Origin of the sequence: Empedobacter falsenii, from assembly GCF_019308355.1 — a bacterium.
Lineage (GTDB): Bacteria > Bacteroidota > Bacteroidia > Flavobacteriales > Weeksellaceae > Empedobacter > Empedobacter falsenii_B.
Map to the genome: position 1 here is coordinate 1 of NZ_JAAGKM010000010.1, position 57,671 is coordinate 57,671.

48 protein-coding genes and 1 pseudogene (1 of these 49 running past the window's edge) are annotated in these 57,671 nt (G+C 31.1%); 26 read left to right on the forward strand and 23 right to left on the reverse strand.

Translation table 11 applies throughout. The features are described 5' to 3' along the window. Positions 1-210 precede the first annotated feature (210 nt). On the forward strand, positions 211-1,137 hold the full coding sequence (locus G0Q09_RS06055; RefSeq protein WP_114999484.1) for a UDP-3-O-(3-hydroxymyristoyl)glucosamine N-acyltransferase: 927 nt from the start codon (positions 211-213) through the stop codon (positions 1,135-1,137). A gap of 167 nt (positions 1,138-1,304) precedes the next feature. After that, positions 1,305-2,174 carry a succinate--CoA ligase subunit alpha gene (gene sucD / locus G0Q09_RS06060; RefSeq protein ID WP_038337297.1) on the forward strand — a complete coding sequence of 290 codons (870 nt, stop codon included), beginning with the start codon at positions 1,305-1,307 and terminating at the stop codon, positions 2,172-2,174. Positions 2,175-2,224: 50 nt separating this feature from the next. Here sucD and G0Q09_RS06065 read toward each other — a convergent pair whose 3' ends face one another. From G0Q09_RS06065 to scpC, 6 genes are all read right to left on the reverse strand, one after another. Beyond that, the gene (locus tag G0Q09_RS06065) at positions 2,225-3,229 is read right to left on the reverse strand and encodes a hypothetical protein (RefSeq protein ID WP_219034277.1); all 1,005 of its coding nucleotides are present in this window, start codon (positions 3,227-3,229) and stop codon (positions 2,225-2,227) included. Beyond that, positions 3,229-3,888 (reverse strand): DUF4240 domain-containing protein, encoded by a 660-nt coding sequence (locus G0Q09_RS06070; protein WP_219034278.1) that lies wholly within the window; start codon positions 3,886-3,888, stop codon positions 3,229-3,231. Before G0Q09_RS06070 ends, G0Q09_RS06065 begins: the two co-directional genes overlap by 1 nt. 242 nt (positions 3,889-4,130) lie before the next feature. Next, positions 4,131-5,267 carry a glutathionylspermidine synthase family protein gene (locus G0Q09_RS06075; protein ID WP_219034279.1) on the reverse strand — a complete coding sequence of 379 codons (1,137 nt, stop codon included), beginning with the start codon at positions 5,265-5,267 and terminating at the stop codon, positions 4,131-4,133. A gap of 9 nt (positions 5,268-5,276) precedes the next feature. Next, positions 5,277-5,666, reverse strand: a complete 390-nt coding sequence (locus G0Q09_RS06080; RefSeq protein ID WP_219034280.1) for a hypothetical protein — start codon at positions 5,664-5,666, stop codon at positions 5,277-5,279. 6 nt (positions 5,667-5,672) lie between these two features. Next, positions 5,673-5,951 (reverse strand): hypothetical protein, encoded by a 279-nt coding sequence (locus tag G0Q09_RS06085; RefSeq protein WP_038337307.1) that lies wholly within the window; start codon positions 5,949-5,951, stop codon positions 5,673-5,675. Positions 5,952-6,055: 104 nt separating this feature from the next. Then, positions 6,056-7,567: a succinyl-CoA:acetate CoA-transferase ScpC gene (gene scpC, locus G0Q09_RS06090; RefSeq protein ID WP_219034281.1), complete on the reverse strand. Its 1,512-nt coding sequence runs from the start codon at positions 7,565-7,567 to the stop codon at positions 6,056-6,058. 195 nt (positions 7,568-7,762) lie between these two features. Between scpC and G0Q09_RS06095 the strand changes: the two genes are divergently transcribed. Together G0Q09_RS06095 and G0Q09_RS06100 are read left to right on the forward strand one after the other, a co-directional pair. Beyond that, positions 7,763-8,584 carry an AraC family transcriptional regulator gene (locus G0Q09_RS06095; RefSeq protein ID WP_180906175.1) on the forward strand — a complete coding sequence of 274 codons (822 nt, stop codon included), beginning with the start codon at positions 7,763-7,765 and terminating at the stop codon, positions 8,582-8,584. Between the two features lie 8 nt (positions 8,585-8,592). Continuing rightward, positions 8,593-9,255, forward strand: coding sequence for an alpha/beta fold hydrolase (locus G0Q09_RS06100; RefSeq protein WP_114999497.1), 663 nt, complete (start codon positions 8,593-8,595; stop codon positions 9,253-9,255). Positions 9,256-9,292: 37 nt separating this feature from the next. Here the strand turns inward: G0Q09_RS06100 and truB are convergent, their stop codons facing one another. Genes truB through G0Q09_RS06120 form a run of 4 tightly spaced genes read right to left on the reverse strand, consistent with a single transcriptional unit; the run spans position 9,293 to position 12,084 of the window. After that, complete coding sequence (truB, locus tag G0Q09_RS06105) at positions 9,293-10,003, reverse strand: tRNA pseudouridine(55) synthase TruB (RefSeq protein WP_219034282.1); 711 nt, start codon at positions 10,001-10,003, stop codon at positions 9,293-9,295. Between the two features lies 1 nt (position 10,004). Then, entirely contained in the window at positions 10,005-10,889 is an 885-nt protein-coding gene (locus tag G0Q09_RS06110; RefSeq protein WP_219034283.1) for an undecaprenyl-diphosphate phosphatase, read from the reverse strand. Then, complete coding sequence (locus tag G0Q09_RS06115; protein WP_052217597.1) at positions 10,889-11,191, reverse strand: DUF3098 domain-containing protein; 303 nt, start codon at positions 11,189-11,191, stop codon at positions 10,889-10,891. Before G0Q09_RS06115 ends, G0Q09_RS06110 begins: the two co-directional genes overlap by 1 nt. Next, positions 11,191-12,084 (reverse strand): cell division protein FtsX, encoded by an 894-nt coding sequence (locus G0Q09_RS06120; RefSeq protein WP_219034284.1) that lies wholly within the window; start codon positions 12,082-12,084, stop codon positions 11,191-11,193. The genes G0Q09_RS06115 and G0Q09_RS06120 overlap by 1 nt, the downstream gene beginning before the upstream one ends. A 106-nt stretch (positions 12,085-12,190) precedes the next feature. Between G0Q09_RS06120 and rsmA the strand changes: the two genes are divergently transcribed. The 3 genes from rsmA to G0Q09_RS06135 are packed head-to-tail and all read left to right on the forward strand — an operon-like array spanning position 12,191 to position 14,778. Further along, positions 12,191-12,958 carry a 16S rRNA (adenine(1518)-N(6)/adenine(1519)-N(6))-dimethyltransferase RsmA gene (rsmA, locus tag G0Q09_RS06125; protein ID WP_038332430.1) on the forward strand — a complete coding sequence of 256 codons (768 nt, stop codon included), beginning with the start codon at positions 12,191-12,193 and terminating at the stop codon, positions 12,956-12,958. 3 nt (positions 12,959-12,961) lie between these two features. Next, positions 12,962-14,317, forward strand: coding sequence for a magnesium transporter (gene mgtE / locus G0Q09_RS06130; RefSeq protein WP_219034285.1), 1,356 nt, complete (start codon positions 12,962-12,964; stop codon positions 14,315-14,317). 11 nt (positions 14,318-14,328) lie between these two features. Further along, positions 14,329-14,778: a GyrI-like domain-containing protein gene (locus G0Q09_RS06135; RefSeq protein WP_219034286.1), complete on the forward strand. Its 450-nt coding sequence runs from the start codon at positions 14,329-14,331 to the stop codon at positions 14,776-14,778. 476 nt (positions 14,779-15,254) lie between these two features. On the opposite strand, the gene G0Q09_RS06140 is transcribed toward G0Q09_RS06135, so the two are convergent. After that, positions 15,255-16,406, reverse strand: a complete 1,152-nt coding sequence (locus G0Q09_RS06140) for a sensor histidine kinase (protein ID WP_219034287.1) — start codon at positions 16,404-16,406, stop codon at positions 15,255-15,257. A 157-nt stretch (positions 16,407-16,563) separates the two neighbouring features. On the opposite strand from G0Q09_RS06140, the gene G0Q09_RS06145 reads away from it, so the two are divergent. After that, on the forward strand, positions 16,564-19,353 hold the full coding sequence (locus G0Q09_RS06145; protein WP_219034288.1) for a 2-oxoglutarate dehydrogenase E1 component: 2,790 nt from the start codon (positions 16,564-16,566) through the stop codon (positions 19,351-19,353). A gap of 18 nt (positions 19,354-19,371) precedes the next feature. Further along, positions 19,372-20,604, forward strand: a complete 1,233-nt coding sequence (gene odhB, locus G0Q09_RS06150; protein ID WP_219034289.1) for a 2-oxoglutarate dehydrogenase complex dihydrolipoyllysine-residue succinyltransferase — start codon at positions 19,372-19,374, stop codon at positions 20,602-20,604. A gap of 75 nt (positions 20,605-20,679) precedes the next feature. Here the strand turns inward: odhB and G0Q09_RS06155 are convergent, their stop codons facing one another. Then, on the reverse strand, positions 20,680-22,992 hold the full coding sequence (locus G0Q09_RS06155) for an outer membrane beta-barrel family protein (RefSeq protein WP_219034290.1): 2,313 nt from the start codon (positions 22,990-22,992) through the stop codon (positions 20,680-20,682). 229 nt (positions 22,993-23,221) lie between these two features. On the opposite strand from G0Q09_RS06155, the gene G0Q09_RS06160 reads away from it, so the two are divergent. The 4 genes from G0Q09_RS06160 to G0Q09_RS06175 all read left to right on the forward strand — a co-directional run bounded on the left by G0Q09_RS06160 (position 23,222) and on the right by G0Q09_RS06175 (position 27,471). Then, on the forward strand, positions 23,222-24,691 hold the full coding sequence (locus G0Q09_RS06160) for a helix-turn-helix domain-containing protein (RefSeq protein ID WP_219034291.1): 1,470 nt from the start codon (positions 23,222-23,224) through the stop codon (positions 24,689-24,691). A 138-nt stretch (positions 24,692-24,829) separates the two neighbouring features. Continuing rightward, positions 24,830-25,609, forward strand: coding sequence for a hypothetical protein (locus G0Q09_RS15145; protein ID WP_219034292.1), 780 nt, complete (start codon positions 24,830-24,832; stop codon positions 25,607-25,609). A gap of 2 nt (positions 25,610-25,611) precedes the next feature. Next, positions 25,612-26,628 (forward strand): alpha-1,3-galactosidase-related protein, encoded by a 1,017-nt coding sequence (locus G0Q09_RS15150; RefSeq protein WP_443093327.1) that lies wholly within the window; start codon positions 25,612-25,614, stop codon positions 26,626-26,628. A 111-nt stretch (positions 26,629-26,739) separates the two neighbouring features. Then, positions 26,740-27,471, forward strand: a complete 732-nt coding sequence (locus tag G0Q09_RS06175; RefSeq protein ID WP_219034294.1) for a hypothetical protein — start codon at positions 26,740-26,742, stop codon at positions 27,469-27,471. Positions 27,472-27,532: 61 nt separating this feature from the next. Here G0Q09_RS06175 and G0Q09_RS06180 read toward each other — a convergent pair whose 3' ends face one another. Together G0Q09_RS06180 and G0Q09_RS06185 are read right to left on the reverse strand one after the other, a co-directional pair. Beyond that, on the reverse strand, positions 27,533-29,116 hold the full coding sequence (locus G0Q09_RS06180; RefSeq protein ID WP_038332397.1) for an FMN-binding glutamate synthase family protein: 1,584 nt from the start codon (positions 29,114-29,116) through the stop codon (positions 27,533-27,535). A gap of 232 nt (positions 29,117-29,348) precedes the next feature. Then, positions 29,349-30,932, reverse strand: coding sequence for an ABC transporter substrate-binding protein (locus tag G0Q09_RS06185; RefSeq protein WP_257468093.1), 1,584 nt, complete (start codon positions 30,930-30,932; stop codon positions 29,349-29,351). Between the two features lie 59 nt (positions 30,933-30,991). Between G0Q09_RS06185 and mtaB the strand changes: the two genes are divergently transcribed. The 4 genes and pseudogenes from mtaB (at position 30,992) to G0Q09_RS06205 (ending at position 34,864) form a co-directional block, all read left to right on the forward strand. After that, positions 30,992-32,329, forward strand: a complete 1,338-nt coding sequence (mtaB, locus tag G0Q09_RS06190) for a tRNA (N(6)-L-threonylcarbamoyladenosine(37)-C(2))-methylthiotransferase MtaB (protein ID WP_038332401.1) — start codon at positions 30,992-30,994, stop codon at positions 32,327-32,329. 111 nt (positions 32,330-32,440) lie between these two features. Beyond that, entirely contained in the window at positions 32,441-32,971 is a 531-nt protein-coding gene (locus tag G0Q09_RS06195) for a DUF4136 domain-containing protein (RefSeq protein WP_219034295.1), read from the forward strand. A 144-nt stretch (positions 32,972-33,115) separates the two neighbouring features. Next, a pseudogene (locus G0Q09_RS06200) lies at positions 33,116-33,679 on the forward strand (porin family protein); the annotation flags it as partial. Between the two features lie 54 nt (positions 33,680-33,733). Beyond that, a complete protein-coding gene (locus tag G0Q09_RS06205; protein ID WP_219034296.1) occupies positions 33,734-34,864 on the forward strand; it encodes a carboxypeptidase-like regulatory domain-containing protein in 1,131 nt (376 codons plus the stop codon). 10 nt (positions 34,865-34,874) lie between these two features. Here the strand turns inward: G0Q09_RS06205 and G0Q09_RS06210 are convergent, their stop codons facing one another. Continuing rightward, entirely contained in the window at positions 34,875-35,327 is a 453-nt protein-coding gene (locus tag G0Q09_RS06210) for a cupin-like domain-containing protein (RefSeq protein ID WP_257468094.1), read from the reverse strand. Between the two features lie 104 nt (positions 35,328-35,431). On the opposite strand from G0Q09_RS06210, the gene G0Q09_RS06215 reads away from it, so the two are divergent. From G0Q09_RS06215 to flxY, 4 genes are read left to right on the forward strand one after another with little or no spacing between them, the layout of a single operon-like run. Further along, the gene (locus G0Q09_RS06215) at positions 35,432-38,623 is read left to right on the forward strand and encodes an MMPL family transporter (RefSeq protein WP_257468095.1); all 3,192 of its coding nucleotides are present in this window, start codon (positions 35,432-35,434) and stop codon (positions 38,621-38,623) included. Next, the gene (locus G0Q09_RS06220) at positions 38,598-40,169 is read left to right on the forward strand and encodes a phytoene desaturase family protein (protein ID WP_219034297.1); all 1,572 of its coding nucleotides are present in this window, start codon (positions 38,598-38,600) and stop codon (positions 40,167-40,169) included. The genes G0Q09_RS06215 and G0Q09_RS06220 overlap by 26 nt, the downstream gene beginning before the upstream one ends. Continuing rightward, complete coding sequence (locus tag G0Q09_RS06225; RefSeq protein WP_219034298.1) at positions 40,156-41,817, forward strand: C45 family autoproteolytic acyltransferase/hydrolase; 1,662 nt, start codon at positions 40,156-40,158, stop codon at positions 41,815-41,817. The genes G0Q09_RS06220 and G0Q09_RS06225 overlap by 14 nt, the downstream gene beginning before the upstream one ends. Continuing rightward, a complete protein-coding gene (flxY, locus tag G0Q09_RS06230; protein WP_219034299.1) occupies positions 41,796-43,103 on the forward strand; it encodes a flexirubin biosynthesis putative acyl-CoA ligase FlxY in 1,308 nt (435 codons plus the stop codon). Before G0Q09_RS06225 ends, flxY begins: the two co-directional genes overlap by 22 nt. 51 nt (positions 43,104-43,154) lie before the next feature. Here the strand turns inward: flxY and G0Q09_RS06235 are convergent, their stop codons facing one another. The 4 genes from G0Q09_RS06235 to G0Q09_RS06250 all read right to left on the reverse strand — a co-directional run bounded on the left by G0Q09_RS06235 (position 43,155) and on the right by G0Q09_RS06250 (position 47,535). Beyond that, positions 43,155-44,717: a M20/M25/M40 family metallo-hydrolase gene (locus tag G0Q09_RS06235; protein ID WP_125350368.1), complete on the reverse strand. Its 1,563-nt coding sequence runs from the start codon at positions 44,715-44,717 to the stop codon at positions 43,155-43,157. 128 nt (positions 44,718-44,845) lie between these two features. Continuing rightward, complete coding sequence (locus tag G0Q09_RS06240) at positions 44,846-45,877, reverse strand: hypothetical protein (protein WP_219034300.1); 1,032 nt, start codon at positions 45,875-45,877, stop codon at positions 44,846-44,848. 243 nt (positions 45,878-46,120) lie between these two features. Next, positions 46,121-46,546 carry an Hsp20/alpha crystallin family protein gene (locus G0Q09_RS06245; RefSeq protein ID WP_257468096.1) on the reverse strand — a complete coding sequence of 142 codons (426 nt, stop codon included), beginning with the start codon at positions 46,544-46,546 and terminating at the stop codon, positions 46,121-46,123. A gap of 197 nt (positions 46,547-46,743) precedes the next feature. Next, positions 46,744-47,535, reverse strand: a complete 792-nt coding sequence (locus G0Q09_RS06250; protein WP_219034301.1) for a S1/P1 nuclease — start codon at positions 47,533-47,535, stop codon at positions 46,744-46,746. Positions 47,536-47,877: 342 nt separating this feature from the next. Here G0Q09_RS06250 and G0Q09_RS06255 point away from each other — a divergent pair, with 342 nt between their 5' ends. The 5 genes from G0Q09_RS06255 (at position 47,878) to G0Q09_RS06275 (ending at position 52,160) form a co-directional block, all read left to right on the forward strand. Then, positions 47,878-48,219, forward strand: coding sequence for a PadR family transcriptional regulator (locus G0Q09_RS06255; protein WP_125350363.1), 342 nt, complete (start codon positions 47,878-47,880; stop codon positions 48,217-48,219). Beyond that, positions 48,212-50,008 carry a PspC domain-containing protein gene (locus G0Q09_RS06260; RefSeq protein WP_219034302.1) on the forward strand — a complete coding sequence of 599 codons (1,797 nt, stop codon included), beginning with the start codon at positions 48,212-48,214 and terminating at the stop codon, positions 50,006-50,008. Before G0Q09_RS06255 ends, G0Q09_RS06260 begins: the two co-directional genes overlap by 8 nt. 147 nt (positions 50,009-50,155) lie before the next feature. After that, positions 50,156-50,716 (forward strand): 1-acyl-sn-glycerol-3-phosphate acyltransferase, encoded by a 561-nt coding sequence (locus tag G0Q09_RS06265; protein ID WP_219034303.1) that lies wholly within the window; start codon positions 50,156-50,158, stop codon positions 50,714-50,716. Positions 50,717-50,719: 3 nt separating this feature from the next. After that, positions 50,720-51,142 (forward strand): PaaI family thioesterase, encoded by a 423-nt coding sequence (locus G0Q09_RS06270; RefSeq protein WP_219034304.1) that lies wholly within the window; start codon positions 50,720-50,722, stop codon positions 51,140-51,142. Next, positions 51,135-52,160, forward strand: coding sequence for an isochorismate synthase (locus G0Q09_RS06275; RefSeq protein WP_219034305.1), 1,026 nt, complete (start codon positions 51,135-51,137; stop codon positions 52,158-52,160). The genes G0Q09_RS06270 and G0Q09_RS06275 overlap by 8 nt, the downstream gene beginning before the upstream one ends. Here the strand turns inward: G0Q09_RS06275 and G0Q09_RS06280 are convergent. The 4 genes from G0Q09_RS06280 to G0Q09_RS06295 form a co-directional block, all read right to left on the reverse strand. Continuing rightward, entirely contained in the window at positions 52,157-52,504 is a 348-nt protein-coding gene (locus G0Q09_RS06280) for an MmcQ/YjbR family DNA-binding protein (RefSeq protein ID WP_125350359.1), read from the reverse strand. The two genes, G0Q09_RS06275 and G0Q09_RS06280, sit on opposite strands and share 4 nt — an antisense overlap. Before the next feature lie 85 nt (positions 52,505-52,589). Further along, positions 52,590-54,041 (reverse strand): SusD/RagB family nutrient-binding outer membrane lipoprotein, encoded by a 1,452-nt coding sequence (locus G0Q09_RS06285; protein ID WP_219034306.1) that lies wholly within the window; start codon positions 54,039-54,041, stop codon positions 52,590-52,592. A gap of 23 nt (positions 54,042-54,064) precedes the next feature. After that, on the reverse strand, positions 54,065-57,268 hold the full coding sequence (locus tag G0Q09_RS06290) for a SusC/RagA family TonB-linked outer membrane protein (protein WP_219034307.1): 3,204 nt from the start codon (positions 57,266-57,268) through the stop codon (positions 54,065-54,067). Between the two features lie 244 nt (positions 57,269-57,512). Then, positions 57,513-57,671 carry the final stretch of a calcineurin-like phosphoesterase C-terminal domain-containing protein gene (locus G0Q09_RS06295; protein ID WP_219034308.1) on the reverse strand. It continues 1,395 nt past the right edge of the window, so only the last 159 of its 1,554 coding nucleotides appear in the window; its start codon lies off the right edge, out of view — the gene reads right to left on this strand; its stop codon occupies positions 57,513-57,515.

Genomic DNA, 57,671 nt, shown 5'->3' on the forward strand with positions numbered 1-57,671 from the left:
TTTACCCTCAAAGGTCTGAAAAAAGTAGAATTGGAGTTCGGTTTACACGCTTTAGCACACAATCTAAGAAAGAAAGTTGCCTAAAGAGGACAACTTTTTCTATTTTCCAAAATAATATACATTTTACCGAAATAAAAAATCCGCCTCAAATTTTGTTGTGAGACGGATTCTTTATTTTTATATTTGTAGACTTTTTAAAAGGAGAGAAAGATGAAATTTCCACAAACACATCAATTAAAAGATATAGCATCAATTATCGATGCAAAATTTATTGGAGACGAAAATTTTCCAGTAGAAGGAATCAATGAAATTCACCGTGTAGAAGCGGGAGATATAGTTTTTGTTGATCATCCAAAATATTATGATAAAGCGTTACAATCGAATGCTACAATTGTTTTGATAAACAAAGAAGTTGATTGTCCAGAAGGAAAAGCTTTGTTGATTTCTGATGATCCTTTCCGTGATTTTGTCAAAATTGGACAACATTTTATGGCGTTTGAAGCTGCTACAAAACAAATTTCTGATTCTGCAGAAATAGGTGAAGGAACAATTATTCAGCCAGGCGCATTTATAGGAAATCATGTCAAAATTGGAAAAAATTGTGTGATTCATTCTAATGTTTCAATCAATGATTATGCAATTATCGGAGATAATGTAATTATTCGTTCGGGAACAGTTTTAGGAGCTGATGCATTTTACTACAAAAACCGCGAAACAGGTTTTGATCGTTTAAAATCTGTCGGAAATGTTATCATCGAAAATAATGTAGAAATTGGTGCGAATTGTACGATAGATAGAGGAGTTTCTGCTTCTACAATTATTGGTGAAGGAACAATAATGGATAATTTAATTCAGATTGGTCACGATACAATTATTGGTAAAAAATGTTTGATTGCTTCGCAAGTTGGAATTGCTGGTTGTGTAAATGTAGAAGACGAAGTTTCTATTTGGGGACAAGTTGGGATTACAAGTGGTGTAACAATCGGTACAAAAGCGGTATTATTAGCACAAGCAGGAGTTAGTAAATCTCTGGAAGGAGGAAAAACATATTTTGGTTATCCAGCTGAAGAGGCTCGAGGATTGTATAAAAAAATGGCTGTCACAGAGATAATGGTTCGCGATTACAAGAGAAAATAAAATTATCTATAGAAAATATTTTATAGCCGACCGTTTGGTCGGCTTTTTTTATGATAAATATCTTATCCTTTTTTGTCCTGTTCCAATAAAGATTTAGTGTATTTTTTACATTGAATATTTTTTAAAATGCAAAACTCCTTTTATATTTGTGTAAATTAAAAATCACAATGTCTGTATTAGTAAACAAAGATTCAAAAATAATCGTTCAAGGTTTCACAGGGAAAGAAGGAACTTTTCATGCTGAGCAAATGATTGAATATGGAACACAAGTAGTAGGTGGCGTAACTCCAGGAAAAGGAGGACAAACTCACTTAGGGTTACCAATTTTTAACACAGTAAAAGATGCTGTTGATCAAGCAGGAGCAGACGTTTCTATTATTTTCGTTCCACCAGCATTCGCTGCTGACGCTGTAATGGAAGCTGCAGAAGCAGGTATCAAAGTAATTATTTGTATTACAGAAGGTATTCCAGTAGAAGATATGGTAAAAGTACAAGCTTATGTTGACCAAAGAGATGTAACATTAATCGGACCTAACTGTCCTGGTGTTATCACTTCTGAGGAAGCTAAAGTTGGTATTATGCCAGGTTTCATTTTCAAAAAAGGTAAAGTTGGTATCGTTTCTAAATCAGGAACTTTAACTTACGAAGCTGCTGACCAAGTAGTAAAAGCTGGTTACGGAATTTCTACAGCAATTGGAATTGGTGGAGATCCAATTATTGGAACTACAACAAAAGAAGCTGTTGAATTATTTATGAATGACCCAGAAACTGAGTGTATCGTAATGATTGGTGAAATTGGTGGACAATTAGAAGCTGAGGCTGCTCGTTGGATTAAAGCAAATGGAACTAAACCAGTTGTAGGATTTATTGCAGGACAAACTGCACCAAAAGGTCGTACAATGGGACACGCTGGAGCTATCGTAGGTGGAGCTGATGATACAGCACAAGCTAAAATGGCAATTATGGAAGAATGTGGAATCCACGTTGTTGCATCTCCTGCTGATATCGGAGCTACAGTAGCAAAAGTTTTAGGATAAGAATATTCTTAATCAAAATAGTAAAGGAACTCAAATTTGAGTTCCTTTTTTTATTTTAAAATTCTTGTTATGCAATAAATATTATATGTAATCAATACAATCAATAATACTCCTAAACACATTAGTAATAAATCAAATCGCCCTTGAAATTTATTTGAAAAATCGATTTGTATTAACTCTTTATTTTGATATTTTAAAGCTTGTATTGATATTATTTTCTTATTATTTAAATGAGAATAAAAATAAGGTTGTGCCAGTTTTTTGATATTGTAATCATTGTCTTCTTTAAAAATTTCGAATTCAATCAAATTATTTTGATGATTTGTTTTAACAAATTCATATCCATTAATTTTATTGAAATTTTCATATTGTAAATTGAAATTTATTTGAGGATATTCTTTTAATTTAAAGATTAAATATTCTTTTCGATTTTTCCTTTTTCCACTAAAATCTATTTCTGGCTGATAAGCCATATGACCTTTAATGGTTTTGTATTCTTGTATTTTATCAGGCTGATAATTTTCTATGCTAAAAGATAAAATAAATATTATTAAAGAGGAGAAAATCAATGATGTAATTATAATATATTCTTTTTCTACAAAACTTATTTCAAAATCTTCATTCTTTTTTATCTCAGGATAATTAGTTTTTAAATAAGATAGAATCTCATCAAACACATATTTATTATGAACTTCTTTAATACGACAAACTATTTTATTATCAGCATACAATTGAATTAATTGTCCATTAGATTTCCTTTTATAAGAATCTTTATATTCACCATTTGTAATACTATAGCTTGTGAAATCTATCGCTTTCTTATATACTAAATTAGTATAAATAAGTCTGTTGTTATTAAATTCATAAGACTCTTTACTATTACTAATTATAAAATAAAGTTGAACTATAATAAGTCCAGAAATTAAAAAATAATTGAAAGCGCTATATCCTATTAATATAAAAAAGAAATAGGCAACTACTGAAATTAATGTGGCAATTTTCCTTAGAGCACTATCTTCCCTTGATGGAATAAAATGGGTATTAAATTTTATCATTATAAAAACTCGTCTTCATCATCAAAATCATCTTCCATTTCGTCGTCGTCTGGAGAATAATCTTCGATAAAAACTTTGAATAATCTTGGACAAATGATTTGCAAATTGGTTAAATTTTCGTCATCCCAATCAAACTCAGGTTTTGGAGATTTTTCAGTATAAAATTTAAAACATTCTTTGTCTACAAAGTCAATAATCTTGTGTTCGAATTTTTCGTAGAAAACATCATCAGCGATTAAATGAAAATCTTCAAATTCATATAAATCATCTTCGTTGAAGCCTTCGTTAAAATAATCAGCTAAATTATCAGGATTCAAAATTGCCTTTTCAAACAATTCTTGTCCTTGCGAAATAATCCAATTTTTGAAATAATAGAAATGTGTTGGATCTGTATCATCATTCATAATACAAGCTGCACACCATATTTCAGGCGAATGTAATGAATAGGAGTAGAACTCTAATCGAAGTTGAAAACCAATAATATCCTCGGCAGTTAGATCTTCTAATTCTTGTTCCAAAGCCTTTTCTTGATCTTGCAAATTATTGGCATTGAGCAAAGAATTTTCTATAATTTGCCAAAACAAATCTTCTTCGAGCATACGCGAAATGCGCTCTGAGGGAAGGGTTGAAGAGTTAAACAAATCATCTAAAAAATCCATATTTCTACTTTTTAGTTTGTATTTAGTTGGTTTTGATTCGTAAAAAATTATCTAACGTTTTATTTCTTAAACCTTTAATTGATAAAACATTTTAATAAAATCTTTTTATAATTTATAAATAAAATATGATGAAACCTATTAATTTTTAAACTATTTGCAATTTTTAAGGTAATTGTTTGATTTTGTTTAAACTAAAAAAAGTCTAATTCGAAGTGGAATTAGACTTTTTGGTTTTAAATATTTTACTCAATAATATGCGGAACAAAACGACTTTTATCGGTTGTAATAAATTGGTCACTTTCGCGGAACGTAATTCCACACGATTCTTGCCCAATAATCCAACTTCCGATAATGGTATAACCTGTTTCTTCATGATGTAAATTAGCCAAAGCTTGATAAATAAAACCTTCTTCACCATATTCTCCTGAAGTTTGCTCCGAAATAGTTCCGTTTTTTACAACTTCTATATTTGCGCCTTCACGTGATAACAATGGTTTTTTGACATAATTCTTCATCTCTTTTGGTGAATCTGTATAAGCTTCTAATAATAATGGATGATCTGGATACAATTCCCATAAAATTGGTAAAATAGCTTTGTTCGAAAGAATCATTTTCCAAGCAGGTTCTATCCAATTTGCGTTGATTTCATCATTTTTGATGTTGTATGCAAACAACTCGTTCATCATCCATTCCCACGGATAAAGCTTGAAAATATCTGTAATTGGTTTTTCTTCTAAATCAACAAAATTGACATTATTCCAACCGATTTCGTCAACGTAAATTAATTTGGTATTAATTCCGGCTTGTATCGCACAATCTCTGATATATTCGATATTCGTCAAATCTTCTAACGATTCTCTCACGCAAGAAAAATGCAAGGTTTCACCTTTCAAATAAGGTTTTAACATTTTCCATGTTTCAATTAATTTATCGTGAACAGAATTGAATTGATCTTTTGTTTCTCCAAAATAATTTTCCATCCAAAACCATTGTACAACACCACATTCAAACAACGAAGTAGGTGTATCAGCATTGAATTCTAACATTTTCAATTGATCATTATCGTAAGCAAAATCAAAACGTCCATAAATACTTGGCGCATCATTTTCCCATGTATCAATCAAATAAGGTTGAATAAATTTTGGAATTTTAAATTCGTCCAAACGATTATTTTGAATCACATGTTCGACAGCATTCAAGCACATTTCCCACAATTCGTTTGTCGCTTCAAAGATTTTATCCGCTTCTTTTTCCGAAATAGAATAGTAATAATCTTCTACCCAATAGGTTTGTTTATTTTCGTCTGTATGATAGCCAAAGCCAATATTTTCTAACCTTTCTTGCCAGTTTTCGTCAGCTTTTATTCTTTTTAATTGCATAAAATTTGTTTAAGATGAAACTGAACGAGAAGAAGCAGATTTTCCGAATCCACCGCGAACAGTTTGACTTTTATACGCTTGCGCTTTTGCTGCGTTTGTTCCGACGTTAGACTGTTGATGCAAACCTTGACTTGCATAGCCCATTCCGCTGCCAGTTAAGCTACGAAAAGCCATAAACCAAAGCAACGAACTTCCCATTCCACCGTGATGCGAACCACCAGAATGAGATGCATAATTTGACGTAACATCTGTGTAAGGAGCAGTAGAATCTGCACGCATATATACCTTTTGTGCATTGTTCGTAACAGGCGCTTCTTCACGATTCATACACGAACTAAGAACCGAAGAAATTAACACTAAAGTCACGACTTTACTTGCTCTTTTTTCTCTTTTATTCATGATAGATTATTGAATGGTTACGTAAATAGGAATTTTGGTAGAATCGGTAGGTGTATATTGTTTGTGCGTAATCAAAGTATCTACTTTTTCTGCAATCATCAAATCGTTTGACCAAATTTTTTGTTTGGTAATATGTAAAACAGAGTCGCCTTTAGTTTCGGTTGTCAATACAACTTCGCGAGCCGATTTTTTATCAATTTGTTCTAAATTTTGATTTTCGTTTTGATTAGATTGACACGCAAAAAAAGTTGTCAATGGTAGTGTTATTAAAAGTATTTTTTTCATGTTTCTTAGACTTCTAACAAAGTTACATTATTTCACAAAAAAAGCACAATTCAGAAATTCTGAATTATGCTTTTTGAAAAAGTATAGTCTTATTATTTATTATTCTAGTGATTCAAAACTAATAATTCTTCTTTTTTCATAGAACCTGTTTGTTTCAATCTTGTGTGCCAAGAGAACGCTTCTTCTAAGATATGTGGCGTTTGACCACCTCTTTCTACACAAGCTCTTTCGAAATAAGATAATAATTCACCTTTATAATCTGGATGAACACAGTTGTTGATAATTTCGATAGCTCTTTCGCGTGGTGCTAAACCTCTTAAATCGGCTAAACCTTGCTCTGTAACAATAATATCTACATCATGTTCTGTGTGATCGTGATGAGAAACCATCGGAACGATAGACGAAATATTTCCACCTTTTGCGATAGAAGCAGTAACAAAGATTGAGATAAATGCATTACGAGCAAAATCTCCAGAACCTCCAATACCATTCATCATGTGTGTACCAGAAACATGAGTTGAGTTTACGTTACCATAAATATCACACTCTAAAGATGTATTGATTCCAATAATTCCTAAACGACGAATAACTTCGGCAGAGTTAGAAATAGATTGAGGACGTAAAACAATTTTATCTTTATAATTGTCGATGTTTCCTATAACACGGTCATAACATTCTTGAGAAACTGTCATAGAAGATGCCGAAGCAAACTTCATTTTTCCAGAATCAATTAAGTCAAATGTAGAATCTTGTAAAACTTCTGAGTACATTACTAAATCTTCAAAATCAGAATGTTCTAAACCACCTAAAACAGCGTTTGCAACTTTACCAATACCACATTGTAATGGCATTAATGATTTTGTAAGACGACCTTCTTCAACTTCATTTTCGAAGAATTTCACAATGTTTTGAGCAATTGCAGCAGTCGCTTCATCAGCTGGTTGAATGTCTCCTGGAGCATCTTGAATGTCGTGAAAAACAATTCCAACAATTTTAGAAGGATCTACTTTTATTGTTTCTGTTCCAATTTTTGTATCACAAGCAGTGATGTTAATTGGTGTACGTTTTCCATATTCTTCTACACTATAAATATCGTGAATACCTTTTATATTTGTAGGGATAGACGTGTTAATCTCAATGATTAATTTGTCTGCATTTGCAGCAATTTCTGCATTATTACCGATAGAAGTTGTAGGTACTAAAGAACCATCTTCTAAAATTTCAGCAACTTCTAAAACACCTAAATTAATTTTAAATTGTCCATCTAAAATATGTTCAGCAGTTTCTCCTAAATGCTGATCGATAAATAAAACATTACCTGCATTTATATTTTTACGCATTACAGTGTCTACTTGGAATGGTAAACGTTTTTTTAATGCTCCACTTTCTACTAAAGCTGCGTCTGTACCATGTCCTAATGAAGCTCCTGTTACTAAAGTGATTTTTAAATTTTCAGATTTGGCACGCTCCGCAACAGCTTTTAATACAACTTTTGTATCGCCTCCTCTTGTAAAACCACTAGAACCAACAGTCATTCCATCTTCAAAAAATTTGGCAGACTCCTCTGCTGTCATTACTTTTGACTGTAAGTCAGTTAATTTTATTCTTTCCAACATAATGCAACTTTTTCTTTCTAATACTATTCAATAATTGTTCCCTTCTGAACGAGGGGAATTACAAATATTGGACTAATTAATAAAAAGTTAATATTAAAAATAGTCAAATAATTATCTATTTCGGACATTTTTATTTGTGTACATTATACATCATATCAAATAAATTATTATATTAGTTCGCAGATTAAAGAAACTATGAATATACATTTGGATAATAAGTTCGAAACACGATATTACCTAACCGAAATTGACAAATTACCAACCTCAATTTTCTGTTACCATAAGGAAATTTCGGAAGCATACGTGGTAGAACATAAACATAACAAAGCGCAATTTCTTTATTGTGAGGGAGGAATAGTTTATGTAAAAATAGGAAAAGATACTTTTTATTTACCTGCAAGACACTATATGTGGATACCGCCTCATGTGGAACATAGTATACACCCAAATACACCAGAGGTGATTATGAGAAATTTATATTTCCCTATTAATGAAAGTGATAATTCGTTTTATAAAAAAGTAGGAATCTATCCTGCTGATGGATTGTTGTTAGAGCTTTTATTATTTTCTAACCAATGGAAAGGAGATATTGTTCCAGAAAACAGAAGCGAATATGTAATTGCACAAGCTTTTAAAGAAATATTACCTAAAGTAAGCAAAAGTAGTTTACGATTAGCTCTTCCATTACCACACGATGAACGTCTGAAAAAAATCGTTCAATTCTTAGATGATAATATGGATTCTTCGATTACAATGAAGAAAATTACAGCCGAATTCGGTTTCTCTGAACGATCATTATCACGATTATTCCAAAAAGATTTGAATATGACATTTGTTCAATATTTCACTATTTTAAGAATGTTACGCGCTTTACAATTGTTAATTGATAATACGTATTCAATCAGTGAAATTTCGACAATGGTTGGTTACAATAGTTTACCAACATTTAGTAATACATTCCAAAAAGTAATTGGAGTTCGTCCAACAGATTACTCAAAGAAAAAAGATATATTATAAATTAAGGTATGAAAATTTATCAAGTAAGTGGATTAGGCGCAAACGCAAATGCTTTTCGAAATCTACGCTTGGAACAAGATTTTGAGCAAGTTTATATTCCTTGGTTAGATCCAGAGAAAGATGAAACTTTGGCTCATTATACCGAAAGATTATTAGATAAAATAAATCCCACAGAAGATTTTCTTTTGATGGGATTATCTTTTGGTGGAATAATTGTGCAGGAAATGAATCGTTTTATTAATCCAAAACATACATTTCTGATTTCGACAGTGAAGAATAGGGCAGAGCTTCCGAAGTTATTTCGATTCTCGGCTTCTATTAATGCACATAAAATAATTCCGATGAGTTTCTTAACTTCGGATCGGACATTTTCGTACATGATGATGCGAAAATTATATTATACTGATCGAGAAAAAGATAATATTGACGATATTTTTGAGTTTCGAAACAAAGAATATTTAAGTTGGTCGATTCATAAGATTGTAAACTGGGAACATTCTACAGCTTATCATGAAGAAAATATTACACATATTCATGGTACAAAAGATATTGTTTTTCCGATTGAATATATCAAAGATGCAATACAAATAGAAGGCGGAACACATATTATGGTGATGCAAAAGCCAAAATTAGTGAGCGACGAAATAAATAAAGTATTAATCACTTTATAATTAAAAAGCTTGAACATTTGTTCAAGCTTTTTTAATTTTATACTTCTTCTGTTGTATTTTCTTCTTCAAAATAACTTTTTTCTAAAGCGAAATTTTCAGCATTGATGACATCAAATTCACCAATTTTTGTACGACGAAGTGCTGTTAAATATCCACCAGAATTGACTGCTTTTCCAAAATCAAAAGCCAAAGAACGAATATAGGTTCCTTTGCTACAATTCACTTCAAAATCAACAAAAGGTAAATTGATAGTTGTAATTTTAAAATCGTGAATGGTAATTTTACGTGCTTTAATTTCTATTTCTTGACCTTCTCGAGCCAATTCATACAAACGTTTTCCATCAACTTTTACCGCTGAATGCATTGGTGGAAATTGTTCAATTTCTCCTATAAATTGTTTCGTTGCTTCGTGAATGATTTCTTCTGTAATATGTTCTGTAGGAAAAGTTTGATCTTCTTCCGATTCCAAATCATACGTTGGTGTTGTAACACCTAATTTGATTGTACCAGTATAGGTCTTTTCTTGCGCCTGAAATTCATCAATGCGTTTTGTCCACTTTCCTGTACAAACCAATAAAAGTCCAGTCGCTTTAGGATCTAAAGTTCCAGCGTGCCCAACTTTTATTTTCTTTAAATTATATGCTTTTCTAATGTTCCAACGAATTTTGTTCACGACATCAAAAGATGTCCAATCAAGTGGTTTATCAATCAAAAAAACGTGACCTTCTTGTATTTTTTCTACGTTCATCTTATTTGTGCTGAATCATTGTAGTTTCTACTGAAGCGGCATTGTCTTTTTCTGCTTGTGTTGGAGAATTGTATGAGAAATAAATCAGTAAAATAATACCGATGATAATTCTGTACCAACCCCAAAATTTGAAACCGTATTTTGTTAAAACTGCGATAAATGTTTTTACTGCGATTAATGCCACAATAAATGCGACAACATTCCCAATTACAAATAATATAATATGGTTTTGATCTTGCAAAATCATTTCGTAACCTTTCATTGGTGTTGCTGTATCTTCTCCCCAAGTTTTCACAAAAACAGAATAAACTGTAACCGCTAACATTGTCGGAACCGCTAAAAAGAATGAAAATTCTGCAGCTGCTTTACGCGATAAACCTTGTGTCATACCACCAATAATAGAAGCAGCAGAACGAGAAGTTCCAGGCATCATCGCTAAACATTGCCAAAAACCGATAATAATTGCTTGTTTTAATGTAATATCTTTTTCATCATTAATTTTAGGATTTTTGAACCATTTGTCTACAAATAATAAAATGATTCCTCCGAAAACTAACATTCCAGAAATAGCAACTTGATTTCCTAAAACAGCTTCGATTTTATCATCAAATAATTTTCCTAATATAAGGGCAGGAATAACCGCACAAGCTAATTTGATGTAAAAATTGAAATTGAAATTTTTGAAGTCAAAGAATTTTTTCCAATATAAAACGACAATTGATAAAATTGCTCCAAATTGTATCGAAACTTGAAACATTTTTAAGAATTCACTTTCTGGCATTCCCATCAAAGCTGCTGTGAATCCCATGTGTGCTGTAGAAGAAATCGGTAAATATTCTGTAAGACCTTCTATAATAGCAATGATAATTGCTTGTAAAGTATTCATTATTTTTCTTTATTCGGATTGATTAAAATGGCATAAATCTCGACGATGAAACCTACGACAACTAAAAATGGCGCTAATCTAATTCTACGAAAAGAATAGATTTCGTCGTTCCAATAATTTGCATCCCATGTTCCGTCGGGTCTTGTGTTGGCATCGTGTCCCGTCATCAATAAAAATCCAAGACCAATTAGCGCTACACCAATTGCCATGAAAATGTAATTTCTTTTTCCAAATAAAAAAGTAAAACCAGCATCATTTGTAGATGCTGATTTTTTTGTTGTATCGATAGAATTTGATTTCATTAATAAAGTTGATCAGTTTTTAATCTTAAATAACGCCATGCAGCAAACAATGTACTGAAAACGGCAATAACAACTCCAATTCCAATTAAAATAAGAATAAGTGGAGTAAAACTTGGATTCCAAAGTACTAAACCAACTTTTGTTGCTAAAATGTACCATAAGAAACCTAATCCTACAGCTGCAATAAATGCTGCTAAGAAACCTAAAACTGCGGCTTCTATCAAGAAAGGTTTTACAATAAAACGTCTACGCGCACCAACTAATTGCATCGTTTTGATGCTGAAACGTTTTGCGTAAATTTTCAGACGGATAGAGTTGTTAATTAAAATGACTACAATCACTAAGAAAATAACAGCAAAAATCATAATCCAGAATGTAATTTTGTTGATGCTGTGGTAAATTGTTACCATCGCTTCTTTGTCACTTTTTACTTCGTCTACAATAGGATTTTTTGCCAATACCTTATTAATAGAATCAATTTGTTCAACTGATTGTATTAATGCAGGGTTCAATGTGATTTGAACTGATGCAGGGAAAATACTTTCTTCGAAGAAATCGCTACCATCTGTACCCAAATCTTTTTTCGCAATTTTAGCTGCATCCTCTTTGCTGATATACTGTGTAGCTTCAACAAAAGGATACTTCACTTTCAACGAATCGATATAAGATTTTTGTAAATCAAGCTCCTTATCTTTTAATTTTGGATCTTCGACATCTTTAAAATATGCCTCGATTTTTAACTCTCTTTTTAGATGTTCTGCGTAACTTTGTGCATTAATGACAATTAAGCCGAAAATACCTAATAGAAATAAAACAAGCGAAATACTAATCACAACAGTGATGTTAGAAGATCGCAGTCTTTTTTTCTCAAATTTATCGTTCGTTTTTGACATTTGGGTTAATTTTGGGGCTAAGATAAAAAAAACTTATTTCGCAAGAAAGATATTCCGTATATATTCTACGGTAAGTTGGTTAAAGAAAACTTAAAATTTAGAATTTTTGAAAGTAAAAGCTAAAAAACATTTAGGTCAGCATTTTTTGAATGATGAAAATATTGCACGAGACATCGCCGAAGGGTTAACTTGGGAAGGTTATGATCGTGTCTTAGAAATTGGTCCAGGAATGGGCGTGTTGACAAAATATATTTTACAAGCAAAGAAAAATATAGAGGTTGTGGAGATTGATACAGAATCAGTCGAATATTTAAAAGAATATTATCAACCATTTTACCCAGGATTTAAAATTCATTCCGAAGATTTCTTGAAAATGGACTTTTCATCAAAGTTTGATGAACAAATTGCTATTTTAGGAAATTTTCCGTATAATATATCTTCGCAAATTATTTTTAAAGCTTTAGAAGAGCGTTACACTGTTCCCGAAGTTTGTGGAATGTTTCAGAAAGAAGTTGCCGAACGTATTGCATCAAAAAAAGGTACAAAAGATTATGGTATACTTTCTGTTTTAGCTCAAGCGTATTATCATTGTGAATATTTGTTCACTGTTCCAGAACACGTTTTTACACCACCACCAAAGGTGAAATCGGGTGTTATTATTATGAAACGCTACCGAACAGAAATTGAAGGAGTCGAACAAAAACGATTTTTTCAAGTGGTAAAAGCTGGTTTTGGACAAAGAAGAAAAACGCTTCGTAATTCGTTGAAAGCTTTGGGTATTCCTGAGGATTTAAACGATCACGAGTTTTTGAATATGCGCGCAGAACAATTATCTGTCGAAGATTTTATTGAGTTAACGAAAAGAATGAAATAGATTATGGAGGTAAAAATTACAAAAGATTTTATTGAACATTTAAACGAAAGTATTAATCAGCAAAATGCAAAAGCAGTTAAGGAGATGTTGCAAGATTTGCACCCTGCTGATATTGCTGAATTGTTTGATGAGCTTTCGACCAAAGAACAGTCTTTTGTAATTGATTTACTCGATAATGAAATTTCTGCTGATATCCTTCTTGAATTAGAAGAGGATGATCGTCGCAAATTCCTGAAAACGCTTACTGCAAAAGAAATTGCTGAAGATGTCATTAATGAGATGGATACCGATGATGCGGTTGACGTCATTAATGAGCTTTCTGATGAAAAGAAAGATGAGGTAATTGCACAATTAGAAGACCAAGAACATGCCCGCGAAATTGTAGATCTTTTACGCTACGACGAAGATACGGCTGGTGGTTTGATGGGAAAAGAGTTGATAAAAGTCAACAAAGACTGGTCGGTAATCACAGCAGTAAAACAAATGCGAAAACAAGCTGAGGATTTTGAAGAAGTTTTTTCAATTTATGTAGTTGATGAAGATGAAAAATTACTTGGAACATTGAGTTTGAAACGTTTGTTGACGACTTCTGCAAATACAAAAGTGGCAGATGTTTACAATGAAAAGATCCAATATGTAAAGACCTATACAAAAGATATGGAGGTTGCGAAAGTAATCGAAAAATATGATTTGTACGAAGTGCCTGTTGTAGACGAATTAATGCGTTTGGTTGGTGTAATTACGGTGGATGATGTGATTGATGTGATTCGTGAAGAAGCTGAAGAAAACTATCAATTAGCAGCCGGGATTACGCAAAATGTTGATTCTGATGATAATATATTGAAATTAACTCGCGCTCGTTTGCCTTGGCTTTTATTGGCTTTGGTAGGTAGTTTTGTAGCAGTTAATGTGTCGCAAAGTTTTAGTGATGCGATGAATTTGTATCCGCAATTATTCTTTTTTACGCCGCTTGTTGCTGCCATGGCAGGAAATGTAGGTGTGCAATCTTCTGCAATTATTGTGCAAGGTTTGGCGAATAGTAATATTTCGGGTTCTATTTGGAAAAGATTAGGAAAAGAAATGTTATTAGCTTTATTGAATAGTACATTATTAGCTTTTGTACTTTTATTGGCGACACATTTCTTGATGAGCACAAGCTACGAAATTTCTTCAACCATTGTTTTAGCTTTAGTTATTGTGATGATTTTAGCAAGTTTGATTGGGACATTTATTCCAATTATGTTGCATAAATATGGTGTTGATCCTGCTATTGCAACGGGACCATTTATCACAACAAGTAATGATATCTTTGGTTTGTTGATTTACTTTTCGATTGCGAAAATGATTTTAGGATTTTAAAAACCTTAAAAATGAATAAGTTGAAAATTATAGGAATAACGACTCAAACGTCTAATAATGATAGTCAAGCGATTGATGATTTAGGAAAATTGTGGCATCAATTTTTCGATGAGAATATAATTGCTAAAATTCCAAATGCAATTAGTTCTAATATTTATTCTGTTTACACAGATTATGAAAGTGATTTTACAGGAAAGTATATGACAATTATTGGTTTAGAAGTTTCTTCATTAGATGAAATTCCAGAAGGTATGGTTGGTCGTGAATTTGAGCCACAAACATTCAAAAAATATATTGCCAAAGGAGAATTGCACGAAGCAGTTGGGAAAACTTGGACAGAAATTTGGAATGATGATGCAAATCTAAATCGCACGTATAAATATGATTACGAATTGTACACCGAAAAAGCTCAAAATCCTGCTGATGCAGAAATTGAGATTTATATTGGTGTAAAAGAATAGTAATTAATACTGATATATTAGAAAATAATATTAAAAAAATGAGCTGAAAGTAAAACTTTTCAGCTCATTTTTTATTTTGGATATTTTGTAGGATTTCTATGCGCATTAAAAACTGCATAAATAAAAAAGTTTTTTCTTCTTCATTAGTTTCAAAAAAAAACAAATAAGGAAAAGATCTAAAAGGTTTTGAACGCAAATTTCTATAGTTCACTTGATAGAAAGGATTATTTCCAAAGTTTCCAAAACTTAAGATTTTGCCGCAGATGTAGAAAAGTTTGAATAATAAGAAAGAGCTTGTTCAATATCTTGGGCAGCTTCAGAAGAAATTCTAGTCTTATAAATCATATTTTTCGTGTAATTCTTTCAATACATCTTTTGCGTTCATAATTATTAATTTTACAAAACAGTTGTCGTTCTAACAAAGTCACAAAAAGTATACCTCATTATATAATCAAGATTTTGTGTAATATTTCTGATTATTTTTTCAATAAAATCTTAAACTCAGTTCCCGTTTCTTTAGATGATTTAGCTACAAATATTTTTCCTTTGTGATAATCTTCGATAATTCGTTTTGCTAATGATAATCCCAATCCCCAACCGCGTTTTTTGGTAGTAAAGCCAGGTTGAAAAATCTTTTTCTGCAATTTGGTCGGAATTCCAGAACCTGTATCAGCAATAGAAATTTCGACAAATTTACCTTTCGTTTTTATATCGATATCCAAAACGCCTTTATTTTGCATTGCATCAGCGGCATTTTTCATCAAATTTTCGATAACCCAACTATATAAAGAAGAATTAAGATTGATGTTAAATTCATCGACATCGGTAGTAAAGTTTAATTCAATTCCTTTCGAAATGCGTTGCGAAATATAATCCACTGTTTGTTTGGAAGTTGAAATAATATCAGTTTGTTTGAGTTCAGAAGTTGAACCAATTTTCGAGAAACGTTCGGCAATATGTTTCAATCGATCCACATCTTTTTCAATTTCTATGACTGAAGTTTGATCGATTTCTTCCAATTTCAATAATTCGACCCAACCCATCAACGAAGAAAGTGGTGTACCAATTTGATGTGCCGTTTCTTTTGCCATTCCAGCCCATAAATAACTTTTTTCGGTGTCACGAACTGTTTTGAAATACCAGTACGAAAATCCAAAAAACAGTAAAATCAATAAAATAATGATGAGTGGATAATATTGTAATTGATTGAGAAGTTTTGAATTTTTGAAATAAACATAATTTTTAGTTCCGATTAATTCAACATCAATTGTTTGTTCCGACGATTTCATTTTGTTGACATATTTTTTTAATTGAACCGAATCTTTTACGATGGATTCATCAATATTTTTGGTGTCTACAATAATGCCTTTTTCGTCTACAAGTGCAACAGGGATTGATTTGTTGTCTTCAATTAATTTGAATAGAAAATCTTGCGTTTTCGGGTCTAAAAATTCTGATGAGCTTATCAACTCTAGCGATCGCGCATAATTCTCTACACGTTTGTGTTCTTCACGTTTTAGCTCTTGTACAATTTTGTTACTCGACCATATTGTAATAGCGAAAATCACAAATATTATAAAGAAGCCAATCCAACGTTTGTTTATTTTTTTTGTTAGAAAATTTCTCATCTAAATGTAAAATCTTTCTTAAATTTATATCAAATGTAATGATTATTTGATTATAATATATTTTTATGGCGAGATAAGATAAATATGATGAAAGTAATTTTTTTTAAAGCCTTAAATAGTTTATTTTTGTAGCTAAATCTCATAGAGAGTAAAATTTATGGATCGTTTTTCGTTTTTAAATGCCGCTCATTTAGAGTTTATAGGCGACTTATATGATCAATACGTCCAATATCCGGATAGTATTGAACCAAGTTGGAAAGCTTTTTTCCAAGGGTATGACTTTGCGAATGCAACATATGATGGAGAGCCATTATTTGCACCAGCAACACAAACAGCTCCTAACAAAGCTAGTCAAACAACGCAAGCAGTAGTTAATCCTGCAGTAGTATCTCAAGTTCCAGACAACGTACAGAAAGAATTTAAAGTAATCAATTTGATTGATGCTTACCGTTCTCGTGGACATTTGTTTACTAAGACTAACCCAGTTAGAGCGCGTAGAACTTTTGAACCTTCATTAGACATCAAGAACTTCGGTTTGACAGATGCCGATTTAGGATTGACATTCAATGCTGGTGAAATTTTAGGTATTGGTGGACCAATCACTTTACGTGAAATCATTGGACACTTAGAAAACATGTACTGCGAATCTATCGGAATCGAGTATATGTATGTAAGAGAACCTCAAAGAATTAATTGGATTCAGAATTGGTTAAACCAAAACTTGAATCAACCAAAATTATCTAAGGAGGAGAAAGAACGTGTTTTAGAAAAGTTGAATGAAGCAACTGCTTTTGAAAACTTTATGCACACGAAATATGTTGGACAAAAACGTTTCTCAGTAGAAGGAAATGAATCTTTAATTCCTGCTTTGGATACATTGATTAACCGTTCTGCAGATCACGGCGTACAAGAGGTTATCGTAGGGATGGCTCACCGTGGTCGTTTGAATGTTTTGGCTAACATTTTTGGAAAATCATATTCTCAAATCTTTTCAGAATTCGAAGGAAAAGCTTTTGATACAGATTTAATGGCTGGTGATGTTAAATATCACATGGGATCATCAAATCAAATCAAAGCATTGAATGGAAAAGATATCCGAATCAATTTAGCACCAAATCCATCTCACTTAGAGACTGTAGATGCAGTTGTAGAAGGGATTACACGTGCAAAAGTTGAGGAAGATTACAAAGATGATTATTCTAAAATTATTCCAATCTTAATTCATGGTGATGCTGCTGTAGCTGGACAAGGAATCGTTTACGAGGTTGTTCAAATGGCAGGATTAGACGGATATAAAACAGGTGGTACAGTACACGTTGTGGTAAATAACCAAGTTGGGTTTACAACAAACTATTTAGATGCGCGTACATCTACATATTGTACAGATGTTGCTAAAGTAACATTGTCTCCTGTAATGCATGTAAATTCTGATGATGTAGAAGCGGTAGTTCACGCTTTCCGTTTTGCAGCAGATTATCGTGCAGAATTCGGTTCTGATGTATTCATCGATTTATTAGGATACCGTAAATATGGACATAACGAAGGTGATGAACCAAAATTCACTCAACCTAAATTATATAACTTAATCGCTAAACACCCAAATCCTCGTGAAATTTACAAGGATAAATTATTAAAAGAAGGTGTAATAGGAGAAGAAATCGTTAAACAAAAAGAAGCAGAATTTAAAGCTCTATTAGAAACGAATTTCGAAGCTTCTAAAGAAATTGAGCGTAATCACATTTTCCCTTTCATGCCAGAAGAGTGGGAAGGATTTGAAATTGCTGATGATGCAAAAGTTTTTGAACAAGCAAATACTTCTTACGACGAAGCAAAATTAAAAGAAATTGCAAAAGCTGTTTCTACAGTTCCTGAAGGTAAAAAATTAATCAAAAAAGTTTCTCGTTTAATTGAAGGACGTGGAAAAATGATTGAGGAAGATAAAATTGACTGGGGATTAGGAGAAGCTTTAGCTTTCGGTTCTATCTTAACAGACGGACGTAACGTGCGTGTTTCTGGGGAAGATGTAGAACGTGGAACTTTCTCTCACCGTCATGCGGTTGTAAAAACTGAAGACACAGAAGAAGAAATTATCTTATTAAACCATATCAATAATGAACAAGGTCAATTAAGAATCTATAATTCATTATTATCTGAGTATGCAGTTTTAGGTTTTGATTATGGATATGCAATGGCAAATCCTAAAGCGTTAACTATTTGGGAAGCTCAATTTGGAGATTTCGTGAATGGAGCGCAAATCGTAATCGACCAATATATTTCTGCAGCAGAAGATAAATGGAAATTACAAAATGGTTTAGTAATGTTATTGCCTCATGGATATGAAGGGCAAGGAGCAGAGCACTCTTCAGCACGTTTAGAGCGTTTCTTACAAATGTGTGCTGGTAACAATATGTTTGTTGCAAATATCACAACTCCAGCTAACTTCTTCCACGCATTAAGAAGACAGGTTGTAACAGATTACCGCAAACCATTGGTTGTAATGTCACCAAAATCATTATTACGTCATCCATCAGCAGTATCATCATTAGCAGATTTCGCAAATGGAGGTTTCCAAGAAATCATCGAAGATGTAACAGTAGATGCGAAAAAAGTGAAAAAAGTAGTTTTCTGTTCAGGAAAAATCTACTACGATTTAGACAAAAAACGCCAAGAATTAGGTGATAAAGAAACTGCAATTATTCGTTTAGAGCAATTATATCCTTTAAATGAAGAAAAAGTAGATGCTATCATCTCTAAATTTGGTAATGCTAAATTGGTTTGGGCACAAGAAGAACCAGAAAATATGGGAGCTTGGATGTATATCTTACGTAAGTTAAGAAAATATCCATTCGACGTAGTTTCTCCAGCAGAAAGTGCTGCAACAGCACCAGGTTCAAGTAAACGTTGGGCTGCAATTTACGAAGAGGTAATTAATAAAGTATTCAATTAAAAAATAAAGCTAATAGATATGTTAGAAATGAAAGTCCCATCACCAGGGGAATCAATCACAGAAGTAGAGATCGCTACGTGGTTAGTAAAAGACGGTGATTACGTAGAAAAAGACCAAGCAATTGCTGAGGTTGACTCAGATAAAGCAACATTAGAATTACCAGCAGAAGAAAGTGGAATTATCACTTTGAAAGCGGAAGAAGGTGATGTTGTAGAAGTAGGACAAGTTGTTTGTCTTATTGATACATCAGCTGCTAAACCAGAAGGAGGAAGCGCTCCAGCTGCAGAAGCACCAAAAGCTGAGGTTAAAGAAGAAGTAAAAGCTGCTCCAGCTCCAGTTGCTACGCCAGCACCTGCTGCTCCAGCTGCAACTTACGCTACGGGAACTCCATCTCCAGCGGCTAAAAAAGTTTTAGACGAAAAAGGTATCGATGCTTCTCAAGTAAAAGGTTCAGGACGTGACGGACGTATCACTCAAGATGATGCAGCTCGTTTTACACCAGCAATGGGAACTTCTACTCAAGGAACTCGTGCTCAATCAGAGAAAAAATTATCATCATTACGTCGTAAAATTGCACAACGTTTAGTTTCTGTTAAAAATGAAACTGCAATGTTAACTACATTCAACGAAGTTGATATGTCTGCAATTTTTGCTTTACGTAACCAATATAAAGACGAATTCAAAGCTAAACACGGTGTTGGTTTAGGATTCATGTCTTTCTTTACAAAAGCAGTTACACGCGCATTAGAGTTATACCCAGACGTAAACTCTATGATTGACGGTGACTACCAAGTAAAATTTGACTTTGCTGACGTTTCTGTTGCAGTATCAGGACCAAAAGGTTTAATGGTGCCAGTTGTACGTAATGCAGAAAACTTAACTTTCCGTGGTGTTGAGCAATCTATCAAAGATTTAGCAATCAAAGTACGTGACGGAAAAATTTCTGTTGATGAAATGACAGGAGGTACATTTACAATCACTAATGGTGGTGTATTTGGATCTATGATGTCTACACCAATCATCAACCCACCTCAATCAGGTATCTTAGGAATGCACAATATCGTTGAGCGTCCAGTTGTTAAAAACGGACAAATTGTTATCGCTCCAATGATGTATGTTGCTTTATCTTATGACCACCGTATCATCGACGGACGCGAATCTGTAGGATTCTTAGTTGCTGTTAAAGAAGCGGTAGAAGATCCATTAAACGTATTAATGGGAGGTGACGTTAAAAGAGCTTTAGAATTGTAATACATAAAAACATTCTAACAATCCATAAATTGAAAGCCATTCGAAAGAATGGCTTTTTTGGTTTATAAGTTTAGATTACCTAATTCTACCTTCCTCTTCATTTACTTTATTCTCTTTCGAGATGGTTTTATTCAATCGGCCAAAATTATATTTAACTCCAACTGTTAGTTCTTGATAATCGACTAAAAATAGATTTTTAGAACTTATTTTATCATAATTCAATGTTTGGCTAAATTTCATTTGTTTGAATAAATCATTGAAACGAATAGAAAAATCAAAGTTTTTGTATGATTTTGTCAATCCAAGATTAACGATAACTTGAGAATTTCGATCATAAATTCCTTCAGTTCGTTTACTTAACCAATATCCATCAACCATAAAGTTGAAATCTTTTCCCAATTTAAAATTGTGATTAGAGTATAAATAGATATACGGAATCGATTTTTTTAACACAGCTTTTTCATCAATTATTTTACTATGAATCATAGCTAAACTAATTTGTGTTGACCAAAATTTATATTCGAATGGAACATCCAAAGCAACAGAAATGTTTTTTTCTTTTTCAAAATTAATCGTTGTAAATGTTGAAATATTTCTCACATCATCATAAATCAACGTATAATTCATCGGATTTTTACTTTGATAATACGTCACATTCATGTTCCATTTTTTTAATGAATAATTCGCTGAAAATGTGTCGGTGTAAGTAGGTAAAATATTAAAATTTCCACTGTATTCGATATAAGGACTTCCGTACAAATTCCCAGAAGAAAGATTGCTGTAATTCGGTCTGTCAATCGTACGTTTATAGTAAATTGTTAACGCATTTTTATTATCAAAAGTGTAATTAATTTCTGCATTCGGAAACCAATCGATGTATTTTTTATCAATATCCGAAAGTTGTTTTATTTCATCAAAACCTTTAGAATTAGTCGTTTCTGTTCTTAATCCAGCTTTATAATTCCATTTTTCATAATTTTTAGTGTATTGCAAATAGGCGGAAAGATTCAGTTCTTTGAAATTATAAAGAAATTCTTCTGATGATTGTTGAGGAAAAAATGTTTCATTATTCGTCTCAGATTTTGCATGCGTAAAACGTCCTCCAAATTCAATTTTTTGATCAGATTCAAACTTTTTCTCTACATCAAATTTTCCTGCAAAAACCTTAAGACGATATTTTTGATAGCGCGATTGATTGTATTCGACATCATTCTCATTAATCTTATTGTAAAAATCATATGTTGTTCCTGTGTTATAAATCGTGTATTGTAAACCTGTTAAAATACTTGCATCGATTGACTTAATATTTTTATTGTAATTCACCAAAGTATTCACAAAATTTCGATGATTTTCATTATCATTTAACGTTAAAATAGATTGATTTTCATTGTTTTCGGTATATTCTGTTTTGGTTTCAAGCAAACCTTTATCTTTTCTCAAATTTGAATTAATAGCAAACGAAAAATAATCTCCAGATTCATTTAATTCCTGAAAAAAGCTTGTGTTTACAATAAAATGTGGACGTTTCGTTTGCGATTTTATGAAATAATTGGACTGAATATTTTTGTCTTTTATGTGATAATCGAATCCATTTCCTTCCCATGGATTTAGTTGATTATAAGATGCGTTCAGTTTAAATTCGCTTTTATTTTTACGAATTTGAAAAGTCGAATTGAAATAATTATTAAACTTTCTTTTGAACGATAATGTTTCTTGTAAAGTCAATTTTAAACCTTCTTTTTTACTTTTCTTTAGATTAATTTTTACGACAGATTTTCCATTTGCTTCATATTTAGCAGAAGGGTTTTTGATAATTTCAATCGATTTTATGTCCTCAATTGCTAAACTCGAAATGGTAGAAAAATCAACTTGTTGATCGTCCAAATACAACAAAGGGTTTCCTTTTCCAATAATTGTCAATGTTTCTTGATCTGCGCCTAACATGACGCTTGGTAATTTTGAAAATAATTCTTTAGTTGTAGCAAGTTTATTAAAATTTGAATTGGCGACATCAATATTATAATTGCCATTTTCTATTTTGAAAGTTTCTTTTTTTCCATTGATTATAACTTCATCAATTTGTACAGTTTCATCAATGTTTAAGTGAAATGTTTTATTTTCGTTCAAATAAAAAGGTTCTTCATCTTGAATATTATTGTCATAAATAACAGAAATTAAATAGATTTTAGGTTCTAAATTTTCAAAGTTAAATTTAGAATTTTCAGTTTCAATTGTTTGAATAACATTTTGAAATTCATCGTATAAAATAACTTTTGCGTGAATTGTTTTTGACTCTTTTTCTGATGAAATATATCCTGTAATCGAATATTTTTCTTGTGCAAAAGCAAAAGAGCTAATCAAAATGAGAATTAATTGTAGAAACTTCATAATAAAATTGTGTTGATTATTGTTTTACTTACATTTAGAGGAAGTAAAATTTTTGTTTGAACAATTTTAATTTATATTTTTAAATGTTTTTTATCAACTTGGTGTCAAATGATAATTGTTTACAATGTTATTTAAATTAAAGAAATATAATATGTTACGTTTTATAATTTCGGGAAATAGGCTTCTTAAATTTATTATAGTTATTCTATTCATATTCAGTTCAGTAAATATGTTTGGAAAAACACAAAAAGATAAAGCTGAATTTTTACGTCAAAAAAATAATGATTTGGTTGAAGAAAATCTTCGAATTATTGATTCTACGATTTCAACAGCTTATCGGTTGAATGATAAAGTTGTGTTGAGTGAAGCTTATATCGAAAAAGGAAATTATTTTTTGGAGCAACGTAATTACAATAATGCTTTGAAAAATTTCACCATTTCGAAACAACTATCAACTGAAATAAAAGATGATTTTACATTTTATTCTTCGCTTGTAGGAATTGCGAAAACAAAAGAAAACTTACATGAAATAAAGGAATCTATAGAATTGTATGAAGCTTCTTTACCATATTTCGAGAAATATAAACATCAGTCAAAATCGTTTAGTATTTACCTTTCCATTCTTGGGAAATTGTCTTATTTATATAGCAAAACAAATCATCTGAACAAAAGTGATTATTACAACAAAATTGAATTATCTGAAACGGTTGATACGGTAAATTATCAATATGCTTTGAAGAATAAAGGAATTATTGATTTCTACAAAAAAGATTATAATTCGGCATTTAATACATTGAAAAAAGCACAACAAGCTTTCTGGAAGCAAAATGATATCAAATGGTATGTGATTTCGGAGCAATTTTTAGGTGAAATTTTATATCAACAAAAGCGAAATAGAGAAGCAATTCAATATTTTGAAAATGTTGTGGAATTCTCAAAACAATATAAAATTCTTGATGAAGAACTGCGACTTTCTTATGAACGAGTAGTTGAATACAACGAGAAATATGGAAATAGTCGAGATAAATTATTATCTGTAAATAATTTATTGTCTTTTGATAGTTTATTTTATGTGGCTGATCATACTGTTTTGAAAACAAATCTCGAGAAATATGAAAATACATTCCTGAAAACTGAACGAAATTTATTGAAAGAAAAGAATCAAAACTTCAAAAGAACTTCATTTTTTGGTTTAGTAATAATTCTAATTTTTGGTGGAATTATTTTTTATAAAATGAATCAAAAACATCAAAAAAAGAAGAATTATTTACAAAAATGTCTTGATGAAATAACAATACCTGAGTTAGATATTAAGGAAGAAAATCAATTAGAAAAAACAAAATTCGAAGTTGAAATTGATGAAGATTTTGAACAAAGTTTGCAATTATTTGAAGAACAAAAGTTGTTTCTAAATCCAAAATTTTCGTTGAATGATTTGGTTCTAGAATTGAACGCCAATCGAACAATTGTGTCAAATTATATTAATCGTTCGAGATCGAAAAATTTTAACCAATATATCAATGAATTGAGAATTAATCATCTTTTGAAACGAATTGAAAATGAGCCAAATCTCAAAAAATACACAATTGATGCGTTGGCAGAAGAAACAGGTTTTAATTCGAGAAAGACTTTTTCAGATGCTTTTTTGGAACATACAGGTTTTCGTCCGTCAAATTATATCAAGAAAAACACTTTTTAACAAATACATTGTTGTGTAATACAAATTATTGAAGTATTTTAGATTATTAATGATATGAATAATTCAGGGAATTCTCCTGACACTAAACTCAATTTATTAATGATTTTAAATTCTTTAAAAAAGCAAGCGTTTTTTCTTATGTTAATGCTTTTTTTTATGCATGCACATGCAAGTTCTTCTAAAGTTTATGATTTATCTAACTACGGTATTCAGCCGAATACAGGTGAAAATATTAGTTTAACAATCAATCAAACGATTCAAAAAATTATTTCCGAAGTAGGAAAAGATGTTCCTATAACAATCAAGTTTAAGAAAGGACGTTATGATTTTCATACCGAAGGAACGCAATCCAAACAGTATTATATTTCTAATCACGATCAAGATAATCCGAAAAAAGTTGGGATTGCTTTAGAAGGTTATAACAATATTACGTTAGATGGTCAAGGCTCAGACTTTATTTTTCATGGACGTATTTTACCAATTTCATTGATTAGTAATCGTAATTTAATGCTAAAAAATATCAATATAGATTTTGAACAACCTCAAATTTGTCAAGTCAAAATTCTAGAAAATGATGTAGAAGCTGGAACTATAACTTACCAAATCGCTCCTTGGGTGACGTATAAAATAAAAGCTGGAACATTTTATAACACTGGAGAAGATTGGGAAATGCAGCCTACAGCGGGAATTGCTTTTGAAGCGGATACAAAACATATTGTTTACAACACAAGTGATATTGCAGTTGGAACTAAAAATGTTGAAGAAATTTCGAATGGAATTATCAAAGCAAAAAATTGGAAAAACCCAAAGTTAATTCTAGGAACTGTGATTGCAATGCGCAGTTGGTATCGCCCGAATCCAGGTATTTTTGTTCACAAAGGGAAAGATATAAAATTACAAAATTTGACGGTGCATTGACGGTGCATTATTCGGAAGGAATGGGTTTGTTGGCACAGTTAACAGAGAATATCTATTTAGATAATTTCAATGTTTCGTTGAGAGGAAAAGATGATCCGAGATATTTTACGGCGCAGGCAGATGCTACGCATTTTTCTGGTTGTAAAGGAGTTATTGTTTCTAAAAATGGATTGTACGAAAATATGATGGATGATGCAATTAATATTCACGGAACTTATCTAAAAATCCTTAAAAAATTAGATGATAAAACACTTATTGCAAAATACATGCATGAGCAAACTTATGGATTTGACTGGGGTTACAAAGGAGATTTGGTGCAGTTTATACAAGCGAAAACGATGGAACTTTGGAATGATAATAATTCAATAGAATCGATTGAAGTGATTCGTAAGGATAATTCAGATCCAATTCGTGAATTTAAAATTGTATTGACAAAATCATTGGATAAATCTATTGATCCAACAACAATGAATATTGGAATAGAAAATTTGACTTGGACTCCAAAAGTAGAATTTAAAGGAAATACAATTCGAAATAATCGTGCAAGAGGAGCATTATTCAGTACGCCGCAAACAACTATTGTAGAAGATAATCTTTTTGATCATACGTCTGGTACAGCGATTCTTTTGTGTGGTGATAGTAATGGTTGGTACGAAACAGGCTCTACGAGAGATATTACGATTAGAAATAATAAATTTATCAATTCGCTTACTAATATGTTTCAGTTTACAAATGCTGTGATTTCAATTTATCCCGAAATTCCAGATTTGAAAAATCAAAAGAAATATTTTCATAGTGGAATTAAAATTGAGAAAAATTATTTCGAAACGTTTGATAAACCAATTTTATATGCAAAATCTGTAGACAGAATTATTTTTTCGAACAACAAAATAAAAACAAACTCAGATTATCCAGCTTTTCATTGGAATAAGAAAGAAATATTTTTTGAGCGCATCATAAACGAAACGATCAAAAACAATACAAACGATGGAAAACCGATGGTTTATCCTTCAAAATAATCTCAAGAACCATTCGAAAGAGTGTTTTTTTTTTTGTGTCTTACTTTAACAATTATTTAAAATTTTATTCTGGATTAATCTAATATCTTTAGAATACAATAATTATTAACCATGAAAAAGACATTTACTCTCATAGCATTTACAGTGTTTCTTGTAAATTCTTATAGCCAAAAAGGACCGAATATATCTTCGGAAATTGAGAATTCTGTATTGTTGAATGATTACAATGTAACGATTCAACAACGATTAAGAACTATAGAATTGAATCTTCAAGAAGTTGTTTTTTCTGAAAAATTTATCAATTCTACGAATGGTAAAGAATATATTTTTACAATAAAAAGTGACAAAAATGATGAGTTGTATAACGAATTTACTAAGATTGATACAAGCAAATCTTTGCAAAAATTAGATTATGCGCCATTTAATATTACAACTATTACAAAGAATGAAACGGAAAAGAAAAGAGTTTTTTATAACGAAGATTTAGAGAATTTTTTCAATAAAATTAAAAGTCAATATTCGCAAGATATTTACAATTTTATGAGAGAACTTCCATCAGGAAAATATTCGTACGATTTTAAAATTAATCAGCGAATAAAAGATGATTCTCAGAAAACAAATCTTGTAAAACAGGTTGAAAAAGTATTGACAGAACAAAATGCTTTGAATGATAATCCATTTGAACAGCCACTAATCTTAGTGAATAAAAAAGAAAAATTTTACAATCAGCTTGAAGAATTGGATGCCTCAATACAACCAACAATTAACTATCTTGATCAAAAAACAGCTAAATCTACATATTTTGGCTATTTCAAAAATGGTGTAGTTTTGATTACTTATTAATAGTTACACATAAAAAAAGCAATCCAATTGGATTGCTTTTTTTATTATTATATGAAATTGATTAATTCACTTTACTTAATGTACGAACTCTAATTTCTTGTAAAACATCTTCTACAGACATTCCTACATATGCACCTTCTTCTACAATTGGGTACAATTGATCATAAGACATAATACGCGTATTGTCGATACGTAAATTTACGTGAGAACGATTGAAATCTCTGTGAGATTTAACACCTGTTGCAGAAATTAATTCAGATAATATATGCATTGTTTTCTTGTGGAAATTATACATACGAGTTGCTTTATCTTCTACATCTAACCCTTTCATCAATTCACGATCTTGGGTCGCAACACCAACTGGACATGTATTTGTATTACATTGTAAAGCTTGGATACATCCTACAGCCATCATCATAGCACGAGCCGAATAAACTAAATCTGCACCAATCGCCATTGCACGAGCAATGTGGAAAGAAGAAATAATTTTTCCAGAAGCTACAACACGAATATCTTTTTTAAGACCATAACCACGTAAAGTATCAACTGCGAAAGCTAAACCATCTAACAAAGGCATACCTAGAGAGTTAGAGAACTCTACAGGAGCAGCTCCAGTTCCACCTTCACCACCGTCAATTGCGATATAATCTGGTTTGATACCCGTTTTAATCATTGCTTCACAAATTTCGATAAACTCACGTTTAATCCCTATACACAATTTGAAACCAACTGGTTTTCCACCTGATAATTCTCTTAATTGTTTGATGAAATGTAACATTCCTTCTGCATCAGAGAAAGCTGAGTGAGATGGAGGAGAATCAACAGTTGTATATGGTTCTACAGCACGAATCTTAGCGATTTCTGGAGTATTTTTATTTGCTGGTAAAATTCCTCCGTGACCTGGTTTTGCACCTTGAGAAATTTTCAACTCAATCATTTTTACATTTGGTAAAGTAGCACGCTCTACATACTTATCTGGATCGAAACCACCATCAGCTGCACGACATCCAAAATATCCTGTACCAATTTGCCAAATCAAATCTCCACCTGGCTGTAAGTGATATGGAGAAATTCCCCCTTCACCTGTATTGTGCGCAAAGTTTCCTAATTTGGCTCCTTTGTTCATTGCTAATACAGCATTTTCACTTAACGAACCGAAAGACATTGCAGAAATGTTTAATAAACTTGCTAAATAAGGTTGTTTACATTCGCTTCCACCAACTTTTACACGTGGATCATCAGCATGTTTGATTTTTCCTGCATACATCGAGTGATTTAACCACTCATATCCTGGTTCATAAACATCTAATTGCGTCCCAAAAGGAACTGTGTCAATTACATTTTTTGCACGACGATACACCATACTACGCATCAAACGGTCAATAGGCTTTCCTTCAGTATCCGTTTCAACAAAGTATTGCATAATTTCTGGACGAATACTTTCTAACAAATAACGTCCATGTCCAATAATTGGAAAGTTTCTTCTGATAGCGTGCTTTGTTTGCGAGATATCTGCAAATCCTAAAGCAATCAAAGGAAGAATAATTATTAAAGACCATAAGATACCTGGCCAAAAATAAGAGATTACTCCAATTGCAACAAGAGTAACGATAGATCCTACTACGAAAAGTTGTCTTACTTTCATAAGTAAAAATTTAAATGATTTTGATTAAAAATTTGGTGTCAAATATATCTAAAAAAACTCGGTTTAACGCCTATATTTCTGAAATAATTTCTTTTAAATTGTTGATTTCAAACGTTAGAGAAAACCCATTATTTCAAATAAGTTAACAATTATCTAATGTAGTGAAATAAAATGAAATATTATTTAGATTTTTTTAAAAGATGTTCAAACTTTTTGAGAAATGTCAAAAGAATTATTCTTTGTAAACTCTCGTTAAATCCAATAATTTGATTGGTCCCATCGAAAAATTCTTAACTTTTTTATTCAAAAATAACGTTGTTTGATCATAAAATAATGGCAAAATTGGAGCGTTTTGCATCATCAATGCATCCATTTTTTGATAAATTTTGGCACGTTCGTCTAGATTATTGGTCAAAAATGCTTGTTCGTACATTTTATCAAATTCACCATTTTTGTAATGTGAATAATTTGGACCTTCTGGCGCAAAGTTTTTCGAATAATATAAAGACAAAAAGTTTTCGGCATCTGGATAATCTGCTCCCCAATTTGCGCGGAACAACGTAAATTTTCCCGTTGCTTTTCCATCGCGCATCGTTGGTCCAGGTACAACATTCACTTTTATTGGTAAGCCTAATTTTGCCATTTCTGCCGCAATATATTCACAAACATCTACATATTCTTGCACAGTTGTCAGCTCGATTGGTACAATTTTTTCGTTCGTTTTTTTATAGCTATTGATTAGTTCACGTGCTTTTTCGGGAGAATATTTGTAACCACTTTCTGGCGAATAACCTGGTAAACCTTTCGGAATGAAACCTCCATCTGCTTCAAAAGCTTGACCTTTCATCATATATTTGATGATTTTGTTTTTATCAACTCCATAATTTAATGCTTGACGCAATTTCAAATCAACTGCATTGGGCGCATCAAGATAAAAACATAAATAAACGGTACTTAAATAAGGAACTTTTTGAATCGTTAAAATATTTGAATATTTTGGATTCAAATCTCCGATTGGATTTAAAATTTCATCTTTATAAGAAGGATCCAAATCTGCCATCATATCCAAATTACCTTTGATTAATTCTAAAAATTCTGAATTTTTCTCTGGTAAAAATGATAAATTAACCGCTTCTAAATATGGTAAACGTTGTCCTTTTTCATCAAACTCGAAATACTTTGGATTTTTTCTAAAAACCATTTTCACATTATCTTCCCAAATCTTAAATTGAAAAGGGCCTGTACCAATTGGATGTTTCAAGAATTCATCGTTTCCATTTTTGAATAATTCTTTCGGAACAACCGAAGCATATTTCATCGAAATTAATCCCAAAAATGCAGGATAAGCCTCTTTTAATTTAATTTCAAAAAGTGTATCATTTATCGCTTTATATGAATCAATATTATTCATAATCCAACCTCCAGAACCTCCAGCTTTCGGATCTTTTAAACGATTAAAACTATACTCGAAATCTGAAGCCGTTACAATTCGAGTCGAATCTTTTCCGAAAGCTTCATGTTTATGAAAAAAAACATCATTTCTCAAAGTAAAAGAATACGTTTTTCCATCTTCAGAAATTGTCCAAAATTTTGCAATATCTGGCTGAATTTCTAGTTCGTTATCAATCTTCACTAAACTATTGTACATTAAATTGCATGCCCAATTATTGGCTTGTGTACGTGCATTGATAGGATCTAAAGAAGAAATATTATCGTAACGATTTAATTTAAATACTTTGTTTTCATCGATTTCAATTTTCTTAGAACACGAAAATATTGAAACGAATAACATAATGTAGATAAAGTATTTAGTCATTTTGAATAGCTGATTTATTTATGTTTCAAAACTATGGATAATTTCTTAAATTTGCAGCTATGAATAATCAAACTAAAACAGTTGCATTTCATACATTGGGATGTAAACTTAATTTTTCTGAAACTTCGACGATCGCAAGAAACTTGAAAGATAATGGATATCAGAAGGTTGAGTTTACAGATTCTGCGAATGTGTACGTGATAAATACATGTTCGGTAACCGCAAATGCAGACAAAGAGTGCAGAACGATTGTGAAAAATGCAATGAAAGCAAATCCAGAAGGTTTTGTTGTCGTTGTAGGTTGTTATGCGCAGTTGAAACCGCAAGAAATTGCGGAAATGGAAGGTGTTGATTTGGTTTTAGGAGCTGCAGAAAAATTTAATATTGCTGAATATTTAGACGATATCAATAAAAAAGAAGAAACAATTGTACATTCTTGTGAGATTGAAGAAGCCGATTTTTACGTTGGTTCATACTCAATCGGTGATCGTACGCGTGCTTTTTTGAAAGTGCAAGATGGTTGCGACTACAAATGTACGTATTGTACAATTCCTTTGGCTCGTGGAATTTCGCGTTCAGATACAGTAGAAAATGTTATCAAAAATGCGAATGAAATTGCACAAAAAGGAATCAAAGAAATTGTATTAACGGGTGTAAATATTGGTGATTACGGTAAAGGTGAATTCGGGAATAAAAAACACGAACATACTTTCTTGGAATTGGTACAAGAATTAGATCAAGTTGATGCGATAGAACGAATCAGAATTTCTTCGATTGAACCAAATTTATTAAAAAATGAAACAATTGATTTTGTTTCAAAAAGTAATCGATTTGTTCCGCATTTCCATATTCCATTACAATCTGGTAGCGATGAGATTTTGAAGAAAATGAAACGTCGTTATTTATCTAATCTTTATTTAGATCGTGTAACAAAAATTCGCGAAGTGATGCCAAATGCGTGTATTGGTGTAGATGTAATTGTTGGTTTTCCAGGAGAAACAGAAGAATTGTTTATGGAAACATATAATTTCTTAAACGAATTACCAATTAGCTATTTACATGTATTTACTTATTCGGAGCGTGATAATACAGAAGCGATCGAATTTGAAGGAGTTGTAGATCAAGGAGAACGTAAACGTCGTAATAAAATGTTACGAATTTTATCAGAGAAAAAACGTCAAGCTTTTTATCAGTCTCAATTAAATTCTACTCAAAAAGTGCTTTGGGAACATGATAATAAAGACGGGAAAATGTTTGGTTTTACAGAAAATTATGTAAAAGTTCAGACAGATTTTAATCCTGAATTAGTCAACGAAACGCAAATTGTAGATTTGGTTAGAATCAATCACAATGGAATTGTTGAAGTGAAAATTCAAGAGTTAGAATTAGCAAAATAAAATTGTAAATATTAGTTAAAAAGAAGTTCATGTATTTTGAGCTTCTTTTTTTTTTGATTTACCTTTACATTTAGGAATAATAATTGTAGTTTTAAATAAAAAATCAAGGTCATGAAAATTATACACTTTACTTTTATAATTTTGTTGTCATTATTTGTAACAAGCTGTGGAACAGTTCAAGTAAGTACAGATTACGACAGATCAGCAAATTTTGCTTCATATAAAACTTATACTTTTCACCAAAAAGGATTAGATAAGTTAAAGGTTAACGATTTGGATAAGAATCGACTAATTAAAGCAATTGATGCACAAATGGCTACAAAAGGATTTACAAAAGTAAGTTCTGATGCAGGCTTAGTTATTAATTTATTGACAAGTTCTAAAGAACAAGTTTCTGTAAATAATAACAATTGGGGCTACGGTCCTTATGGTTACTATGGCGGATATTACGGCGGAAATAGCGTTTCTTCTTATCAAGCAGGAACAATTGTAATAGACATTATTGATGATAAACGTAATATATTGGTTTGGCAAGGTGTTGGTTCTGATCTTAATTTGAGTAATATCAGTGCTAAAGCGGAAAGAATCCCGAAAGCAATTGAAGAAATTCTTGCTAAATTTCCACCTCAACCAAAGAAATAAATTTTCGAAAATAATATAGAAAGTTCTTCATTTGGAGAGCTTTTTTTATGAAATGAAGTTTGTATTAAAAAAAGCTTTAATTTTGTTAAAATTATACAATAACTTATGAAAAATTTATAAACCAATCTATTAAGTTTATTTCTTTTAAGTTTATCTACTTTTTCTTTTGCTCAAATCGAATTTGGAGTTAAAGGAGGTGTTGGACTTAGTAACACAACTATTGTTCATGGAGTTTCTAAAGAGAGAGTTGGATTTTTAGTTGGAGGAGTTGCAAAATATCAATTAACTACTCGAAACGAAAATCATTATTTACAAGCTGAAGTTTTATATACTACTCAAGGTGAATATTCGTTATATAAAGAAGGTGGAGAGAAATACAAAGCTTTCTTAAATTATATCAATATTCCAATTATGTATAAATACTATTTTGATGATCAAGGAAAAGATTTCTTCGTTGAAGGTGGTCCTCAATTAGGTTTCAAAGTATCAGAAAAATTTGATGAAAATGAACCTGAAAGAGAAAATAATGTTCCAAAATCGTTTGATTTAGCTTTTAATATCGGTGGAGGTTATTCTATTGATAGAAAATACGAAATTAATTTACGCTATCAATATGGTTTAATAGATACTTACGACTATAAACGTTGGGATAATGGAACAAATCGTTCATCATTTTTAACTTTAGGAATTACATATTTCTTCAAATAAATTCAAAACCGCTTTATAGCGGTTTTTTTATTATCTTGTTTTAAAATTTAGTCAATGAATTTTAAACAAATTATTATTTTAGGTTTTTTCTTAATTAGTAGTAATCTATTTGCACAAAATACAATTAAAGGAAAAGTGATTGATGAAAAATCGCTTCCAATTATTAATGCTGAAATCTATGTCGATAATTCTACGATTAAATCAAAAACGAACGAAAAAGGTGAATTTGAACTAAGTCTTCCTAATGGACAATATAACTTAATTGTTCGTGCAAGTTTGTTTGAAAATTATATTTTGAATGTTAATACAAATCAAATTACATTTTATAAAGTAGTTTTAGAACCTGAAGTGGTAGCGTTGCAAGAAACAGTTGTTCAAGCAATATCTAAAGAAGATTGGTTGTATTATTATCAGACTTTTTTGAAATTGTTTTTGGGAAGTAATGAAGCTGCAAAAAAATGCAAAATAGAAAATTCGAAAGACTTAAGGTTTAAATATGATAAAAATACACGACAATTATCTGCTACTTCTAGAAATCCTTTAATCATTACAAACAATTACTTAGGTTATAAAATCGAGTATGACTTGGTTGATTTTAATGTTGATTTTAAGTCAAATTATGTCTTAACTCTTGGAACAGCACTTTTTACTGAGTTAAAATCATCAGCTTCTAAAGAAAAAAAATGGCAAGAAAATCGTCGTAAATCTTATTTAGGAAGTATTACTCATTTTATGAAAGCAGTTTATGAGAATAAAATTGAGGAAGAAGGATATGATATAAAACGATTGATTCGCAAGGATAATCCTGAATACATAAAATTTAAAGAAGAAACTTTGTTAGGAGGTAGAATTGAAGGTAAAGTTCTTCCAAAAATAATTACTTACTTAGTTAATCAAAAAGTTCCATCTGATAGTTTGAAAATCGTTGATAATAATAATCAGTATCTTAATTTTAAAGGATTATATTCAGTTGAATATAAAAATGAAAAAGAGGATTTGGACTATGCAAAACAGAATGGTGCAAAATATATTTCGAACCAACTTTCTATTTTCGCTATAAAAAGCGATTTATTAAAAATTGAAGAAAATGGTACATATTACCATCCTGCTAATTTGGTTGTTGAAGGATATTGGAGCTGGGAAAAAATAGCAAACATGGTTCCTATGGATTATAAAATTGAGTAATATTTAAAACCTATTTCTTAATTCCATAATATCCATGACTTTTCTTTATTGCCCATTTTTCTTTAAAATGAATCCATTTTAGTTGAAAAATCTTGCGCATTAACTTATCTGTATAGCGCATAATAAATACATGATAAATGGTATTCATCACTTGAAAAAACTCATTAGGAAAGGCGCGTAAAGACATTGAAAATCCTGCTTCTAAATAACGATTATAATGCCAATAACCACGTGGGATAAATAAAGCATCGCCATGATTCATGACAAAATCAAAACCTTTTGCGTGTTTCAAAGCTGGGAATTTTTCGTAATCGGGATGATCATAATCAATTTCGTAAATTGTATGTACAGAAAGTGGAACTTTATATAAAGCTTTGGATTGTTTTGGATCAAACAACAAAATTCGTTTATCACCTTGAAACTGAAAATGAATAAAATCCGTCATGTCAACATCATAATGCATCAAAACTTTAGCTTCACTTCCTCCAAAAAGAAGATTATAAAAAGTTAGAACAAAAACTCTTAAAAGATTCGATTGCTTCTATTGTTGAAAGTAATTACAAAAGTTTGATTACACCGACTGGAATTGTTTCAAAAGAATTTATGTTGAAAGATCCGCTTGGGTTGACTTTTGTTGCATTAAATCGTTTAAAAGAAAAGAATTTGACGGATGATTTCGAAGTTTACAATGGATTTATTGTGACGAAAGATCATTCGAAATTATTTCTTTTTATCAATCCTAAATTTTCAGGAAGTGAAACAGAACATAATACTGAATTTGTTAATCGTTTAGAAGAAATTCAACAGCATTTAAATCCAGAATATAGCGGAAAATCAACATTGAGTTATTTCGGTTCAAGCTTTATTGCAGTTGCGAATGCAAAACAAATTAAACAAGATATTATTACAACTGTTTTGATTTCGATGATTACATTAATGGTCATTTTAATTGTATTTTATCGAAAAATTTACATTCCGATAATTATTTTTATTCCTTCCGTTTTTGGTTTTTTCTTTGCTTTGGCACTTTTGTATTTTATTCAAGGTACAATTTCTGCAATTTCTTTGAGTATTGGAGCAGTTTTATTAGGAATAACGATTGATTATTCGTTGCATATCATGACGCATTATAAGCACAATAGCGATTCTAAAACATTGTTTAAGGAGATTACAAAACCGCTTATCATGAGCTGTACAACTACAGCGATTGCATTTTTGTGTTTACTTTTTGTGAAATCAGATGTGTTGAAAGATTTAGGAATTTTTGCTGGAATAACAGTTGTTGTTTCTGGTGTTTTTTCATTGTTGATTATTCCACATTTATATCATCCAAAAGAAGATGCGATTGAAAATAATTCTTCAATAATAGAGAAGTTAGCGTTCTTTTCATTTCATAACAACAAGATATTGATTGGTGCTTGTGTTCTTTTGATTATAGTGAGTTGTTTTACGTTTAATAATGTAAATTTTGATAAAGATTTGTCTAAGCTAAATTATGTTCCAACCGATCAAAAAATAGCGGAACAAAAGTTAGAAACTTCTTCAAATTCTATCTCAAAATCGTTGTATGTTGTCAATTATGGAAACAATGTAGAAGATGTTTTAAATCAAAATATTGCGTTAACAAATAAGCTTGAACTAGCAGAAAATAAGGATGAGATTTTAAGTTATAATTCCATTCAATCGTTGGTTTTACCAATTTCAGTTCAACAAGAAAAAATTAAAGATTGGGAAAATTTTTGGAATACAGAGAAGGTGAGTTTTGTAAAAAATGAGTTTATTAAGGATGGAAAAAAATATGGTTTTAAAGAAAGTATTTATAATCAATTTTTCTCAATTTTCGATAAAGCATATAAACCTTTAAAATTAGAAGATTACCGCGCGTTTAATCCTTCTCTTTTTGAAGAATTTGTTTCTCATAAAAATGGGTTTTATACGATTTCTACTTTAGTAAAATTAAAGGAAGAAAGCCGAGAAAACTTCATCAAACAATATCATAATAAAGAAACAATTGTAATTGATCGTAAACAGCTAAACGAAAATTTTTTAGGAAATTTAGTTACTGATTTTAATAATCTTGTCAATTACTCATTTATTGCTGTTTTATTAATATTGTGGTATTTCTTTCGACGTATCGAATTGGTTATTATTAGTGCAATTCCTATCGCATTATCAGGTTTGGTTACAGCTGGATTGATGGGACTTTTTGATATTAAATTCAATATTTTTAGCAGTATTGTATGTACATTGGTTTTTGGGCATGGTGTTGATTTTAGTATTTTTATGACGAGTGCTTTACAAAAAGAATATACGACTGGAAAAGACGAAATGCCTACTTATCGCACTTCGATTTTATTAGCAGTTATCACGACAATTTTAGCAATTGGAGCGTTAATTTTTGCCAAACATCCAGCGTTAAAATCAATTGCATCAGTTTCGTTAGTTGGAGTTGTGGCAGCGCTAGTAATTACATTTATTTTCTACCCAATTTTATTTCGATTTTTCATCTCAAATCGTCCTAAAAAAGGTAAAAGTCCAATGACGTTGTGGTTAGCAATTCAAAGTGGAATTTTCTTCATTTATTTTGGATTATTTGGTACGGTAACTTCATTAATTCTTCGATTTTTGATGCTTATTTTACCAATTTCGAAAGAAAAAAAATATAAACTTTTTGGTTGGGGAATGTCAACTTTTATGAAATCTGTGTTGATGTTAAAGCCAACTGTTGTCAAGAAAATTATTAATCTAAATCAAGAAGATTTTAAGAAACAATCAATCATAATTGCGAATCACACTTCGTTCTTGGATACGTTGGCGATTGGAATGTGTACGCCTAAAATTGTGTTCTTAGTGAACGATTGGGTTTACAAATCGCCAATTTTTGGTCGTGCCGTGAAAATGGCTGGTTTTTATCCTGTTTCAAATGGTGTTGAAAATAATATTGAAGAGATTAAAACTCGAATTGGGAATGAGTTTTCGTTAATGATTTTCCCTGAAGGAACGCGTTCTCGAACGAATAATATAAATCGTTTTCACAAAGGTGCATTTTATTTGGCGGAGAAATTACAACTTGATATTTTACCAATTTATATTCATGGGAATTCTGAAATTATTCCAAAAGGAGAATTTTTAATTTTTGATGGACATATTTATTCAATAATAGGTAAAAGAATTGCTTGGAATGATGAAAACTATGGTTTGAATTATTCAGAACGAACTAAAAGAATCAGTAAGGAATTTAAAAATAATTTTCAAGAAATTCGAGATAAATATGAAGATAAAAACTATTGGAAACAGAAATTATTTTTAAGTTTTTTGTACAAAGAATCTGAAATTATTCAAGTTGTAAAAAAGGATTTTAGTTTGAATAAATCTGTTTATCATCAATTAAATAATGCATTTACAAAAGATGAAAAAATAGTTCATTTTTCGAATGATTTTGGACAAATTGATTTTTTATTATTGATGCAACAAGCAAACCGAAAAATAATAACGTTTGTAAAAGAGGAAGAAAAGCGAGAGATTGCAGCAACAAATTACATTACAAAAATTCGTTCGTTAGAATATCGTTCTGATCTTGATGTTATAGATGATTATAAGACGCTTTTAATTTCTACTGATATTGAAAATATTTATCAAGAAACAATAAATCAATTTGAGAAAATTGTTGTTTTAAAGAATAGAAATATTGACGAATCACTTTTTACAAGTTTTGCCCAACAAACCGAAACAAATGAATACACAATTTACACAAAATAATTCTGAATCTCATTACGATGTAGTCGTTATTGGTAGTGGTTTGGGAGGACTTGTTTCTGCGCTTATTTTGGCAAAAGAAGGAAAGAAAGTTGTTGTATTAGAAAAGAACAATCAGTTTGGAGGGAATTTGCAAACTTTTGTTCGAAATAAAACAATTTTTGATACTGGTGTTCACTATGTTGGAGGTTTGGATAAAGGAGAAAATTTGTATAACTATTTCAGTTATTTGAATATATCCGACAAATTGAAATTGCGCCAGTTGAATAAAAATGGTTTTGATATGATTTCGTTTGATGATGATTCTCAGGAATATCCAATTGCGCAAACGTATCAGAATTTTGTTGATCAATTAGCTGTTTTTTTTCCTGAAGAGAGAGAAAATTTAATCAAATACAGCAAAAAATTAGAGGAAATTTGTTCTGCTTTTCCTATGTATAATTTGAATATCGGAACTTTTGCTGATGAAGAAGATTTTTTGTCGATTAATGCGAAAGAATACATCGATTCGGTTTTCACAAATAAGCGTTTGAAAGCGGTTTTAGTAGGAAATAATTTTCTTTATGTAGGACAAGCAGAGAAAACGCCTTTGTACATACACGCGCTTTCAGTTAACTCTTATATACATTCGGCTTGGAGATGTGTAAATGGAGGAAGCCAAATCGCGAAACTTTTGATCAAAGAACTGAAGAAATATGGAGGTGAAATTTATAAATACCAAGAAATAAAATCATTTGTACAAAACGAGAATGAAGAAGTAATTGGTTGTGAAACAACAAAAGGAAAACGTTTCTTTGGTAATTTATTCATTTCGAATATTGACATTAAAAAAACAATAGATATGTTAGGCGAGCGTAAGTTTGGTAAACCATTTTCTCGACGCGTCAAAAGCTTGGAAGTAACGCCTTCTGCATTTACTATTTATATTGTTTTTAAGCCAAAAAGTTTTTCCTATATCAATCATAATATTTATCATTTTAACTCGATAAATGATGTGTGGGACAGCTACGAAAAAACTACAAATGATTGGCCAAATACATACATTGCAACATTTAGTATGGATCAACAAGATGAAGAGTATTCGGAAAGTATGACGGTTATGACGTATATGATGTTTGATGAAGTACAAAAATGGGAAGAATCGTATAATGTTGATATTAATGATAATTACGGAAATAGAGGAGAAGAATATGAAGAATTTAAACGTCAGAAAACGGAATTAATCATTCGTAAATTAGAGAAAAAATTTCCTGATATTAGAGAAAAAATTTCTTCAATTCATACTTCTACGCCTTTATCTTATCGCGATTTTATAGGTTCTGAAAAAGGAAATATGTATGGATATTTGAAAGATAGTAATCATCCGATGAAAACATTTATTTCACCAAGATCAAAAGTAAAAAATGTGTTTTTTACTGGTCAAAATGTCCGTGTTCATGGAGTTTTGGGTGTAACGGTTGGTGCATTTGTAACATGTTGCGAAATCCTTGGTGCTGACTATTTAATGAATAAAGTTCATCGTGAAATAAAACTAAATGCGAATGAATAAAACTATTTACTTTTTTACGTTTATTTTTTTTACGTTTATATCTTGTGGCATTAGAAAAAGTTTAGAAAATCGTCCTGATTTGTCTACTTTTCAATCAAAACAATATAGTAGAAATGAGATCAATGACTCACTTTTTTATATTGAAAATAATTTTTTTAAGAAAAATAAAACACAAAATTGGGAACTTTTTGTTTCGGGAGATCCGTTAGAAATTGGTCAAAAAACAGGTGTTTTAACGAAAGAATTATATGCTTTTCAAGAGCAATCTTTCATGAATTTGATAACTGATTTTATTCCTTCTGAAAAGCGCAGAAAATTTCTTTTCAAAGTACTCAAATATTATAATCGAGATTTACATAAATATGTCAACAACGAATATAAAGCACAAATTTATGGACTTTCTGAGTCTGCAAATAGCCGCTATGATTCGTTAATAGACAAATATAATCGTAACCTTTTTTTACATGGGGCGCACGATATAGGACATGCTATGCATGATTTGATGTTGGTTGGTTGTTCATCTTTGGCTGTTTTGGATAATAAATCTGAAGATGGAGGTTTGTTGATTGGTCGCAATTTTGACTTTTATGCAAATGATGATTTTGCGAAGAATAAAATAGTTTCGTTTGTCAAGCCAAATTCTGGTTATCCATATATGTCGGTGACTTGGGGTGGAATGATTGGTGTTTCGTCTGGAATGAATCTGGAAGGGCTTACAGTAACGATAAATGCGGGAAAATCTTCTATTCCACTTAAAGCAAAAACGCCCATTTCTCTCGTTGCTTTAGAAATTTTACAATATGCCTCAACGATTGATCAAGCAATTGAATTAGCAAAGACTAAAAAGGTTTTCGTTTCTGAGAGTATTATGATTGGTAGTTCAAAAGATCATCGTGTGGTGTTGATAGAAATTTCTCCTAAAAAGTTTGGTGTTTATGAAGTTCAAAATCAACCTTATTTAGCATGTACTAACCATTTTCAGAGTGATGTTTATTTGGATGATAAGCGAAATAATATTCAAAAAGAGGAAAGTCATTCGGTTTATCGTTTTGAAAAAATTGAAGAACATCTTTCGAATGAAAATAAACTAAATCCCGCTAAAATGGTTGAATTATTGCGTGATACAAATGGTTTGAAAAACACCAAATTAGGTTACGGAAATGAAAAGGCTTTGAATCAACTAATGGCGCATCACGCAGTTGTTTTTCAACCAGATAAACGATTGGTTTGGGTTTCGTCAAATCCATATCAATTAGGTGAGTTTACAGCTTATGATTTGAATAAAATTTTTAATGATTCTATTTCAAATTATATGTTAAATGTAGATAGTTTGAGAATAGAAAAAGACAAGTTTGTCTTATCTGCTGATTATTCTAATTATGAAAAATATCGTGAACAAACACACCAAATAAGTAAGTTGATAAAAGAAAATAAGAAAATTGATGAAACTTTTTTAACAAGTTACATTCAAAATAATCCTGATTTTTGGTTGGTTTATGACAAAGTTGGTGATTATTATTTTCAGCAGAAAGATTATCAACAAGCGAGTTTTTATTATAAATTAGCATTGACAAAGGAGGTGACTACAGTTCCTGACCGAAATAAAATTCAGAAAAAATTATCCAAATGTTCTCGAAAAACGCGTTAACATCCTTAGAACTTCAATCTTTAGAAGAGATTAAAGAATTTCAAAATCAGAAACTTCAAGAACAGATAAAGTATCTTGCGACGCATTCCAAATTTTATCAAGATTTATTCAAAAAATATCAAATTGATTGGAAATCTATTCAAACAACGGAAGATTTAAAATTAATTCCTGTTACAACGAAGAATGATTTGCAACAATATAATTTTGATTTTTTATGTGTTCCATTAACTGAAATTATTGATTACTCAACAACTTCTGGAACTTTAGGTGATCCTGTAACATTTGGTTTGACGGATAAAGATTTAGATCGTCTGGCAGCAAATGAAATGAATTCTTTTCAACGAATTGGGGTTCAAAAAGGTGATGTTGTACAATTGATGACAACGATTGATCGTCGTTTTATGGCTGGTTTGGCGTATTTTCTTGGTTTGAGAAAAATAGGCGCGGGCGTTATTCGTGTTGGTGCTGGAGTTCCGCAATTGCAATGGGATTCTATTTTAAAATATCAACCCAAATTTTTGGTTGCTGTTCCATCTTTTTTATTGAAAATGTTAGATTATGCAGAGAAAAATAACATCGATTATCAAAATTCATCCGTAAAATCGGTTTTGTGTATTGGAGAGTCGTTGCGTGATAAAGATTTGAATTCGTCTTTGTTGGCGCAAAAAATAAATTCGAAATGGGATATTCAACTTTTTTCGACTTATGCTTCAACCGAGATGGGAACAGCGTTTACAGAATGTAATGAATCGGTTGGAGGACATCATCAGCCAGATTTGATTATCACAGAAATTTTAGACGAGAATAATGAAGTTGTACAAGATGGTGAATTAGGTGAATTGACAATTACAACATTAGGAATAGAAGGAATGCCTTTATTGCGTTTTAAAACAGGTGATTTAGTACGCAAACATTCCGATAAATGTATATGCGGGAGTAATTCGTATCGATTAGGACCAGTTGAAGGTAGAAAGCAACATATGATAAAGTACAAAGGAACAACCTTGTATCCGCCAGCTTTACATGATATTTTGAATCATTTTGATGAAATCAAATTACATTTAATCGAAATTTATTCGAACGAATTTGGAACAGATGAAATTTTAATTCGATTAGTTTCAACAGACGAAACCGATGATTTTTTAGCAAAAATAAAAGATTATTTCAGAGCAAAATTACGCGTAACGCCTTCTATAAAATTTGAAACTTTTGAAGAATTACAATCAATTGTTTTCAAGCCAGAAAGTAGAAAACCAATTACGTTTGTTGATTATAGAGAAAGTTAAATATATGAAATAAAAAGTCCACTGAAAGTGGACTTTTTATTTGAAAATATCTTATTTTAAATAAGTATCAGAATTTCTTGCCGGGCTTTTAACCTCTGGCCATTCTTGCTGTTTTCCGTCTCTACCATTAGGTAAAATACGACGCTCACGACTTACTAAATCTTTTTCTTGATCTGCCATCATCGTTAAAGTAGCACTCAAAATTGCATTCGTTTGTACTTCTTCAAAAACGATTTTATCATACGTATCTTTGTTTGTGTGCCAAGTATACGTACCGTAACCCCAATTTAATGAACTAAGTCCGAAAGCTGGCGCTCCTGCAGCGATAAAAGATGCATGATCCGATCCTCCACCACTTGGCATTCCAGGGAAATCTGTCTTGATTTCTTTCGTAATAAAATTAGGAACAGCTTGTAACCAGCGCGTCATGTATTCATATGATTTTTCAAAACCAGATCCATTGATGTTTACTACACGTCCTGTTCCATTATCTTGGTTAAATACAGCTTGAGTGTTTTTAATAATTTCTGGATGATCTTCTACAAAAGCACGAGAACCATTCAATCCTTGTTCTTCACTTCCCCATAAACAAATCAAAATTGTACGTTTGTTATTTGGGTATAATTTTTTGATTGTACGAATTGTTTCCATCATTGTGATAGTTCCAGTTCCGTTATCTGTTGCTCCTTGCGCTCCATCCCAAGAATCGAAGTGAGCAGAAAGAATAATGTACTCGTTTGGTTTTTCTTTTCCTTTAATTTCTCCAATAATATTGAATGTTTTCGCAACTCCATTGTGTTTAGATTGTGCATTAACAGTCAATTTTGGAGCAGTTCCATTTTCAGCTAAACGATATAACATTCCGTAATCTTCATTCGAAATATCTAACATTGGGATAGTTTTCGTTTTTGCACCAAAAATTCTATTTGCTCCCATAATTCCTGTCCAATAAGAAATTGCAACCGCTGCAGCTCCATTTTTCTCAAAAACTTCTGGAAGTGTATTGTTGTTGTAACCTGTCACTTTTATAGAATTTGCCCAAGCTTCGGCTTCAGCTTTTCTTGTTTCAGTAACTTTTTTATACAAATCCTCTAAACCAAAATCTTTGTATTGATAATCAGAACGTCCATATGATTGGTTTTGTGACATCAAAACAACTTTTCCTTTTACAGAAGGTAACCATGCGTCAAATTCAGCTTTTGTTTTGAAAACAGGCATTGCGATAGCATCTGCATTCACAGCTTTTTTAGTTGCTGGTGACCATGCTAATTGAGTAGCTTCGATAGATTTTGCTCTTGGATACGTCATATCAACATGCGTTATTCCGCGCTCCCATGCTTTCCATGTTCCATAATCTTCACGGCGGGCATCAATTCCCCAAGATTTCAACGTTTTAATTGCCCATTCTCCTGCTTGATCCATTTGTGGAGTTCCTACTAAACGAGGTCCGATTCCGTCTAATAATTCGTGCGAAATTTTCTTCAACTGCGAATTATTTTGAATTTCGGTTACAAAACTTTGTACAGTTGGGTCTAATTTTTCTTGTGCTTGCGCATGTACCGCAATAGACGATAATACAATTGTAGAGTAGGTTAATGTGTTAATCAATTTCATAATTAAAGTAATTTCGTGTGATAAATTTTACAAATTAGGTCTAAAATAGAATATTTTGTGAAATAAAAAAAGACATCTGTAGATGTCTTTTGTGTAATTATGTTTTTTTGAAAATATAGTATTGTTTTTTAACTATCTTTCATTTTAATGAATCGATTATTTTGTAGCACAAATATTTTGTCAGGGTTATAGGCATGATTCTTTTTCGATTCTTCATTTAATGGAAAAACCGTAATTGCTAAAACTGGAAAATCATTGAAACTAAATATCTGTAAATTAATGTTTTTATATAAATATTCGTCCTGAGAAAAATTTGCATCAAGTAAATTGTAATAATTAATCAATTCGACATCGCTCATAATACTTTCGGTTAAATTTTCTGGATGATAACCAACAAATAATAAACCTCCCTGACCATGCAGCATTGCATAAATATTTTTTTCAATTTCTTTCGGACAATTCTTTTCTAAAAACTGAACATAATTAAAATATTGATAATGAAAAAGATGATCGTAAAGACAATCTAGAATAAATTCGTTGTTCGAAATATTATTTATAAAAAATTGTCTTGTTGGGTTATTCCACAAAAAAGGTGTGTCTAAAATTTTGAAATAGTCATCTTTAATAGCAAAATTTGAGAATAGATTTTTATTTAATTTTATTGCATTTATTTGTTCTTCAAAACCTAAATTTTTCAGTAACTTATATTCGTTTATTAAATTGTTAAGTTGTTCAGAATAATTAATTTGTTTAGAATTTTTTAAAGAATAAATTTCATATTCGTTATCTTTTTTTAAAGAATCGAAATCTTCATTTAACACAAAAGACAAACTAATTCCGTAAGGAAAAATGGTTTCATTTGGAGTGATAAAAATAGCTTCTTGATTAACTAGTTTTAAGCGTTTGTAATTATTTTCGTTAGGAAAATTGATTTCAGTATTTATTCGATCAATTGCTTTTGGTTGAATAAAGTTACTTTCAATTTGTAGCAAACCTTCATTTGAAATAATTTCGATGTAATTTTTAAGAAAATTAAAAGCATCCAACCTATTTTTTAACCCGTTATCCGAATTAAATTCAGTTGTTTGAAATTCTTTTGAGCTTGTGCAAAAACGTGTTTTTACAACATAAGTTATTGTAGATAAAATGTTTTTGTGCATAGTTGAATTTTAATCTTTTGTAAATGTAAAAGATTAGTTTTTAATAATTTTTACTAAAAAACACTTTTTTATAAAAATTATTAAGTGTTTTTGTTAAGAACTTTTTGATTCCGTTTTCGATAAAATAGTCACTTTTTTTAACATTGTTTTTGAGGAAATGATAAAATTATAAATTTGATTTAAACAAAAAATCCTCAACTCCGAAGAATTGAGGATTTACTAACCAACTAAAATTAACTATATCTATGAAATTTGTATGCTACGTTTTTCTTTTGGTAAAGCTTCTTCTTTCTTAGGTAGAACTAATTGCAAAATTCCGTTTACATAAGAAGCTTCTATTTTATCTTCGTTTATGGTTTCTGGCAATGTAAATGCTCTTCTGAAGCTTGAAAAATTAAATTCTTTTCTCGAAAATTTTTCTTCTTTTACTTCTTCATTTTGTTTAAATTCTGATGAAATTTTCAAAATATTTTCATCAATTTCAATAGAGAAATCTTCTTTGTTTAAACCTGGTGCAGCTAATAAAATCTCGAAACTATCTTCATTTTCTTTGATATTTACTGCAGGAAATTGATTTTGAGAATTTACAAAAGTTTCAAATTTTGGACGCATTGCATTTTCAAATCCAAAAGGAAAATAATTTGCTCTATTTTTTCTTGCTGTATTCATGTCTTGTATGTTTAAATTTTTGATTTCATTGTTCATGTTTTCACTTTATTCAAATTATGTGCAAATCGATATTTTAAGACAAAATGACTGGTTTTTACTATTTTCAAATGTCAAAATGACCGAAAATTTAAATTTTGAACATAAAAAAATCCTGAAAAGTCATTTTCAGGATTTGTAAATCTCGGTAAAGATTCTATTTATTTATAAATTTCGTCTAAAACTTTTGCTAAACGTAGACCGCCTTTTAGCATTTGATCTTCGATCGTTTTTTTGTTGTCAAAATGATAACGGTAACCTAATTTATCGTCCATTTTAACACCTGCGTAAATTCTGTTTGCAATAATATAAGAGCCGTAAATCCAATCAGCAAAAGTTCCTTCTTGCATTGTTTTTTGTTGTTCTTTCGTTGCAATATCCAGTAAATTAGAATATTCTGTGTACGAATAGTTTTCGTAATCAACCAATTTAGAATCCCAAACGGTATGAATATTTACTTTATCGCGAAACCATTCAACTTTGATTCTATTTCCACCCAAATCGTCTGGACGCCCAACATGTAAAGGTTGATGCGCATCTCCCAAAATGTGAATCAAGAAATATAAATCGTGTTGTTTTTGTTCGATTGTTAAATTCTTGTTGTTTTTTAATTCATTAATCAAAAACAAACCTTTTTTGTACATATTATCATCAGAAGTTCCATCTAGCGCAACATCAAATTGTGCACGATCCAAATCTCCTGGAATATTTACGTAATGGTAAGAATCTGCATGTTTCCAAGAATCATCAGACTTGATAAAATCTGGCCAGTTCGCCCAATACGCTAATTTTTGTGGACCAATAATTTTTGTAATTTCTTTACGAGTTTTCTTGCTAATATGTTGTTCTGCAATTTGAGAAACTACTCGGTGACCTGTTAATCCCCAAGCTAAAGCACTTTCTGAAGCTAAAAATGCTCCTAAAAGCATTGCACTTCCTATAATTTTTTTCATTGTGTGAGCTCGATTTTTGACAAAGGTAATAAAACTAATTCAAGTAGAATGAGTGATTTTTGAAGGTGATTTTTAAATGATAGTTAATATTTTTTCAAGTAAAATCAAGTACTTTTTCATAAAAAAAACATCGATTTTAAAATATTCTTAAATAACTTAAAAAACTTAAAAAACTTAAAAAACTTAAAAAACTTAAAAAAAATATTAATTCAATAAACCTCGATAAACAGGCAGATTGGTATGTCTTTTATTTATAATACTAAAAATAATTCAGTACTTTGTTTTGCATAATACTAAAACTTTTATATATATTTGTATAACAAAATAAAACAAGCCGTTCTTATGAATATAGAGAAAACAAAAGTTCAGATGCGAAAAGGTGTACTGGAATATTGTATTCTCAGCATTATCAAAAAAGGAGATGCGTATGCATCTGATATCATAGACGAATTGAAAAAAGCAGAGATGATTGTTGTTGAAGGAACATTATATCCGCTTTTGACAAGACTAAAAAATGATGACCTTTTACAGTATCGCTGGGAAGAATCAACGTCAGGACCACCTCGCAAATATTATGCACTTACAGAGTTAGGTGAAAATTTTTTAAAAGAATTAGCTGAAACTTGGGAACAGTTAATTGAAGCCGTGAATAAAGTAACCACAGAAACGCAGAAAAATGGATAAAACAGTATCAATAAGTATAGGAGGATTTTCTTTCGTGTTAGACGAAATCGCCTATAATAAATTAAAGACCTATTTACAAGATGTAAAAACTTCGTTGAGAGGTACGGAAGGTGTAGAAGATATTATTGAAGATGTAGAAATCCGTATTTCTGAATTATTTCGTGAACGATTAAAATTTAGAGAAGTCGTAAACGAAGATGACATCAATTTTGTAATTGCAACGATGGGACATCCAGATCAATATAAGGTTGAAGAAGATGAAGAGAACGAAAAAACGTCTACAAATTCATCATACAATTATTCGTCAAATAATCAATCGTATGGTGGGCAACAAACTGGTGCGAAACGTTTGTACCGCGATCCAGATGATACAATTGTAACAGGATTATCTGCTGGTTTGGCGCATTATATGGGCGTTGATCCTTGGTTTGTACGTTCTATTTGGTTAGTTCTTGGAATTTTGGGAATTTTCACAGCAGGTGTATCATTTTTCTTAGTGGTATTCTGTTATTTTATCTTGTTAATTTTTGTTCCAAAAGCAAAAACAACATCAGAGAAGTTACAGATGTACGGACAACCAGCAAACATTGATACATTAAAAAAAAACGTAGAACAAGCTAGTGAAGCTGTTGTAAGTGGAAGCAAAGAATTAAGTAATAAATTAGGCGGAGCCTTTGGTGTTTTTGGTCGAATTTTACTTTGGTTCATCGGATTTATCATTCTAAGTTCAGGAATTGGATTAATCATTGGAGGATTCTTTTTCTTCTTTACTACTTGGACAGAAATGCCAACAGAATTATTCGGTTATCTTGTTGAAGAGGAATGGATGAGCATGGCAGCCAAAATATTTGGAGGAATATTAATGGTAATTCCAGGTATTTTGTTGACAATTTTAGGTGTAAAATGTTTCTGGAATAAAGTAAAAGTAAGCAAAGCTGTCATCTTTGGATCAATCGCTCTTTGGTTTGTTGCATTATTTGCAATCATCGGAATTTCTGTAAGTACAGCAAGTAAATTTAGAAACTCAGTTGAAATGACACAAGAAAAAAGTTATGTTATTCCTTCTGATACCTTACAAGTTTATTTTAGAGAAAATAATGAAGGTAACTTAAAGTTCAAAACTTTTAACGATTTAGATCAATTAATTGATGCTGATGGAAACTTAATCATTCCAATTGATGATATTTTTGAGATTGAAGAAAGTACAGACGATAAACTTCATGTTCAAGTAACTTATTCTTCTAAAGGAGGAAGCAAAGAAGAAGCAAAACGCAATTTAGAAGCAATTAGATATAATTACGAATTAAATGGAAATAAACTTTATTTAGATGAGTTTATTAAAATTCCTAAAGATGGTAAATTTAGAAATCAAACGGTTGATATCAAATTGTATGTTCCTAAGAACAAATTAATTCACACGAATAACACTGATCGAATAACAATTATTAATAATGATAATGATCGTGATTATTTATACGATTTGAAGAATAAATTTATTGGATATAATGGAAAAAAATTCGTATGTTTGAATTGTCAAAAAGATTCAGATTCTGAGGACGATATTAATCTTGATTCAGAGGATGTAAACATAAATTTGAATGACGGAAACGATTCGGCGAGAGTTAGAATTGATAAAAATGGTATTCGTGTCGAAAGTAAAGACGGTTCAGTAGGACTAAATTTACCAAGAACTGAAAACAAAAAAGAAAAATCAAACCAAGAAATACACTATAAAGATGATACAGATTCTATTAACATTAACTACAGAAATCATTCAAATAATCGTTGATTTCTTTGCGTAGACTTAAGAAGTATTTTAATTAATAATATTCAAAAAGAGACATTTCATTTCGGAATGTCTCTTTTTATTTTTGGTTACTTTGACTAATATCCGTTTCGAGTTTTGTATGTTTGCAAATGCATAAAGCATCATTTTATGAAAAAATTTTTAGGTAAACTTTTGTACTCATTAGGTGGTTGGAAATTAGATAATCATCTCGATTTATCGAAAGTAGATAAATGCGTTTTGGTTTGCGCTCCGCACACTTCCAATTGGGATTTTTACTACACTATTTTGGCTTTTTGGCAAATGGGAATTCCAATGAAAATGTTTATCAAAGATGCTTGGACAAAGCCTTGGTATGGATATTTTATCAAGAAAATGGGCGGAATCGGAATTGATCGTTCACAACGACATAATATGGTTGATTTTGCTTCAGATATTTTAAAAAAATCAGATAAATTATATTTAATTAATACACCAGAAGGAACGCGTTCTCGTGCAGAAAAGTGGAAAAATGGATTTTTCTATATCGCGCAAAAAGCAGATGTTCCGATTGTTTTGGCTTATTGTGATTTCAAGAAAAAAAGAGCTGGAATTTCAAAAATTGTAGAAACAGAAAACAGAACTTTAGAAGATGTGATGGATGAAATTCAAGATTTTTACAAAAAAGTTAGGGCAAAACATCCAGCACTTTATAACCCAAAAATACATTAAATTATGAACGAACAAGATATTTTACAGAAGTTCAATGAAATTTCGAAAAATACATTACTTGAAACTTTAGATATAGAATTTACGGCAGTTGGAGAAGATTTTTTATCAGGAAAAATGCCTGTTACGCCTAAAGTTCATCAACCATTTGGGTTATTGCATGGAGGCGCTTCTATCGTTTTGGCGGAAACGTTGGGAAGTACATTGTCAAATATTATTTTACATTCGGATGATTTTGTGGCGGTTGGTCAACATGTTGACGCAAATCATCTTCGTCCAAAAAAGGAAGGAACAATTTTTGGGCATGCAACAGTCGTAAAACAAGGTCGTACTTCGCATTTGATTAAGATTGAAATCAAAGATGAAAACGATAAATTAATCTGTTATACACATTTAACAAACGCCATTATTTCTAAAAAACATGTTTAAAAAATTTCAAGATAAACTTGAAAGATTAATTCAGAATCAAGAACCTTTTCTTCTTTTTAGAAAACCAAATTCTACACAAGTGGAGTTGTGGGAAAATAAAGATTCTGAATCGGATAATAAGTTTATTTGTAATAGTTTCTATAATACAAAATTGGTTGAATTTAATGATGATGAGGTTATAGAAATTTCGATTGATGAATTACCAAATTTCGAACTTTCTCTACCAGAATCTGATCAAAATGAAGCTATTTCGTATGAAAATTATATTGATTTAATTCAAAAAACAGTTGAAGAATTACAAAGTGATTCACCAACTAAAAAAATTGTAATTAGTCGAATTAATTCACTTCCAGAAACGAATATTAATTTAGTTGAAACTTTCAAAAATTTACATCAACATTATCCAAATGCCTATGTGTATTTGCGATTTGATGCAGAAGAAGGTTGTTGGATTGGAGCTTCGCCAGAACTTTTATTGAAAGAAAATAACCAATTTATACAAACTGTTTCTTTGGCTGGAACAAAAGCAAAAGAAGATGAATGGACGGAGAAAGAATATCATGAACAACAAGTGGTAACCGATTATATTTCGTCAACTTTAGAATCTTATACATCTTACATCGATGTTGATGGTCCATTTTCTGTAAATGCTGGCTTTTTTGAACATTTGAAATCATTTATTTCAGCTCAATTAAAAGACAAATCTCAGCTGTATGACTTGTTGAAAGCTTTGCATCCAACGCCTGCTGTAGGAGGAATGCCAAAGGATCTGTCAAAAGATTTTATTCTCGAAAACGAAGGCTATAATCGTACTTTTTATGCAGGTTTTATGGGCTTTCAAAATAAAACAGAATCGGAGTATTTTGTTAATCTTAGATGTGCAAAAATCTATTCTAATAAAGTAAATTTGTATGTAGGAGGAGGTATTATGCCCGATTCTATTCCTGAAAATGAATGGCGAGAAACAGAACTGAAATCAAAAACAATAGGTGAATTGTTGGTGAAAACAGAGAATTAAATCAACTTAGGACGTTTAGATTTTGGTAAAGTTAAGATGACTAAATTATAAGAATCTTTTATCCATTCTTTGATTTGAATGTTTTTCACGTCTTGATGAATTTTAACAGTATTCCAATGTTTTTTGTTCATGTGATAACCAGGAATTACAGCTTCGAAAGTTGCGCGTAATTCGATTGCATTATCTGGATCACATTTGATATTTACAGAATCAAAATCGTCAATATTACAAAGGCAAAACATTTTTCCAGCGATATAAAAGACCAAAGTAGATTGATCAAAAGGAAATTTTTCTTCGACCAATGGAAGTCCTAAACAAAACTCTCTTAACTCTTCTATATGCATAAAAATATTTTTAGTGAAGATACAAATAAAACGAAAACGACCTTAATTACAAGGTCGTTTTCTATTAAATGTGGAATGTATGCAATTAATTTACATCCCACCAAACACGCGTATTGATGTTATCTGGTCCCATTTGTTGAAGTGCGTTCTGATAGCCTTCTGGGTTATAATTTCTAACACTTGTTGGATAAAGCATACGACGAGGCATTTTTTTATCATTCAACATGGTAGAAGTTGTCGGTAATTTTGGAAAACCAGTTCTTTTATATTCAAACCATTGTTGGTAATCTGTAAAGAATAAAGCAAAATATTTTTGATCGATGATACGTTCTAACGTATTGTTGTATTTAATTTTTTCTTGTGCCATAAATTCAGCAGTAGGCTCGATATTCGTCCATAATTGTACAGCAGCTTTTACAGCTTTATCATAATGAGTTTTTGCATCACCACCTAAACCTTTTTGAGCCATTTCAGCTTTTATAAACTCAACTTCAGCATAAGTCATTAATGGAATTTTCATCGGAGCGATAACAATTGCATTGTTAGGAGATGACGGATTGAATTTGTAATCAGAACTATTTCCTTCGTAAGCTGCAGGAACTCCTTTGTAACCTAATGAAGAACCATCCAAATTAGAAGCTTTATTGACTAAAATTGGTAAACGAGGATCATTAGTTTCATTCATTTTATCAATAAAAAATGTTGTGAATGTTCGGCTATCTCTATAATCTTGTGCTCTTGGCCAAGGAGATAAACTTGGTGCTAAACCAGAAATTTGTAAAATAGCAGATTCTGATTCACTTTCGAAAACAGGATAAGTTGTCGGATTATCAATTATTTTTTTAAGTTCTGTTAAGGCAGATGCATCACGATTCGAAATTCTTAATAATAATCTCATTTTAAGAGAATTTGTGAATTTTTTCCAACGTGTTATATTGATGTTTTTTTCACTACTTGGGAATAAAATATCTGTACCATATTTCAGACCTAAATTAGTTACATATAATTGATTTGCTTTTTCTAAATCATTTAGTAATTGCTTATAAATATCTTCTTGTTTGTCAAACTTAGGTTTTGTAATACCTTCTTCGGCTTTTGCTGCTTCTGTAAAAGGAACATCGCCAAACATATCGGTTAAATTAGAAATTACCAATGAGCGAAGCGTCAATGCAATTGCTTGATAATTTACATCTCCTTCTTTTTCAGAAACCTTCAACATTTCTTCTAAATTTACGAGATTTTTATAAGCATTATTCCAAGTAGAGTTTCCTGTTCCTGTTGTTACATCATATCTATGAAGCCCCATAGCATTGCTTGGAAAAGGGATGTGTACTTGCATTAATTGTGCTGTGATATCATAGTTTTTTAGAACATTGTTTTCAGCTAAATTATATAATACAGGATTTAAAACGGAACCTGAATTAATTTCTGTGATTAAGTTTGGATCTTCATTTGCTTTCTCAAAATCGTTTGTACAAGAGAAAACAGTTGAAATTATAGTGAAGGCAAAAAATAGTTGAATTGAAATCTTTTTCATTTTAATAAATTGAATGTTGTAAATTATAATGAAGCTTTTAAGGTTACTCCATACGTTGCTGTTGACGGCATTTGTCCCATTTCAACTCCAGGTACATAAGTATTTCCATTTAATGATGCTGTTTCTGGATCGTATAAAGGAAAATCACTAATCGTGAATAAATCGCGTCCGTAAACTGTTAATGACAATGCTTGTAAACCTGTTTTTGATAATAATCTTTTAGGAAAATCAAATGTTAAACTCACATCTCTTAATTTTAAATATGAAGCTTCGAATGAATTAGATTCTACATTTGCACGACGATTATATTCAGCATAATAAGTTGCCACATCAGCTTTTGTTGTATTTGGAGAATAAGTTCCGTCAGCATTCAATACAACACCATTTCCAATGATGTAACCATCTTCTCGACCAGGTAAAGAATCTGCCAATTTTCCTTGCTCCATCATTTTATGGTAACTTTGTGAATAGACAATTCCACCATATTGTCCGTCTAAAGTAAAACTGAAACGCAATGTTTTGTATTTGAATTCGTTTGTAAACCCTGCTCGCCATTTTGGAGTTGCATCGCCAACGTATTCTAACGATCCATTTTTAATAGGAACACCAGTTTTTTTGTCATAAATGATTTGTCCCGCATCGTTTCTTACAAATTTTTCACCATATAGAGCTGTAGAAGAACCGCCAACTTTAGCAATTTGATAAACTGTTCCAGATTGACCAAGAATCATTTGATCACCTTCTATTCCTTCTACTAAAGATTTTACTTTGTTTTCATTTTTAGACCAAGTTCCAATCATTTTCCATTCAAAATCTTTACTTTTAATTGGAGAATACGTAGCTGCTATTTCAATTCCTCGGTTTTCAATTTCTCCTCCATTTACCACTCTTCTTGAATAGCCAGTTGTGATATCATTTGGTAATTCGAAGATTTGATTTTTTGTACTTTGTTGATAAACTGTAAAATCTAAGCTTAATCTTTTCTTGAATAATAAAGCCTCGAAACCAGTTTCCCATGATGTTGTAGATTCAGGTTTAATATCAGGATTAAATAATCTTCCAGGTACTACTGCAGATGCTGTAAAATCGCTTTGATCGTAATATCTATTTGTCCAACCTGTTGTACCTCCGTTACCAACTTTTGCAAATGATAAACGGTATTTTAAGTAATTAATAGGTCCTTTTATTTTGAATAAATCTGACAGAATAAAACTTGAAGAGACTGAAGGATAAAAGAATGAGCTATATTTTACTGCAACAGAAGAATTCCAGTCGTTACGACCTGTAAAATCAACGAAAATCATGTCTTTCCAACCAAATGAAGCCATTCCGTATAATGAATTTTCTTTTAAATTAGAATCAGAAGTTCTAGCAAAAGGAGAAGTTAATCCATTCGAAAGTTTATAAACACCAGGAGAAGCTAGTCCATCTACCCAAGCGGTTAAATTTCTGTATTCATAATTTTTTCTATTACCTCCAACATTTGCATTGAAACCAAAATCTCCCCATTTATCAGTATAAGTTAATAAGAAATCGATATTTGTTTCAGTTTTAGATATGTCTTGTCTTTTGTAATATCCATTCGGCGTACGATTCATATCAAATGGACGTTTTTGTTCGCGCAATTGAGTATAGGTATTAATTGCAGGACGTAACATTAAGCTTAATTTATTGCTTAATTTAAAATCTGCTCTAATATTTCCAACAATTTGATTACTACTCATTGGATTAACAGCTTCGTAAGCAATAGCATAAGGATTGTCCATGTATGAACTAAATGGGCGAATCATTTTTACTCCATTGAAATCCTTTTTCCAAATTGGTTTGTACCAATTTAAATCTACGTTTGGATTTTGGAAGATCATAAAATAAGCAATAGATCCGTTATTGTAACCAGTTCCTGGTAAATTATCACTTGTTTTGCGAGTATAGTTTAAGGCAGTCGAAACTTTGATGCGATCACTTACTTGATAGTTTCCATTAATAGCAGCAGTATAATTTTCGTAGCCTGTATTTGGCATAATCCAGCTATTTTTCTGATGTCCAATAGAAGCTCTCATACTTCCTTTGTCATTTCCACCAGAAAGTGTAACTGCATTACTGAAAGTGAAACCAGTTTGCCAAAACCCTTTTCTATTATCTTTATACGCACGCCATAAAGTTCTTTCAGCCCCTTGTTTTTCTAAAGTTGGATCATATTGAAAAAATGATTGTCCGTCAAATTTTGGTCCGAATGCAGAAGAAGTACTTCCTGTATTTGGTCCATCTGCTGAGGTTTGATATGAGTAATAAGGATTGCCGTTTTTATCGAAACTTTTTCCAGTTCCTTGACCATATTCATATTGAAAATCTGGCCAATTGTTAATAACGTCAATAGCTACAGTTGATTTATATTCTAAACCTAATTGTTTACCTTTTTTACCTGATTTTGTTGTTATAATTAAAGCTCCATTTGCAGCTTTGTTTCCATAAAGAGCCGCTGCAGAAGGACCTTTTAAAACGGTTACACTTTCGATATCTGCTTGATTGATGTCAGAAATACCGTTACCAAAATCGATAGGTGAATCATTGCCCATGTAAGCAGTATTGTTTCCAGAAGAAGTCATTTCTGTACTCATTGGAACACCATCGATGACAATTAAAGCGTAATTTTTTGATTGGTCGATTGAATTTGCTCCGCGCAAAATAATTTGCTGAGAATTGATTGGTCCATTTCCTCCAGAAATAATATTAAGACCAGCTACTTTTCCTTTCAATCCCGAAGACCAGTTATTCGCTTCTGCTGTTGCAAGTTCTTCCGAACCTATATTTTGTTGAGCAAATCCTAATTTTTTCTGCTCTCGCTTTATCCCCAAAGCAGTTACAATTACCTCATTCAGTTGGTTAGATTCTTCTTGTAAAGTAATTTTTACTTGAGAAATATCTTTCGGTGTGTATTCAATAAATTTGTGTTGAGATGAATTTACCAATAATGTAGGATGAGCAACATTTACTGAAACAAATTCGAAAAAACCATCTCCGTCTGTAAATGTTTTAAAAGATGTTCCCTTGATGATGATTTCTACATCTGCAATTCCTAATCCGTTTTGATCAACGATTTGACCTTTGATTGGATTTTGATCTTGAGAAATCGATTGATGATAATCTGTTTCGGTATAAGTTTTAGCATTGGCGTGTAAACTTAAAAATCCACCTAGTAGAAGTAGTGGTAATTTTAATTGCTTCATGACTGTAAAAATGAAATGTTTATGTGTTAAAAATTTTAACAAAACTAGAACTTCTGTTTATGAAGTTGTTTAACTCAGGATTAAGAGATTTTTAAGTAAACATTACTAAAATAGAGGTCTTGATATTAGTTTTACATTTGAATAAAGGTTTATTGATTTTTATTTAACATGAATAAATTGTAAAATATTTTATTTAAAAAAGCCACTTCAAAAGAAGTGGCTTATCAAGATGTGTATAAAACGGTTATTTAATAACTTCGAAAGAAGATTTTTCTGTAAAAGTGTTTCCGTACAAATCGGTTGCGCGAACTTCAATTGGATAAGTTCCAACTTTTAACTTATTCGGTAAACGAACAGACCAAATATGTTTCGAAATTTCTGGAGCAGAAGGTCTGTTACCAAT

Bases quoted from the DNA above. Each gene is read 5' to 3' on its own strand.
- G0Q09_RS06100 (WP_114999497.1), top strand. From the start codon at position 8,593: ATGAAAATTTATCAAGTAAGTGGATTAGGCGCAAACGCAAATGCTTTT.
- G0Q09_RS06285 (WP_219034306.1), bottom strand. From the start codon at position 54,041: ATGAAAAAGATTTCAATTCAACTATTTTTTGCCTTCACTATAATTTCA.
- G0Q09_RS06065 (WP_219034277.1), bottom strand. From the start codon at position 3,229: ATGATAAAATTTAATACCCATTTTATTCCATCAAGGGAAGATAGTGCT.
- G0Q09_RS06160 (WP_219034291.1), top strand. From the start codon at position 23,222: ATGTTTGGAAAAACACAAAAAGATAAAGCTGAATTTTTACGTCAAAAA.
- G0Q09_RS06085 (WP_038337307.1), bottom strand. From the start codon at position 5,951: ATGAAAAAAATACTTTTAATAACACTACCATTGACAACTTTTTTTGCG.
- G0Q09_RS06075 (WP_219034279.1), bottom strand. From the start codon at position 5,267: ATGCAATTAAAAAGAATAAAAGCTGACGAAAACTGGCAAGAAAGGTTA.
- G0Q09_RS06250 (WP_219034301.1), bottom strand. From the start codon at position 47,535: ATGAAAAAAATTATAGGAAGTGCAATGCTTTTAGGAGCATTTTTAGCT.
- G0Q09_RS06205 (WP_219034296.1), top strand. From the start codon at position 33,734: ATGAATTTTAAACAAATTATTATTTTAGGTTTTTTCTTAATTAGTAGT.
- G0Q09_RS06145 (WP_219034288.1), top strand. From the start codon at position 16,564: ATGGATCGTTTTTCGTTTTTAAATGCCGCTCATTTAGAGTTTATAGGC.
- G0Q09_RS06210 (WP_257468094.1), bottom strand. From the start codon at position 35,327: ATGCATTATGATGTTGACATGACGGATTTTATTCATTTTCAGTTTCAA.
- G0Q09_RS06225 (WP_219034298.1), top strand. From the start codon at position 40,156: ATGCGAATGAATAAAACTATTTACTTTTTTACGTTTATTTTTTTTACG.
- G0Q09_RS06195 (WP_219034295.1), top strand. From the start codon at position 32,441: ATGAAAATTATACACTTTACTTTTATAATTTTGTTGTCATTATTTGTA.
- G0Q09_RS06240 (WP_219034300.1), bottom strand. From the start codon at position 45,877: ATGCACAAAAACATTTTATCTACAATAACTTATGTTGTAAAAACACGT.
- G0Q09_RS06115 (WP_052217597.1), bottom strand. From the start codon at position 11,191: ATGAAATCAAATTCTATCGATACAACAAAAAAATCAGCATCTACAAAT.
- G0Q09_RS06080 (WP_219034280.1), bottom strand. From the start codon at position 5,666: ATGAATAAAAGAGAAAAAAGAGCAAGTAAAGTCGTGACTTTAGTGTTA.
- G0Q09_RS06120 (WP_219034284.1), bottom strand. From the start codon at position 12,084: ATGTCAAAAACGAACGATAAATTTGAGAAAAAAAGACTGCGATCTTCT.
- mgtE (WP_219034285.1), top strand. From the start codon at position 12,962: ATGGAGGTAAAAATTACAAAAGATTTTATTGAACATTTAAACGAAAGT.
- G0Q09_RS06135 (WP_219034286.1), top strand. From the start codon at position 14,329: ATGAATAAGTTGAAAATTATAGGAATAACGACTCAAACGTCTAATAAT.
- G0Q09_RS06220 (WP_219034297.1), top strand. From the start codon at position 38,598: ATGAATACACAATTTACACAAAATAATTCTGAATCTCATTACGATGTA.
- G0Q09_RS06245 (WP_257468096.1), bottom strand. From the start codon at position 46,546: ATGAATACAGCAAGAAAAAATAGAGCAAATTATTTTCCTTTTGGATTT.
- odhB (WP_219034289.1), top strand. From the start codon at position 19,372: ATGTTAGAAATGAAAGTCCCATCACCAGGGGAATCAATCACAGAAGTA.
- mtaB (WP_038332401.1), top strand. From the start codon at position 30,992: ATGAATAATCAAACTAAAACAGTTGCATTTCATACATTGGGATGTAAA.
- G0Q09_RS06110 (WP_219034283.1), bottom strand. From the start codon at position 10,889: ATGAATACTTTACAAGCAATTATCATTGCTATTATAGAAGGTCTTACA.
- G0Q09_RS06275 (WP_219034305.1), top strand. From the start codon at position 51,135: ATGTTTAAAAAATTTCAAGATAAACTTGAAAGATTAATTCAGAATCAA.
- G0Q09_RS06255 (WP_125350363.1), top strand. From the start codon at position 47,878: ATGAATATAGAGAAAACAAAAGTTCAGATGCGAAAAGGTGTACTGGAA.
- G0Q09_RS06290 (WP_219034307.1), bottom strand. From the start codon at position 57,268: ATGAAGCAATTAAAATTACCACTACTTCTACTAGGTGGATTTTTAAGT.
- G0Q09_RS06070 (WP_219034278.1), bottom strand. From the start codon at position 3,888: ATGGATTTTTTAGATGATTTGTTTAACTCTTCAACCCTTCCCTCAGAG.
- G0Q09_RS06180 (WP_038332397.1), bottom strand. From the start codon at position 29,116: ATGAAAGTAAGACAACTTTTCGTAGTAGGATCTATCGTTACTCTTGTT.
- G0Q09_RS06260 (WP_219034302.1), top strand. From the start codon at position 48,212: ATGGATAAAACAGTATCAATAAGTATAGGAGGATTTTCTTTCGTGTTA.
- G0Q09_RS06185 (WP_257468093.1), bottom strand. From the start codon at position 30,932: ATGACTAAATACTTTATCTACATTATGTTATTCGTTTCAATATTTTCG.
- sucD (WP_038337297.1), top strand. From the start codon at position 1,305: ATGTCTGTATTAGTAAACAAAGATTCAAAAATAATCGTTCAAGGTTTC.
- scpC (WP_219034281.1), bottom strand. From the start codon at position 7,567: ATGTTGGAAAGAATAAAATTAACTGACTTACAGTCAAAAGTAATGACA.
- flxY (WP_219034299.1), top strand. From the start codon at position 41,796: ATGTTCTCGAAAAACGCGTTAACATCCTTAGAACTTCAATCTTTAGAA.
- G0Q09_RS06280 (WP_125350359.1), bottom strand. From the start codon at position 52,504: ATGCATATAGAAGAGTTAAGAGAGTTTTGTTTAGGACTTCCATTGGTC.
- truB (WP_219034282.1), bottom strand. From the start codon at position 10,003: ATGAACGTAGAAAAAATACAAGAAGGTCACGTTTTTTTGATTGATAAA.
- G0Q09_RS06095 (WP_180906175.1), top strand. From the start codon at position 7,763: ATGAATATACATTTGGATAATAAGTTCGAAACACGATATTACCTAACC.
- G0Q09_RS06270 (WP_219034304.1), top strand. From the start codon at position 50,720: ATGAACGAACAAGATATTTTACAGAAGTTCAATGAAATTTCGAAAAAT.
- G0Q09_RS06235 (WP_125350368.1), bottom strand. From the start codon at position 44,717: ATGAAATTGATTAACACATTAACCTACTCTACAATTGTATTATCGTCT.
- G0Q09_RS06140 (WP_219034287.1), bottom strand. From the start codon at position 16,406: ATGAGAAATTTTCTAACAAAAAAAATAAACAAACGTTGGATTGGCTTC.
- G0Q09_RS06055 (WP_114999484.1), top strand. From the start codon at position 211: ATGAAATTTCCACAAACACATCAATTAAAAGATATAGCATCAATTATC.
- G0Q09_RS06175 (WP_219034294.1), top strand. From the start codon at position 26,740: ATGAAAAAGACATTTACTCTCATAGCATTTACAGTGTTTCTTGTAAAT.
- G0Q09_RS15145 (WP_219034292.1), top strand. From the start codon at position 24,830: ATGTTAATGCTTTTTTTTATGCATGCACATGCAAGTTCTTCTAAAGTT.
- G0Q09_RS06265 (WP_219034303.1), top strand. From the start codon at position 50,156: ATGAAAAAATTTTTAGGTAAACTTTTGTACTCATTAGGTGGTTGGAAA.
- G0Q09_RS06155 (WP_219034290.1), bottom strand. From the start codon at position 22,992: ATGAAGTTTCTACAATTAATTCTCATTTTGATTAGCTCTTTTGCTTTT.